Here is a 57,671-nt window from a genome sequence, read left to right as displayed (position 1 = left end):
GATTTTACGGAGATCGCTTTTACAGAACTGCCGGAAGGCCGCACCCTGGTAAAGTGGACCATTGAGATTGAAGTCCCTTCTCCCATTTTCAGATCTGCCCTGACAAATGCAGGCGGCAGGATGGCTGAAATACTGTATTCCACGATTATGCGGGCCGGCAGGAAAAAGCTGGAACACACAGGACACACGGTATGAAGCTTAGTAAAAGCATTGAACAGGCAATCTTCGTGCTCCTCATGCTTGCCCTCCAGGAAGGCCATAAACCTGTTAAAAGCCGTGTGCTGAGCCGCCTGCTGAACGTTTCGGATTCGTATCTGAAAAAGGTCCTGATGAAGCTGTCCAAAGCCGGGCTTATTGACGCCAATGCCAGCAAGCGCGGAGGCTATACACTTCATAAACCGATACACGAAACCAGCCTTAAGGATGTTGTCCTTGCTGTAGAAGGCAGCCGATTTGAGGCGGGATTCCCGTCCCGGGGGCACGTACTTTTCAATGATGGCCCCCACGTGGATGAGGGGGAGACAAAAATAGCCGCTGCCTTCAAAAAGGGCATGGAGAGCTATTATCGTGAGCTGGACCGGCTCAAACTGTCCGAATTGCTCCATGAACACGCATACCGGGACGGGGCAGTCAACTGGGAAGATCCGGCCAGGCTCGATAAAGCCGGGAAACACTGATACCGATTGATATAAAAGTTAATATGAGGAATCCCTGACGGGCATCGGACCCGGCAGGGATTTTTCATATACTTTCAGTGCAGCTCCTTAACAGGCGGAATAACCTTGATTACCCGCCGGGAGCCGTTTAGTCCTCGTCAAAGGGGTCAAAATCACGGCGGATACGGCGGCGTGGACGGGCTGTACGCTCCTCACGCTCCTGGCGGTACTCACTGTAATCATTATCCTCATAGCGGCTGTTACGGCGTTCTGCCCGCTCTGCGCGGCCGTCATAACGACCCTCATAGCCATCATTGTCATGACGGGTATGGTGCGGACGGTAATCACGGTCATCATCGCTGTACCGCGGGCTGCGGCGGCGGCCGTCATCATCATACCGGGAATTGCGGCGATAGGAACGTTCACTCCTGCTGTCGCGGTCCCCCAGGTCGTCATCATCATCGCGGCGGGAACGGCGCGGACGGTAATCACGGTCATCATCACGGTCCGGCCTCTCATCGCGGCTGCGGTGTTCCGGACGGCGCCCGCCGCGGAACCCGCGGTCCGGACGGCCGGCATTAGGACGGGAATTACTCTCCTGCTCCTCAAAACCCGGAATAGCGAGCGAGATCTTCCCTTTATCATCAACACCCTGGACGACTACCTCAACGGTATCACCTTCACGGAGCACGTCCTCAACAGCATCAATACGGTCACCGTTGGCAAGGTTGCGGATCTGGGAAATATGGAGCAGGCCGTCAGTACCTGGGGTCAGGTTGACGAAAGCACCAAAGCTTGTAGTCTTTACTACCTTGCCCTGGTATGCCTCCCCTGCTTCAGGGATATGCGGATTGGCGATCTGGTCAATGAGTTCGCGCGCCCTTTCAGCGGAATCCCCGCCTTCAGAAGCAATATAGACCGTACCGTCATCCTCAATACTGATATCAGCACCGGTCTTTTCCTGGATCTCGTTGATCATCTTGCCCTTAGGCCCAATCACTTCACCGATCTTATCGACCGGGACAGTGGTAGTAATGATACGCGGCGCATACGGGCTCATCTCATTGACCCCGTCAATGCATTCATCAATGACTTCAAGGATCGTCATACGGGCCTCAAATGCCTGCTGCAAAGCGGCTGCCAGGATATCGGCAGGGATACCGTCAAGCTTGGTATCAAGCTGCAGAGCAGTAATGAACTCAGATGTCCCGGCAACCTTGAAGTCCATATCACCGAAGGCATCCTCAGCACCAAGGATATCCGTAAGGGTCTTATACACCATCTGGCCGTCAACATCACCCGAAACAAGCCCCATTGCGATACCAGCAACAGGAGCCTTCAGCGGCACGCCGGCGTCAAGGAGAGACATAGTTGAAGCGCACACAGACCCCATTGATGTTGAACCGTTAGAACCGATAGCTTCCGATACCTGACGGATCGCATAGGGGAAATCTTCGCGGGAAGGGAGCACCGGAATGAGGGCACGCTCGGCAAGGGCGCCGTGCCCGATCTCGCGGCGCTTCGGGGACCCTACACGCCCGGTTTCGCCGGTGGAATACGGAGGCATTTCATAATTGTGCATATACCTGCGGGTATTCGGGCCGGACAGCGCATCCGTCGTCTGCTCCATTTTCAGCATATTCAGTGTTGTTACACCCAGGATCTGGGTCTCACCGCGCTGGAAAAGCGCAGAACCGTGCACACGGGGAACAACATCGACTTCAGCGGAAAGGGTGCGGATATCGCGCAGCCCGCGGCCGTCAATACGGTAATCCTGGGTAAGGATACGGCGGCGGACTATCTGGCGCTGCAGCTCTTTGAATGCATTGCCGATCTCTTTTTCTTTCTCGGCATCATCCATATCAGCAAATTCATTGGCCAGGGTATCAACTACTGACTGCTTAATCCCGGCGATGCGGTCCTGCCTTGGAAGCTTTTCAGCTATAGAAAGAGCATCATTGAGATCATTATGTGCAAGCTGGTCAATACGGGCATACAGTTCATCCGTATATTCAGGAAACAGAGGGAATTCCTTTGTTTCCTTCGCGGCAATACGCTTCAGTTCATCCTGCGCCTCGCAGATAGCCTTGATGAACGGCTTGGCAGCTTCAAGGCCGCCCGCAACAACGACCTCATCAGGCCTGGTCATCCCTTCGTCATAAATAAGCTTCCATGCATTCCTGCCGGCCCCTGCCTCGATCATAGCGATAGCAACATCGCCATTGTCAAGTACGCGTCCCGCAACAACAAGTTCAAACACTGCACGTTCACGCTCAGACCAGCGCGGGAAAGCCACCCACTGGTCATCAATCAGAGCCAGGCGCACGCCTGAAACCGGCCCTTCAAACGGAAGGCCTGAGATCATAGTAGATGCTGACGCGGCATTCATAGCGATCATGTCATAAGAGTCATCAGGATCAATGGACAGGACCGTCTCAACAACCTGTACTTCATTACGGAGCGTATGCGGGAACAGCGGGCGAAGCGGGCGGTCAATAATACGGCACGCCAGCACTGCCTCATTGGAAGGGCGCCCCTCGCGGCGGAAGAATGAGCCGGGGATCTTCCCTGCTGCGTACATCTTTTCTTCCACATCGACCGTAAGCGGGAAGAAATCAAAATTTTCTTTGGGGCTGCTGCCTGCTGTAGTAGTAGACAGGATCATGGAATCATCATCAAGGTAAGCGGCAACAGCACCATCTGCCTGCTGTGCCAGCCTGCCTGTTTCAAAACGCAATGTGCGTGTACCAAAACTGCCGTTATCAATTACGGCTTCTACTGCTTTTATTTCGGGACCCTCCATGGGTTCCTCCTTTTACTGCCTCATTCGGAGACCCTCTCCGAATCATCATTTCTATATAGTTACTGTTTAATCTTTACCAAATCATGTACTGAATCAGCTCATTAATTATTGGTGTTATCAAATCCAGCCATCAAACATAAAAGAACCCAGGCACGATACCTGGGCACAAAGTTTAATGACGCAGTCCGAGACGCTCAATAAGCGAACGATAACGATTGATATCCTTATCCCTCAGATATTCAAGCATACGGCGGCGTTCACCGACCATGAGGAGCAGCCCGCGGTCTGAATGGTAATCATGCTTGTGCTGCTTCATATGGACAGTGAGATTATTAATACGCGCGGTAAGCAGGGCAACCTGTACCTCAGGGGAGCCTGTGTCACCCTCATGAGTTGCATACTCAGAAATAATCGTCTGCTTTTCTGCATTAGTAAGTGCCACAATGGCCTCCTTAGTCCGTTGCGCGGTGCCCCAGCCCTATGCTGAAGCGCTCTGTATCCGCGGGCGATATATACGCCGCGTCATATTATAGCACGCAAGTGCGAAAAACCCGAGGTACAGATACAGGCAAGGCTAGGTAAGCCTAGGCTGCCTGCCCTGCCCCTGAAGTGCCCTGGCCCTGAGCGGACAGCAGGGACTTGATCTCGGCAAGGAGCTGGGTCTGTTTTTCTTCGTCAGAAAGCTCTTCCTTGCCCTCTTCCTTTTTGCGGCTGGACATTTCAGCAAGCTTGTTCATGGGGACAACGATGCAGAAATACACGACGAGGGCGATGATCAGGAAGTTGATGATCGCGCCGACAAAGGCCCCGAACCTGACTACGGAACCATTCACAGTCACGTTCCACACCTTGTCCATATCCGGCATACTGAAAATAGCTGCGATCAGAGGGTTGATAACGCTATCTACCAGAGATGTCACAATAGCTGTTACAGCGGAACCCATAACAAAGGCAACAGCCATCTCTACCATATTGCCGCGGGCAATAAAATCCCTAAAGCCTTTCAACATTATTTTTCTCCATTTTCCTATGGTTTGATTACTCCAGATTAAATTGTTGCCCCTGCCTATAGGAACGTTCCTGCCTATAGAGGACAGTGCCATTATAGGAGGACGTGTACCTAAGGATAGCTGGGAATGCCTAGGAGATAAAAATGCCGGCTATACCGCTCAGATAAGCCAGGAAGAGCACTATTACCTCAATAATGCTGAAACTGATCAGCGACACCCAGCTGCGCGACAGGACGTTGAAAGATGACGTCTTTTTTACTGTAAACAGGATAAACAGATATACCACCACAAATACGGCAAGGCCTGCAGCCGACGTAAAGACCCCCACATTAAGCGAATTGGCGTAATTGGCGTAAGCACCGTACACTACGCGGGTCCCGTACCAGAAACCCGTTTTCACAAGCGCTATACCGCAGATGAACTGCTGTGCCGAAAACAGGAAGAGGGCCACAAACCCCCATAAAACCCTGCGGTTATCCATAAAGACCATGCCGAAAGCCATAAATGTAAGCGTCGTGACAGCCCATGCCAGGAATACCATGCTCCGTGCGTCATAAGGCGCAAGGGCCCAGGACACTTCGGCAGTATGCTCCAGCGCCAGGAAACGTCCCGCGCCGTACGGGGCAGTTATTGCGCCAAGGGCCAGGACAGTGAACACAGCAATAAGCACCGGATGCGCCCGTCTGCGCTGCACATCTGCAACAGATATGCCGTTTTTCTCGGCGGATTCCACCACCTCATCCCGCACCGGGCGGCTCGCTGCTATAGTGATCCGTTTTCGCGCCATACATTCAGATTAGCAATGCGGGAGGAACGTAGGCGGCGCGGCATATTCCACGAGTTATGTATAATAGTGATTTGGCTGGCTGGACAGCCGATGCGAACGTAGCTCAATGGTAGAGCCTCAGTCTTCCAAACTGATTACGCGGGTTCGATTCCCGTCGTTCGCTCCACTGACAGGCAATCGGCAACAGGCGAATGGGGTATCTGATGGCAGGTCCTGAGGCAGCAGACAGCGCTGCAGTGTCTGTTCCCGACACCGCCTCCAGCCCCTTCCATCAGCCGCAGCATCCCAGGCTGGCGCGTTTCTGGCTTATCCTGCGCTGGACAGCAGTTTCCCTTGTATGCGCATGGATGGCATTATGCACCGCGGTCGGGCCGCTGTATCGCGCAAATTCCTCTATCACTTCTTTCCGCGCACATAACTGGATACTGCTTATCACTTTTTTTGCCGGTTATATGGGGATCGTCGGGATCGCTGTGAATATAAGCCAGGCGCATTCGCGGATCAGGGGAATATGGCGCTGTGCACAGTCATATATCCTCAATACTGTTGGTCCCGCGGCCGTCCGGCTCTGCAGGGATTCCGGGATGATGCTCCGCAGCACAGTGCGCAAAGTTGCGGTCCGTTTAAGGGCAGGCCGCAGCGCTCCGGACAGGAATGCAGCTAAAACATCAGCAAAAGATGCAGAACGGAAGCCCTCCGGCAGGAAGGGGAAAGCCAGAAGGATCGCCGGCATTGCTGCACAGGCCATACAGCATGCTGCACACCTGGTCCGCAGCAACTGGCGCCCCTGGATCGTCAGCCATACGAGGTATTCCTGGCAGATTGCCTGCGTCCTTGCTGTTGTGTGGGGTATTTTTTTCATCTTCATACCCACTGTGTTCAGCGCTGATGCAATATCACAGTGGAGTGAAGTAAACCGGTGGGCTTACTTCATGCAGGGCGGGAAACCCGCTTATTCTGAATCTTTCAATGTGGCGGATATCTATCCTATAGCCCACTATCTGTGGCCGGCTACGTCCACTTACCTCACCAATCAGCACAATATTGTGCTTACCCTGTTTACCGGCGGTATACTTGAGCTTTCCAACCAGTGGACGGGATCAAAGGACTGGGGCCTTATTATTGCTTCAGGGCTGCAGGCGGTTTTTGCACTTTTCTGTGTTTCTGTTACTATGGCCCGCTTTTTCCGTTTTGCACGGCCGGCATATACATACGGCCGTGCAAACGCTATTGAGCAGAGGGCTCCTGCCGGGCCGTGGACGCGCCTTATCATACTGGCATTTTTTGCTTTTAACCCGCTTCCGCTGTTCAGCATCTCTGCCCTGACGAAATCCCCCGTTTTCGCTTTTGCTTTCTTATGGTGGTTCGGCCAGTGGTACGAAATATTTGCTGCAGCACCATCCGTAAAAATATCCAGGAGTCTTACTGCAGGACTGTTTATAAGCAGCGGAGCTATGCTCATATCCGCAAAATATGCTGTCTATATTATTGCTGTGCAGTGCATCCTCGTCCTTATTGCCAGCCGTGCACGATGGCGCACCTGGCTCATAGGGCTTGCCATCCCTTTGGTTATCTTCCAGGTGGGGCTTAATATAGCTGTAGGTACGGGGGCTATAATCAGCGGGGATCCCATTGAAAGCCGGGGGGTGCAGATCCAGCAGATCGCACGGACGATGAAGCTTGCCCCGCTTAATATTCCCACGGAAACTAAAAACGACCTGTCACCTATTTTCAACCTTTATGCTATGGGGATCACTTATTTCCCCAATGATGCCGATAAAGTCAAATCATCAGGGACTGATTCCAAAATCGAAACATATAAGTGGCGGACAGTAACAGCCAAAGATATGGAAAAATTCAATAAAGCATGGCTTGAACTGGGCAAGCGCAATCCTGTGATCTACTATGACGCTTTTATGGCTAAAGTTTACGGATATTTTGATATCAATGATGAGCCCTACACCGGGGCCGCATACTATATCAAGACGCCGCAGCTTGATACCCAGTCGCAGTGGCTGCGCTATTATTTCCCGCAGGTACGTGTATTCGTGCAGTCATCAACAGATACAGTCTCGTCAGAACCCATACTGGGATGGCTTATCCACGGCAATTTCTACGTGATCATATGCCTTCTCCTTATGTGTGCAGAATTCATCCTCAAACGGTGGAAATACCTTCTCAGGCAGTTTCCGCTGCTGATGCTTATGGGGGTCATGGTTATGTCGCCGGCTAATAATTTCGACCGCCATATGCTGCCTGTCGCCTTTGTCTGCCTGTTTATCCTCATTAATTTCGCATACGAATCACGCCGCCATATTGCGCGCGTCCGGCGGGCGCTGCTCATGTAGGCCCGAATCAGAATACTCAACAGAGGCGCCGAAGAAAAGAAGGATGTGCCGGACGCTGTAAAACCCGGTACCCGGCAAAAAGGTTTCCGGGCAGTGCTTACCGGATGCCGGCAAAATCCGGCGGCAAAATGGTAGGAGGATGCCCCCCTACCCCAGGTTCCATGAGACCCTGTGATAAGGCGTTGCCCCATATAACCGGATCGCCCGGCGATGCTCCGCAGACCCGTACCCCTTGTTTTTCTGCCATGCGTAGGCTTCCCACTCAGGATGACGGCTGGCCAGGCCAACCATGTACCGGTCCCTGGTGACTTTGGCAATAACAGATGCCCCGGCAACACTGATACATTTCTGATCGCCTTTGACGACCGGGAATACCTCTATTCCGCAGCCGGATATGACAGGATATGCCGCACTGCCGGCTTCAATGGTGGGGGTTATAACGGGGGTTATGTAATCATGAGGGCCGTCAAGGATCACCGCAGCCTTCCTGCAGGGGCAGTCTGCAGTTTCCAGTATATGCCTGATCGCGCGGGCAGCGGCAGCCCCCAAAGCCGCCATGATCCCCTGCCTGTCGATCTCCCGGTTAGTTGAACTGCCTACCGCATACGTATCGCACCACTCCTGTACCGGATCCACGAGCTGTTCCCTTTTCTTCTCCGACAGCATTTTGGAATCTTTAAGCCCCGCAGGGAACAGCGAACCGGCAGCTTTGCTGAGTACTGACGGGACGCTAAAAGCACAGGCCCCCACCATAACGGGGCCGGCGAGGCATCCGCGGCCCACCTCGTCACACCCGATCACTATATCAAAATTGCTCCGGCCATAGCCGCTCCGGCCGGTATCCGGCTGCGGAGCAGAATGGACCGTCTGTAATTCAACATCCCATGTCGGGGAAACTGCTGCCGGAAGGACTGCACGCTGCCTGCCCTGCGGGAAGTCCGGATGGGCGGAGTCCGGACCGGGTGCGGGATTACCCATGAGACGGATACCACTAACTGTTGTAAGGGATAGGGACATTGTCAAAAACTTTCGTCCCGCCGGTAAGCCCGCGCCACTGGGAAACAGGCCAGATCACAGCCACTGCGACCCCGGTAACAGCGCTCATAGGAACGAGGCCGTTATTGCCGTCATCGGTATGATAGCGTGAATCGGCGGAATTAGAACGGTTATCGCCCATAACAAATATATTCCCTGCTGTTACACGTACTGTAAAAGCCACATCACTGGGATCTGTCCCAGGCTTCAGATAAGAGCTTTCATTGATCGGCTGCCCGTTCACAGTGATAGGGTGGCCTGCCCCTTCACATGCGACCGTATCCCCGGGAAGCCCGATGATCCGCTTTATCAGATACCTGTCACCATTTTTGTTCCCGGTTATCTTATTGAAAAGGCCGGCAAAACCGCCTTGTGTACTGCTTGATTCCGATGAAGACAGCCACCCATGGGTATCTTTGAAAACGATAATATGCCCGCGTTTAAGGGAAGGCTCCCCTCTCATCAGCTTGTTAGCCAGCACCTGGGAACCGACAGGAAGGGTATCCTCCATTGAGGATGACGGGATAATATACTGCGTGATAACAAAAGTGCGCAGAAGCGTAATAATGATCCCGACAAGGATAATAGTTATAAGGGTATCCCGTATATATGCAGCAGCCTCTTTCCGCCGTGCAGCCCGCTTGCCGTATTGGGGGATAATGTACCTTTTGCCTGCAGGATCAAAATTTCTGGAATGCACACGCCGGGCCGACTGTCCGGCTGACTTCCTCTGGGCATATATCTGGGTCCTGTCCATCAGCCCGGAACCGTCAAAAAGGTTATTGGATTTATCCTGGTCCGCCATGCTGCAACTAATCTGTTCTGTAACCTGCTGATTTGGGAAGGAGCCCCAAGAGGTCAACTTTCCCTGGGGCTCCTTAAATACTCAAGAAATACTCAAGAAAACCGGATAGCTGTAATCAGCTACTCTGATTTCTGTGCATTAGCTTTCTGCGTATTATCACGGCGCTCAACGATTCGTGCAGCCTTACCGCGCAGCTTACGCAGATAGTAAAGCTTTGCACGGCGTACACGGCCCCTGCGCACGAGCTCAATAGAATCGATCACCGGGGAATGTACGGGGAATCGCCGTTCCACGCCTACGCCGAAGCTGACTTTACGGACTATGAAAGTCTCGCGCAGCCCGGCACCGCTGCGGGCAATCACAACACCCTGGAAAGCCTGGATACGTGCGTTATTGCCTTCCTGGATCTTCACGTTTACCTTGACGGTATCCCCGGAACGGAAATCCGGGATGCTTGCAGCATCTTTAAGCTGTTTTGCTTCAAACTGTTCTACAGCGTTCATTATTATCCTCCATCACCGCCGCATACCAGTGCATGATAAAAATTGAGGTGTATCCAGGTTTGCCTGTATACAGCTGTGACAATCCGCAGGCCGTGTAACGCACGGCCAGCTTGACCTGAAAGATCCGGCCCTATGCGGCAAACCAGATCCGACACATGCAAAATCCCATTATACACACAGGGTAAACCAGCCCCAAGCCTTGGGGCTGGTTTACCCTGTCAAAACGTCAACCGGATCCCAGGATCCCAGCATCTGCTGGGGATCAGATCACGGCAGACCCCCAGCAGGTATCCTGGCTAAAATCTATTTGGACTCGTGATATGACTTTTCAGTATTCACTGACCAGACATTCTTCTTCGATGTCTTTCCTGACTTGATATTGCCGACGGCCTCAATAGCCGTAGCCATCGAATGATCCTGGTTATTGTAATGGTGCTGCCCGTTACGGCCCACGCAGTACAGATTGCCGAATGAATCAAGATATTCAATAAGCTGGTCGATATCCTTATACGTATCGAAATACGCCGGATATGCCTTCTGGACAAGCTCACGGTGCGAATCCAGGACATCCTGCTTGCCGCTGATAACACGCATGCGGGTAAGTTCTTTTATCGCAAGGTTTGTGGCTTCCTCATCACTCAGGTTCCAGAAGTCGTCACCTTCATTGCAGAAATATTCCATTCCGATCCACACAGTGTCGTCAACATCTTTGACCAGGTATGGGCTCCAGTTGTTGAAAATCTGGAAACGCCCGACTTTGTAGCCGGGATCCTGGACATAGATCCAGTTATCGGGGACGATAGGCGGATGCCCAAGCGTGGGGATATCCGTATTATTACGGATGCGGAGTTTCCTGACCAGCAGGCCAACTGTGACGAAATCGCGGTACGGAAGGCCTGAAGCAATCTCTTTCATATCCTGCGGGGCCTTGGTATCAGACTTATCAATAGCATTGACAAGATCTTTCAAAGGCATGGAAGAAATGAACTCATCAGCCCGGAGCGTGTTCTCTTTGCCGCTTTCATCAACGTAAGAAACAGAAGCTATCCTGCCGTTAGCCTGGTTTATTTTTGTGACTGTTGAACCGGTCAGTACCTTGACGCCCTTGGCACGGGAATTCTCTTCAACAGTTTCCCACAGCTGGCCCGGGCCAAGCTTGGGATACCAGAATTCCTCAATAAGGGAAGTCTCTACTTTGGAATTATCGGTCTTATGCTTAGGCATCAGCTTCAGGAACGCATTCTTCAGCACGTTCATGATGCTCAGGCCCTTGACCCTCTGGGCACCCCAGTCGGCTGATATCTCAGAAGGATGGCGGCCCCACAGCTTCTCGGTATATCCCTCGAAAAACATGGAGTACAGCTTGCGGCCAAAACGGTTGATATAGAAGTTCTCGAGGCTTGTTTCAGGGAGTTTGTGGAAAACAGATGCCAGATAGCTGAACCCGGCCTCGATAGTGATCTTCGGTCCCATAGCCTTCAGTGTGCCGGGGCTCAGCGTGATCGGATAATCAAGGAAATGCTGGTTCCAGAAAATACGGGAAACACGATGGCGCTTCAGCATGACCTTATCGGTTTTTTCAGGGTCAGGCCCGTCCGGCTCCAGATCATGATGACGGCCCAGCTTCTTGTCATCGTAGGAAGGGGCTCCCTGAAGAGGCAGTACTTCTTTCCACCAGTTCATAATGCTTTCATCTTTGGAAAAGAAACGATGCCCGCCGATATCCATGCGGTTCCCGTTGTATTTCACTGTACGGGAGATGCCGCCGAATTCTTTTGTGGCTTCAAGGACGGTCACATCATAAGCATCTGAGCTGTCTTTAACAAGCTCCCATGCAGCTGTAAGGCCTGCAGGGCCTCCGCCGATAATAACGACTTTCTTCTTTTCTGGCACATTTCCTCCTTATAGGAACCAATAAAAAGCCATACTTAGCTTAATTATTTTACCGATATGGGCGAATAAAACTATCGCCCGGCTTTATATACCCTGGGGGACGTCAATATCAGTTTTCTGTATCTCTTCTACATTGACATCTTTGAAAGTGACAATGCGGACGCTTTTGACAAAACGGCTCGGACGGTACACATCCCATACCCATGCATCGGTCAGCTGGACATCGAAATATACATCCTGTCCTGCAGAGCGCGTGTTGAAATCGACCCTGTTGGCCAGGTAAAAACGCCTTTCGGTTTCAACAACATAAGTAAAAAGTTTGATAACGTCCCTATACTCACGATACAGGGAGAGTTCCGCATCAGTTTCGTATCTGTCAAGATCTTCTGCACTCATAATTGAGTCCTTTCCTGTTGTTTTCCCTGAAAAATAAAGCGGCGGACTGCACGGCGGGGCGAGACGGCTGCCAGGTGCGCTGTACATACAGCTGCGTACAGCTACTGGCAGCTACTGGCAGCTACTGGTCACGCCTCCGGTTTCTGCCGAGCCGGCGCCACCATGGGACCTTCTGCGATGTGCCGGATGGACCGGACCCATGTAACGTATCAGACGTATCCGGCGCCTCTGCACTATCCTGCCCGGCGGCTTCGCCCGGCCCCTCAGATATGCCTGATACCTCCCGCCTATCGGTTTTCGGGCCTGTGCCATCAGAACTGTTGGAAATGCTGGAACCGGCAGGATCCCCGGGCTTCCTGGTGGACCCGGGATCCCCTGTAGTGCCCTGCTGCGCAGAAGTCCCAGCCCCGGTGGAGTCCCCGCCCTGTGCAGTTACTTCGGCCGCATCGGCTATATCCTGCTGCCCAATCTGCGAAGGGATACCGTCGGGACCATCAGTTCCTTCTTCCGGGCCGTACCCGTCATATCCGTCATATCCGTCAATATGGTTGCCGCGCCAGTTCTCGCGGTTCGATACTGCGGCAGAAGCCTCATCGTCAAAAGATATATCAGCAACGTTACGGACAAAAGACCTGTGCTGTTCAATCTCTATGGAATGCTCGTGCATCGACATCGCCTCGCGGATCCCGGGATTCGTCATAATAGGGCGCATCCCGAATGCTTCAAGGGAGCCTATCGGATCGAACTCATCTGCAAGCATGCCCTGGACCTCAAGGTCCTGGTACCGCTCATTCCCGTTATCCCACAAAGCATCACGTGAATTGCCTTCTGTTGTGAAACCAAGGGATTTGTAGACCGTTGAGGCACGGGTATTACGCTGCGGTACCCCTACCCAGATGCGGTGCATGCCCAGGCCTGCAGGCTCAGGGGCAAAACCATACGTCATAACACGCGGCATGGCGTCACGGGAAAAACCGCGGGAGCGGTAATCGCGGCCAAGAAGGACCTGGATACGCGCCGACTTGGCCCAGCCGTCAATATCAATAAGGAAAACCATGCCGATAAGGACAAACCCGTTGCCGTCGCTTTCGTTCTTATCGTCAGAGCCTGTAAGGTCAGACTGGGCAAACATAGACCAGGCTATGACCCCTCGGGCTTCAGGGTCAGAGAAACTCTCCTGGGCACGCAGCTCCCCGCGGGACCATGACAGGTACCGGGACACCCACGCACGCACAGTAGAGCGCTCCGCTTCCTTGCTCTTACCTGTGATCCGCGCAGAATCATGGAATGCATCAAGCTCATCAAGCTTTTCACAGTCTTCCCATACTGCCGGCCGGAGGACCAGCATCTCCCCCTCAATCTCAGGGATAGAAATGCTGGATGGAAGCGCGCGGACGTCCTTCTGTACATCCTGCATACCTTTATGCGTATCACGGCCCTGTGTGCCTTGAGGGCTGTCCGGCGGCTGATTTTGCGGAGAATCCAGCTTCTCCCCGTCAGCTGTGTGCGGAACTGTTGATTCTGGTGTCATATCGGATCGTGTCATCTCGATTGATTTCCTTAATATGTCGGCGACCTTCAGCCTTCGGCCTCAGCTTTTGACCTTCCGCATAACAATAGCAGATACAGCTTTAGCATCGGCCTGTCCGCGTGTAGCTTTCATAACCGCACCGATGATCGCGCCCATCGGCTTCATATTGCCGGCCTTCAGCTTTGCGGCAATATCCGGATCGGCAGCAAGGGCTTTATCTACTTCCGCTTCAAGGGCACCGTCATCAGAAACGACCTCATACCCGTGTTTTCTGACGACCTCATCAGGTGTGCCTTCACCGGCGAGAACGCCGGCAACCGTCTGCTTGGCGAGCTTGTCATTAAGCCTGCCTTCAGCTACGAGCTTTTCCACCCGCGCTACATCAGCCGGGGTAATGGGCATATCCTCCAGCAGCGTTTCACGCTCATTGGCTGCACGGCTGATCTCGCCAAGCCACCACTTGCGGGCCCCGCCCGCAGTGGCTCCAGCGGCGATGGTGGCTTCTATGAGGTCCAGGGCATCAGCGTTGACTACATCGCGCATCTCAAGATCGGAGAAGCCCCACTCGCCCTGGAGACGGTTGCGGCGTTCCCGAGGCATCTCAGGCATCTGCGAAGCCAGCTCATCAATATGCCCCTTCGTCACATGGACCATAACAAGGTCAGGGTCAGGGAAATACCTGTAATCGTCCGCATCAGTCTTTACGCGGCCGCCCGCAGTAGCCTGCGACGCTTCGTCCCAGTGGCGGGTTTCCTGCAGTATCTCGCCGCCGTCATCCAGGATCGCAGCCTGGCGTCTGATCTCATAAATGATCGTTTTTTCGATCCCGCGGAAGGAATTGACATTCTTTGTTTCTGAGCGTGTCCCCAGTGGGGCCTCAGGGGACGGGCGCAGCGACACATTAACATCAGCACGCATATTCCCCTGTTCCATACGGGCGTGGGAAATATTCAGAGCGCGCACAATATCGCGGATCGTGCGCACATACGCGCCTGCTACTTCTGCGGCACGTTCACCCGCCCCCGTTATGGGTTTGGTGACAATCTCCACCAGCGGCACCCCGGCACGGTTATAATCCACAAGAGAATGGTCGGCCCCTTCAATACGGCCGTCGGCACCGCCCACATGGGTATTCTTGCCGGCATCATCTTCAACATGCGCGCGTTCCACAGGCACACGGAAAATATCACCGTCTTCAAGCTCAACGTCCAGGTACCCTTCACCATTCAGCGGCTTATCATACTGGGAGATCTGATAATCACGCGGCATATCAGGATAGAAATAATTCTTGCGCGCGAACTGCGACCATTCAGCGATATTGCAGTGCAAAGCCAGCCCGAGCTTAACAGCGTAGTCGATAGCCGTCCTGTTCACGACCGGAAGGCTGCCCGGAAGCCCAAGGGACACAGGGGTCAGCTGGGAGTTAGGCTCGCCGCCGAAATGGACTTCTGCAGGGCAGAAAAGCTTTGTTTGTGTACTTAATTCCACATGTACTTCAAGCCCGATCACAGGATCGTATTTTTTAACAGCATCAGCAAACTTCATCAATTTTTCAGCCATATTTACTGTATCCTTTCCTGTGCCCTACTCAGCCTGCTCTGGGCGGGTATCGCTGCCTGTATTGAGCCACGCCGCATCCATTGCCTTCCCGACCGGGCCGCCCCACTTTTCTTCAAGGGCGGATTCCAGCGCCGCAGCAGGTTTATACATCTTATCGTCCTGCATCTGGGGCGCAATAAACTGGAAACCCGCCGGAAGCCCGTCATCGCTTAACCCGCAGGGAACGGACATTGCAGGCACCCCAGCCAGGTTTGCCGGGATGGTGGCAATGTCATTGATGTACATCTCCATAGGGTTATCCATTTTTTCACCGAATTTGAATGCGGTAGACGGTGATGTGGGCGATACGAGCACATCAGCCTGTTCAAAAGCTTTCCTGAAATCTTCGATGATCAGGGTCCGCACCTTCTGAGCGGAACCGTACCACGCATCATAGTAACCGGCTGACAGCGCGTACGTCCCCAGGATAATACGGCGCTTCACCTCATCGCCGAAACCTGCTTCGCGTGTATAAGCCATCATATTAGCGGCGGTCTGCGGTTCGCCTTCAGGCGGCATAACACGCAGGCCGTAGCGCATGCCGTCATACCGAGCCAGGTTGCTGGAGACTTCCGAAGGCATGATCACGTAATATGCAGCCAGAGCATACTCTGCATGCGGCAGTGAGACCTCAACCACTTCAGCACCCATTGCCCTGAGCTGTTCCACTCCCTCGTTGAACCGCGCTTCCACACCGGCCTGGAAGCCTTTGCCTCCAAGTTCCCTTACCAGCCCGATCCGGACGCCTTTAAGGTCCCTGCGTTCCCCCAGACGGGCCTGCTCAGCAAGAGCTGGCACAGGCTTCGGGATAGAAGTTGAATCCTTAGGGTCGTAACCGCCGATGATCTCCTGGAGCAGGGCTGCGTCAAGCACGGTCCGTGATACAGGGCCTATCTGGTCAAGCGAAGAAGCCATAGCGATGGCTCCGAAACGCGACACACCGCCGTAAGTAGGCTTTACCCCGACGGTACCGGTCAGTGCGCCCGGCTGTCGGATGGATCCGCCGGTATCAGTCCCCAACGCCAGAGGAGCCTCAAAAGCCGCGACGGCAGCTGCCGAGCCGCCGCCTGAACCGCCGGGGACACGCGAAGTATCCCAAGGGTTGCGCGTTATCCCGAAAGCAGAGTGCTCCGTTGATGACCCCTGTGCGAATTCATCCAGATTAGTCTTGCCCAGAACAGGCATGCCGGCTTTCTTAAGCCGTTCCACCACTGTTGCATCATACGGAGGCACCCAGCCCTGCAGAATCTTGGAAGCTGCTGTGGTTTCAATACCTTTGGTGACGATCATATCCTTTACGGCAACCGGCACGCCTGCCAGCTCGCCTGTATCCTCTCCTGCAGCGCGGCGCCTGTCCGCTTCATCTGCCTGGCGGCGCGCCTCATCCTCGCTGACCCTCAGGAAAGCATGGATATCGCCTTCTGCCGCATGGATCACATCAAGATGGGCATCAACGAGTTCACGGCTTGATATCTCACCGTCAGCCAGCTTTTTTGCCATCTGTGCTGCAGAAAGCCGGACAAGGCTGTTGCGTTCGCTTGTACTAAAAGCCATAATCCTTCATGTCCTCCCCGTTAGTCAGCCAGTATCTGAGGTGCAACAAACATACCGTTTTCCCTGGCGGGCGCACCTGACAGGGCTTCTTCCTGGGTCAGCGGTACCGCCGGCTCATCAGGGCGCATATACGCTTCCAATGGGACGGGATTAGCCGTTGGTTTTACATCATCTTTCGCCACTTCCTGCACCTTAGCAATAGAATCAGCGATAACATTCAATTCCCCCTGGAGGCGTTCAATTTCCTCATCTGTCAGTGCGATGCGGGAGAGATCCCCTAAATGCTCAATATCTTGTCGTGTAAATCTGGACATAACCTCAACTATAAGAGTCCAGCATGACACTTTCAGGGCGCTTCGCCGGCGCTGCAACACAGCACAGCAGCACCGCAATATCCTGCAGTAAAACACTCATGCCGGATCATCCGTGCTGCATCATCCATGCATGCATTGCTACTGCGGCAGCTGCGCCGGCATTGAGCGAACGCACTGAACCGTACTGTGTAATATACACAACATCATCGGCCGCTTCAAGCGCCTTACCGGTCAGGCCGGGACCTTCAGAGCCGAAAAGCAGGATGCAGTTTTCAGGGAACTTATAACTCTCAATCGGGACTGCGCCCGGGACAATATCCAGGGCAATAATGCGGGTATCCTGCCCTAGCTGCGCGTCCCGGATACGGATGTCGCGCATAAATTCATCAACAGATGCATGATATCCAATATCCTGATACAGCTCAGTCATCAGCGAACCCTTGCGGTTCCACTTATGCGGGCCGATAATATGCACCTGGCGGGCAGTGAATGCATTGGCAGTGCGCACAATAGAGCCGATATTGAAATCATGCGTCCAGTTCTCAACAGCCACTTCACACATATGCCGTCCGCGCCGGTCAAGGTCATGCTTGATCGCCTCAACGCTCCAGTACCGGTAGCGGTCCATTACATTACGGGTATCGCCTTCATCAAGCAGCTGCGGATCATACCGAAGGTCCTCCGGGTACGGCCGCGGCTCCCCCGGATGCTCGGATTCCCATGGGCCTACGCCGATCTGTCTCAGCCCGGGATCGCCCGCTGCCATTACACGTTTCGTATATTCGCTTGGTTCATACATGATTATTGTTCTGCCTGAAGCTCTGCCTCAATACCGATCCTGTACCGTGCCGTTCCAGTCCTTCCCGGCACCGGATATCAGCCTTCAAAAAGGGGGATGAACGGGACAGACTGTCTGCTGCCTGTTACAGGGTCTACAATATCTATCGTCTTAACATCTATCGTCTTAGCAGTGCCGTCACCTGTTACGCCGCTGCCCATCAGGCTGTTATCTGCTGTACCGGCATCAGCCCTGCCCGCGTCCTCGCTTCCATCCCCTATGCCGACGCTCCCCACAAGCGATGCAATCGCCAGGAGCCGGGCACCGCAGCTTTTCAGAACTGCAAAATCAAGATTGAGTTCATTGCCGTGACGAAGCGTGACCAGGGACGAAGTCTGGACGAATGATTTCTCAGATAGCCATGCATCCAGCAGGATCACGCGCTGGCCTTCAACAGATGGACCTTTCACAGACGGGTATACAAAATCCATTACAAAGCCGTTGGCCGCCTGCCCGCGCGAAGCTGCAGCATGCATAACCGCGCTGACCAGAGGGATCGCAGCCACTGTCAGGGCACCAACCGCATCAAAATCATCAATGGAGAACCCATGCTCCTCCAAAGTATCCAGCATCACATGCCCGGCAAGCTCCGCTCCTTCATGGTCATAGGTAACGGCTGTCAGTTCGCTGAACGGCTTCCCCGTAATATCGGCACGTACCATGCGTTCAAGCCGTTCCCGGGGATCCAGCATATCCGCCGGCAAATGAGCGATTTCTTCACGCAGCCCCTCGGGGCCGGTAGCCCTGAAAGTGCCTTCCCCAGAAGTTCTGCCGGATGCGGTACTATCCGCCCTGCCGGATACGGCACTGGTTGTGCCGCTGCCCGAACTGCCTTCTGCAATGCCAATACCGCTTTTTTCAGCATCTCCCGAACTGCTTCTCAAACTGCTGTCATTGCCTTTAGCCTGTGCCCTGCCGCTGCTCGCCCTGTTACCGTGCATTCCGCTATCGTGTGTCATACCGATAACTCTAATTCATGCTCAGGAAAGTTCATACACACTTATTGATATATCCATTTTGATATACCCATTGATATGCCAGTTCGCGAATCCTGCAGAAAATCTCTTCCCAGTCTGAAATATCCTTCAGGATAACAGCCCTGCAGACAGGCGATTGAGTGCTTCACTAGAATATCTGCGGTTAACCGCCGTTCTTCCATCGCATAACTGACTGACTGACAAAGGCTTGGGCCGTATATTGATACCTGTCGCTCCAGCATTATACAGAGCACGGGCTATCTCCGAAATAAACCTGGCGCGCCAAAGATGGTTGTCTACCATTCTGCTTTCTGCAACGAAAATATGCCATCCCCGGGACTGGAATGCATTGAAACGGTCAAGATCCTCCGCCCACTGGCCATGATGGTGCTTCCCGTTATACTCCACTCCAACACGGTATTCCGGATAAGCAAGGTCAAGATAGAACCGCTGCATGGATCCATCCTGGACTTCATAATTGACCGTCGGTTCAGGAAGCCCATATCTCAGCAGCCACAGCCGCAGGTAGGTTTCCCGCGGGGAATCAGTATCTTCACGGATAAGCCTGAGGGCTTTGCAGCATTTCCGTGAGCCCCGGAAACGCTCACAATCGGCAAGGAACCGCGCCAGAAGATATTTCGTTGTCCGCCTCAGCAGCCTGTCCCTGCACATAAGCGCATCCCCCAGCGCTATAAGGTCTTCAAGTTCAAGGTACTGAGACATCTGGGCAAACACTGCCTCAGGGGAAGAGCATGAATATCCTGCAACATCAATTGTTGCGCCTAACGCATCCGCATTTTTGGAATAATGGCAGACCACATTATTGATATGGCGATGGTTACGCCATTCCTTGACAACAATATGCGTGCGGGGATCAAGGCTTCGGGGCGGGGCGACGCCCAGCAAACTGATTGCCGTGGCGTGGCTCGCTGTTATATCGGCAAGGTTTCCAGCCCTTATCCTGTGCCCGAGGGATCCCATCTGGAGAAACGCATCATTCTGACGCTTCCATGCTCCGTACCGCATTATCTGGCTGCGGACGGGCTGCTGTACTAGCTCAAACATAAGCGCAAGGTTAGCGGATTCTGGCCCTGTCCTGAAGTTATTTTGCCCAATGTGGTCGAATAAGGAACCGCTGGTGGTAAAACACGCAGATACAAAAACAAAAAATGTGGAAAACTGCCGGAACTATTTTTGTATCTGCGTGTTTTACCACCAGCGGTTTTCAGACAACCTCAATTTATAGGTTTCAGATAATCTAAATCCCACGGGGAAGAAGGCCCGCTAAGTTGTTAGGCTGTGAGAGGGCCGGGCCTTATGCGGCCCCGTAGCCCCGCGAAAGGGAACGTCCGGACCGGAGAAACCGGGACCGGAATGGCACAAATTTTCACGCAAAATGAACGGCTTTGACTGCGAAACAGCTGCACTGTTTTTAGCCTTAAGCCCAAAGGCGAACTGCGGAATGGAATACGCTATGCACGCAGTTTACAGGTGTGGATTGTTACACAGGTGCGAACCGCTACAGATGTAGACCGCCGGTAACATACAGCAGCACAAGGAGTACATTATGGGAACTGCCATTACGGTTATCACGATAGCAGCCGCCGCGGCGCTCAGCGCTTTTATCCTCTGGTTCTTCTTCTCCCCCGGCAAAGCTGGGCACGCGGCTGTTGAGGGGAAACGCCAGGTGGCACAGATAACAGTTAAAGGCGGATATTCTCCGGCACTTGTTGAGGTAAAAGCCGGCATGCCTGTACAGCTGGTCTTTGACCGGCAGGAAACTGGCGAATGCACTTCGCACGTTGTATTTTCCGATCTTGGGATTGATGCACATCTTCCCGGAAATAAGGAAACTTCAGTTGACCTGCCTGCGCTTGAGCCGGGGGATTACCCTTTCGCCTGCGGGATGAATATGGTGCATGGGACGCTCCGTGTCTCAGGGAAAAGTACAAATAGGGGAAACACGGATGCCGCCACTGAGGAAAACACAATTGCCGCTAAGGAAGGTACAGGCACTAACGCCAGGAAAAGTGCGGATTCCGCCGCCGGGGAGGCCAGCACAAATAACATAAGCAACATAAATAATGCAGGCGGCACAAACGCCGTACACACGCCGGAAACGCACAGTACCCGCTCCCCGATTGACCAGCAGAATACCGAGGAGGAAGAACGTATCCAGGAAATACGCGAGCTTAAGCGCCTTATCCTTATTGGCGCTATCCTCACAGCCCCCATCTTTATTGTGGCAATGGCAGGCATGGTCATGCCCGGCATGCCTGCGTGGCTTATGAACCCATGGTGGCAGGCTGCCCTCATCACACCCGTCATGTTCTACTGCGGCTGGCCGATCCACCGTATAGGCTGGCTTGCGATCGCCCACCGCTCCCCTGATATGAATTCCCTTGTTACAGCAGGCTCATTCGCAGCATATATATACAGCCTTGTTGTATGCATTGCACCGCAGGCACTCCCGCCCCAGTCCCGTACTGCGTATTTTGAATCTGTAGGGGTCGTCATAACCCTGGTCCTTGTAGGGCGCCTTCTTGAAGCACGTGCCCGTTCCGGCACAGGCAACGCAGTCAAAACCCTGATCAATCTGCGCCCGCAGACAGCAATAAAAATCTCACAGTCAGATGTTGACAGCGGCATATGGCGCAGGCCGGATATCGGCACAATAGTTCAGGGTACCGAATGCACAGCACAGAAACAGAAAATGCCTGATTCCGGCATCGGCGACCCCTCCACAGACAGCTCCGCAATTGCCGGCACCGGCAGCAGTAAAGCATATCCTGGATCGGAAACCGGCGAAGGCGCCGAAACCGGCGCAGGCAACGGGACGGTCCGGATCATTGATGCCAATTCAGTCAAAGCCGGAGACCTGCTCGTCGTCAAAGGCGGGGATACCATCCCCAATGATGGGATCATCGTGGCCGGTGAAAGCAATATTGACGAATCCATGATAACCGGCGAATCCCAGCCCGTGCACCGCGGCCCGGGAGACCAGGCAACCGGGGCAACACTGGCCCTTGACTCCCCTATCGTCATCCGGGTAAACAGGACCGGACGCGACACCGTCCTCTCCCAGATCATCGATCTTGTTTCCCGCGCACAGGCCACTAAAGCACCGGTGCAGAAGCTTGCCGACCGGATTTCCCGCGTATTTGTCCCCATCGTCTTTCTGATCGCCATATGGACATTTGCCGCATGGTCCATCATCGGCCCCCAGCCTCGGCTGGCCCATGCTGTAGTTACTGCGGTCAGCGTAGTCATCATCGCCTGCCCGTGTGCGCTTGGGCTTGCTACCCCGCTGTCAGTCACGATCGGGATGGGGCTTGGTGCACGCAACGGCATCCTGATCACAACAGCGCATGCCCTGCAGGATGCACGCCGGATCGGCACGGTTGTTTTCGATAAAACAGGTACAATAACGCGCGGCATAGCCCAGGTGAAGGGCAACGGGAATGAAGGCGTCAAGGGCAGAGAAAGCGGCAATATCAGGGATAATAAAAGCAGCAGAAACCATACTGAGATCTCATACAGCAACGATGAGATCAAGCCCTCTGCTCCGGCGGCTGTCCGGCAGCTCCATGCATCAGGGATCAGGACCATCCTGCTGAGCGGGGATAAAAAGGAAACTGCACAGGACATCGCGCAAAAAGTTGGGATTGACACGGTCATTGCCGAGGTGCGGCCCGACGGCAAGGCTTACTGGATAGAGCGCATACAAAATGAGAGCTATGATAATAGCCGTGCCGGAGGCAGCAGAAACCGCGGCAGAACACTGGTTGCCATGGTTGGCGACGGCATCAATGATGCCCCGGCACTGGCCCAAGCGGATATAGGTTTCGCTATTGGGACAGGTACCGATATCGCCATGAGATCGGCAGATATCACGCTTATGAGCGGCGATCTGCAGGGGGTAGCGCGGACTGTTGCCCTGTCCCGCGCAACCATGCGCAATATCAGGCAGAACCTGTTTTTTGCTTTCGCCTACAACATTATTGGCATCCCTCTCGCAGCAGGCGTCCTCTACCCGCTGGCCGGATGGCTTCTCAGCCCTATGATTGCAGGTGCAGCCATGGCATTGTCATCGGTATGCCTCGTGCTCAACGCGAACCGTTTGCACCACGCCGCCATATAGCTCCGCTATAAGATATTTTGTATACAGCTCCGGCAGACAGCTGGCTGTGCTGTGAGTAAGGTAAAAACGCAGCTGCTGTCTGCTGCGCTGCAGGCTCTGCCGTGAACCCCGATCAGCTTTTCGGGCTGAGGCAGCCAGTTGCACTGCAGTTATATAATAACGCATAGTTTCTGATATCGGCATAACTTTTTTCCCTGTATGAAAGGACATACCTATGGCTGGGAAAAACAGCGCAGGAAACCGGGCGCATGAAGAGATGGAATCTAAGCGTGTCTCCCTTATAGAGCTGTTTTACGACCTTGTATTCGTATATATGATTTCACGGGCAACTGAGCTGCTGCACCACCTCCACAATGGCATGATCAGCCCAACCGCCCTGATTATTTTCATATTCGTTGTTATCGTTTTTATCAACTCGTGGATGGTACAGACAGTTTTCACCAACCGTTACGGCGAATCTTCGTGGACGAACATCCTTTTTTCCTTCGTTGATATGGCGATCATCCTGTATATGTCCAACACTTTTTCCGCCACAATAGACTATAACCTGCAGCCGTTCTTTATAGCTGCAAGCCTGCTGTCGGCGACCCTGGCCCTCCAGTATGCCCTGGTCTATATAAAAACCGATAATCAGAATGATAAGAATATCGCCCGGATATTTTCCATTATCCTCGGTATCAGGGCTCTGTCATTGCTCGCCGGGGGATTCCTCCCCCTGCCGGCCGGGGTGGTTCTTGCTGCAGCAGGCATACTGCTTAGCTGGATAGCACCGGGATTCACCGGGAAATATACCAGCAAGCACCCTGTTATTTTCTCCCATCTCCTGGAACGTCTGACACTTCTGATCATTATTATTTTTGGGGAAACGATCGTAGGGATCGCGGGTTATTTCACGCGCAATACGCTGTCATGGGGATCAGCCTTTATTTTTATTACAGTTGTCAGCCTGTTCCTCACCTACATTATCCAGTTCGATCACGTTATTGAAGACAGGCGGAAAGGTGAAACCGGGAACCGCCTTATTTACCTCCACTACCCTATACTTTTTGGCATCAGCATGGTTACAGCAGCTATTGAACTTATCAGTGAAGATAAAGCCAATATCTATTTCGTGATCACTCTCCTGTATGCAGGGATACTCCTTTTTTATTCAGGGCTTGCTGTTGCGAATACTTACAACAGGGAAGGGTTCCGCCTTAACAGGGCTATTATCGCATCCTTCCTCAGCGTTACGATCCTGGCCTATCTGCTGTGCATAGCCCTGCATACCTTCTTCGCAGCCACTCTGATAACTGCTGTCTCTACAGCAGCCTGCACAGGCATCCTTATCAGGGCCCTTACCCTGGATTCGCGGAAGCATCCTGCTTCCCTGCCTCGGTAGGCAGATTTCCGGCATCGGATATGGGCATAGTACAGTGGGATATCCGCCTCTGCGCTCTGCTGCTGTATCCTTATCCCTACCAGCTAATACGTCTGTCAGAGCTTATTCCAGCCCGGCCTGCTTAAGCCACGCATCAACACTGGCCGGAGAAGACAGGACTGCACCAGGTTTGACATCAGGGCCAAGCAGCCTGTCTATTATCCGCTGCGCACCGCTGTATCCGGAGCCTCCCGAGGTAGCGAAGGTTGCCACTGTTTTCCCTGTGAAGTCCATGTGTCCGATCACCGTTTCGATAATGCGGGGAGGTATCCCCCACCATGTGGGATGCCCTATGATCACAGTATCATACCGGCTGATGTCGGGAAGCTCACCCTGATAAGCAGGCCTGCTGCCCCCGTCATTCTGTTCGCGGTTCGCGCGGCTGCCGGGATCGTTCCAATCCAGATCAGCCGGCGTATAAGGGTTTTCAGCCTTGATCTCGTACGTATCGGCATTGAGCTTTTGCGCGATAATATCAGCTGCCCTGCGGGTATGCCCCGTACTGGAAAAATACATGACTAAAGTTTTACTGGCCATATCTGCCTTCCTTTACACAATATAACTGTTTACACTATCCCTGCCATCTATGCATTGTCTATGCTGTTGAAACGCTCGACCCGCATACGAAGACGGTATTTTTTACGGAGGTCAGCAATTTTCCTCATCATCTCAGATTTATGATGGGCATCCAGGCTGGACTGGTCCTTCCACTGGTCTATCAGAAGGACTGTTTCCGGATCATCCATGGGGAAGAAATAGGCGTAACGGAGATTGCCTTCCTCGGCGCGGATATCGGAAACTACACCGCTGGAAACCATCTCCTCAGCGTACCGCCGTGCGGAACCATCCTCCCCCGTATAATAAATATTAACTGTCAGGCTCATAAAACCTCCAATCAGCCAGATGATATAACTTAGTTATATCCATGCAATCAGTATCCTGTACCTATTCGTACGCCCCTAAAGCTTCCAGCTGCCCGCGGGTAATATATTCAACATATTCCTGTGCCTTCCGGGCGGCCTCCCCGTCAGTCATGCCTGAAGCATCGGCAGTAATAAATGGTTTGATATATTTCGTACCGATAAGGTTACTCGTTGCCTGGAGCGGTCGCAGAAGATCAGTAACGGTATAATTTTTACCGCTGCCGTGCACATAGTCGTCCCCGGAACCGCCGGGCGAAACAGCGACGATCAGCTCTTTGCCGCGGAGTGCAGTCCCTGTACTGCCATACGCCCAGCCGTATTCAAGCACATCATCTTCCCACTGTTTAAGCAAGGCAGGGGTGCTGTACCAGTACATAGGGAACTGGAGGACTATCCTGTCAGTATGTGTTAATACTTCCTGCTCCCTTTTGATATCGATCCTGAAATCAGGATATATCATATACATATCCCTGACATCAAGCCCTATCTGCCGCGCAGCATCAGAGAGCTTTTTATTGACCCGGGAGCTGCCTTCCAGAGAAGGGTGGAAAACAAAAACCGTTGTATTCATAATAACCTACCTTCTTGCATAATACCGGGTATCCGCCGAAACCGGCCGGATACTGGCCGAAATAACGGGTGCCGATTCTCCGGCCAGATCAGCCGGATCAGGGGGTCCGTTTGCAGTACACATGTACCGCAGACGTCCCTATGATCCCGGCCTGTATGGGGGCCTGGCCCGGTCCTGCATCCGTTAAAGTGCCTGTACCTGTAGCCTCTGCGCGGAGCCCGGACCCGCCCGCTCTTACTCCATAACCACCAGAGACTTTATCGCCTCGCGGTTATCCATTGCCTTATAGGCATCATAGATCTCATCAAGGCTGAAACGCTTCGTAAATACCTTTCCGGGGTCAATATCGCCTTTAAGCACAGCATCAAGAAGTACCTGCTTGTCATATGTAGTTACTGAAGCGGGGCCGCCGGCAAGGGCGATATTGCGCATAAATGAAGAGCTGACATCCATCTTGGGGACATGTGGCAGCCCAACTCGGCCAATAATGGCACCAGGCCTGCCGACTTTCATCGCAGTGTCAGTAGACAGTTCCGTACCCACGCACTCCAGTACTGCATCAGCACCGGAGCCATTGGTCAGCTCCATAACCTTACTGACTGCCTCATCGCCGCGTTCTGCAACGATATCCGTTGCGCCGAATTCGACGGCGAGTTTCTGACGGTCTTCGTGCCGGCTCATCATAATGATGCGCTTCGCACCGCGCAGCCGGGCCGAGATAACTGCACACAGCCCTACTGCACCGTCACCGACAACAACTACGGTGTCGCCGGTTTTTACATCAGCCACACGCGCAGCGTGGTATCCGGTAGCCATAACGTCAGAAAGCGCCAGGAATGAATTAAGCATGCCGTCGCTGTAATCCTCCGGTTTTCCGGGAACCTTCACAAGGGCCCAGTCAGCATGCTGGAAACGCACATACTCGGACTGATACCCGGAGCTGAAATTATCCGAATGGCTCTGGCAGTCAGCATCGAAACCTGCACGGCATGCAGCACAGTGCCCGCAGCCGTGGGTGAACGGTGCAATCACGAAATCCCCCGGTTTTACCGACGTAACAGCAGGACCGGCTTCTTCAACAATACCGATCGCTTCATGGCCTGTATTCTCGGAGTTATTGCTTTTACCGTCCTGCCCGCGGTAAGACCACAAATCTGACCCGCAAACGCAGGCGCGGACCACGCGGAGGATAACATCGTCATCAGCCTTGATCACCGGTTTGGGAGCTTCCTGAGCTTCAACTTTCCCTGCCTCTACAAAAATAGTTGTTTTCATACTGAATATCCCTTTCTCCCGACAGATGCCGGAATGTGAAGCTACTATTTTACTACTTTTCCGAAACAGGCTCACCGACCAGGTCTTCTGTCGGCCATGCAGTGAGTTCCAGATGCTCGCCGCCGGTATGGTCAACAAGCACGGTATCACCGTCGTGGACCTGTCCTGCCAGCAGCATCCGTGCAAGCTTATCGCCAACTTCGCTCTGTACCAGGCGCCTGAGCGGGCGGGCGCCATACGCAGGGTCATACCCTGTGTCCGCAAGCCACTGGCGTGCGGAATCAGTAACGTCAAGCGTAATGCGGCGGTCAGTCAGGCGCGATGCGACCTGCTCGACCTGGATATTGACGATCTTCCCCAATTCCTCGCGGGTAAGGGGGTTAAAGATGATCAGGTCATCCAGACGGTTGATGAATTCAGGCTTAAAATGCATATGGACTGCATCCATCACAGCCTTGCGGCGCGCATCGGCATCCATACCCGTATCCACGAGGAACTGCGACCCCAGGTTGGATGTCATGATGAGAATCGTATTCGTGAAGTCCACGGTACGGCCCTGCCCGTCAGTCAGGCGCCCGTCATCCAGGACCTGCAGGAGGATATCGAAAACCTCAGGATGGGCTTTCTCGACTTCATCGAAAAGGACCACTGAATAAGGCCTGCGGCGGACCGCTTCGGTCAGCTGGCCGCCCTCCTCGTATCCGATATATCCCGGTGCTGCGCCGATCAGACGCGACACGGAAGCCTTTTCCATGTATTCGCTCATATCTATGCGCACTACTGCGCGCTCATCATCAAAGAGGAAATCTGCAAGCGCTTTTGCCAGCTCTGTTTTACCCACGCCGGTAGGCCCGAGGAACATGAAGCTTGCAGTCGGGCGGTCAGGGTCGGAAATACCCGCACGGGAACGCCGCACAGCGTCCGAAACAGCCTGTACTGCCTGCTGCTGGCCAATAACGCGCTTACCCAGTTCGTCTTCCATATGGAGGAGCTTCTCGTTTTCACCCTGCATCAGGCGCCCTACGGGGATGCCTGTCCAGCTGGATACGATAGCTGCCACGGAGTCGGCATCCACATGGTCAGGGACCATCGGTTCCGTATCCGGGCTGCCGCCCTCAGCATCGGCACTGCCGGCCTCCGCAGCACCGCCATGCTGATCGGCTTTAGATTCAGCTTCGGTAAGCTGTTTCTGGATTTCAGGGATCTGCCCGTACAGGATCTTGGAGGCATGCTCCAGATCACCTTCACGGGTCGCCTTATCTGCTTCCACACGCAGTGCATCAAGCTGTGCACGCAGATCGCCGATCTTGTTATGGCCGGCTTTCTCCGCACTCCAGCGGGAATTCAGGCCTGCAAGCTGTTCGCGGGTATCGGCCAGTTCTGACTGGATCTTTTCGAGGCGCTCGCGCGAGGCTGTATCCTCAGCTTTTTTAAGCTGCATTTCCTCCATTTCCAGCCTTGTGACGCGGCGCTGGAGCTCATCAATCTCTTCCGGCTCAGAATCCAGTTCCATACGCAGATGGGCAGCAGCCTCATCGACCAGGTCGATCGCCTTATCCGGAAGCTGCCGGCCTGAAATATACCGGTTTGACAGTGTGGCAGCAGCCACCAGCGCATCATCGCCGATAGTAACTTTATGATGTGCCTCATACCGCTGCTTCAGCCCCCGAAGGATAGCGATGGTATCTTCCACACTGGGTTCACCGACGAAGACCTGCTGGAACCTGCGTTCGAGGGCAGGGTCTTTTTCAATATTCTCGCGGTATTCATCAAGCGTTGTAGCACCAATAAGCCTCAGCTCACCGCGGGCCAGCATAGGCTTGAGCATGTTGCCGGCATCCATGGACCCTTCAGTTGCGCCGGCGCCAACGATAGTGTGGATCTCATCAATGAAAGTGATAATATTGCCGTCAGACTTTTTGATTTCATTGAGCACTGCTTTCATGCGCTCTTCAAATTCACCGCGGTATTTGCTGCCTGCAACCATAGAGCTCATATCAAGGGAGATGATCCGCCTGTTCTGCAGCCCCGCAGGGACGTCACCTGCAACTACGCGCTGGGCAAGTCCTTCTACTACAGCCGTTTTCCCTACTCCCGGCTCGCCGATAAGGACAGGATTGTTTTTGGTCCTGCGGCTCAGTATCTGGATGACACGGCGTATCTCTGCGTCACGACCGATTACGGGGTCGAGCTTCCCTTCGCGGGCACGCTCTGTCAGGTCGATTGAATATTTTTCCAAAGCTTTATATGCCCCTTCCGCATCCGGGCTCGTAACTTTAGCGCCGCCGCGCACCTCAGGGATAGCTTTGCGGAGGGCTTTTGCATCGGCACCTGCGCTGCGCAGGATATCCCCTGCTTCCCCGTCGCTCTGGGCAATAGCAATAAGCAGATGCTCTGTTGAGATATACTCATCTCCCAGGCTGTTCATTTCCCTGCGGGCGTCTGACAGCACTTTTGCCAGCTGGCGGCTGGCATCGGGCTGGGCCGTAGAGGATCCGCTTGCGCTTGGCAGGCTGGCCAGTGCGCGGCGTACCTGCGCCCCTATCTTCTGCGCATCAGCGCCCGAAGCCTGGATCAGCCCTTTGACGACCCCGCCATCCTGGCGGAGGAGGGAATCAAGCAGATGCAGCGGCCCCACCTGGGGATTCCCTGCAGCGGAAGCGCTCTGCACCGCATCACCTATGGCCTCCTGGGCCATCGTTGTAAACTTTTCGTCCATTGAGTCTCCTGTTCATACTGCTGCCGGGGTTTACCGGCGTTACTTATATATCCTGCAGTATTTAACAGGGCTTCCAGCACTATTATTCCAAACTTGAGTGTTTGCGGCTCAAGTTTTTAGATAGTCCTGATACATACTGAAATGTCTCGCTGCCTTTACCTTTGCGGATACTCCGAACATACCTTCAGCAGGCGCTTATGCCACGCAGATACAAAACGCGCAGAATCAACGCCAAGGGCTGCCCGAGTATGGGAGACAGATGCCTTGCTGCCCGGCTCATCCGCAGACGTATGGAGCATAGCTGGATCACCGACAGTACGGCCGCGCACCCCGTAGCCGTCCCCTGTCCTCGTTTCTGCACGAAGGCTGATCGGGAACAGCTGCACCAGAGAAGGGTCAAGGGCAACAGCCGCAGCAAGTGGGTCATGGAGCGGGCTTCCCTGTGCAAAAACCGGATCTGCGGCTTCGTTAGCGGAAATATAATAATCCGCCATCTGGCAGACAAACTCCGCCAGCGGTGTATCCGCCTGCCTGACAGCACGCATATGGCCGCGGGTCATCAGGCACTGATGGGTCACGTCAAGCCCGACCATTGTAATATCAGCGCCTGAATGGAAAACCCTGTCAGCAGCTTCCGGATCATTGATAATATTCGTCTCGCACACCAGATCATAACAGTTGCCGGGCTGGGTAAGAGTCCCGCCCATCATCACCAGCTTCATCTTCGGGGCAATATCCGGTGCCCGGCGAAGGGCTTCATCAATATCAGTCAGCGGCCCTGTAGCAAGTATGGTCACACTAGTGCCGTAACGCCTCACCGCTTCAGCTATTGCCGCCGCACCATCTGCATATATACTGCCGCGGGAGTACGAAGAAGGGAGGCCGGGAAGCTGTGCCCCTCCAAATCCGTTTTTCCCATGGAACCGCTCACATCCCGGGTCTATTGTATACGGCCTCCCTGCGGTCCCGGAGCCGGCCTGCCAATATGACGGTTCGCCGGCACCTTCATACACAGGGATATCCGGCCGTCCAAGGCAGTCCAGCAAGCCGCGGCTGTTGTGTACAGCCACACTCCCCTGCACATTGCCGAAAACCCCCGTTACCCCAATCAGCTCAGCATCCGGTGACCCCAAAAGGTACAGGATGGCCAGGGCATCATCAATGCCGGTATCGCAGTCCATCATGATCCGCATGGCAGTCATTCCTTCCTGAACCCTGAGCTATCTTTCAATACCTTTAAGCACAGCCTCCTGGCTGGCCAGATACTTTCCGGTCGCCTGTGCCGTAGCGGCCGGAGCAGATTTTACCGGCCGGCCCTGCGCGTCCTTATACGCACCGGATTCGAAGAGGAAATCGAAATATTTCTGCCCTGAAGCATAATCTATAGCCCCAAAAGTGGATGTGCCGTTTTTCAGGCGGGAAATATCTCCCCAGTACTGACCGGAAGTAATGGCTGCCATACTGCGTTTTACAAAATCAGGCCTGAGCCCGGCGACTTTGCCTTCAGAAGAACCGGCAAGTATCTGTGCCGCATCGTCAGGGTGGGTATACGAGTACATGTAGCCTTCCTGGGTCGCTTTCACGAATTTCTCTGCAATATCAGGGTGCTGTTTTAAGTAAGAGCTGCTGGAGACTATGCCCAGCTCATCAGCATTGCCGGGTACACCGTAGTCGGGTTCAGTGAAACATTTCAGCTTAGGGCCGTACATTTCAGCCTGTATGCCTTCCCATGTGGCATAAAATCCGCCAAAATCAGCCCTCCCTGAAGACAGGGCGCTGAACGTTGATGTGCCTGCTGTGACCTTGTCGAATTCGCCTTTGCCTCCCGCTTTCCTGATCATCCTTTTGACAACAGCATCAGATTCGCTGCCGCCAAAAGTTGCAAAAGTCTTGCCGTCAAAATCTTTGGGGGAAGCAATAGCTTTGTTTGAAGCCAGAGAGCACCAGATAGCAGAAGTTTTCTGCTGTACCTGCATAATAAGGGAAAGCTGCCCGTCTTTGATGTTCGCATCTGCAACGTTAGCCATACTGGACAGCGTAAAATCAGCCCCGCCCCCGGAAACAGACTGCTCGGCACCGGTCTGGCTTGCTGCCAGGATATCAACATCAAGGCCGAGCTTCGCATAATACCCTTTTTCACGCGCCACGAACACGCCGATATGATTAGTATCGGGCGCCCACGACATCATAAAAACCACTTTAGCCAGGCCTTTGCCGCCTGTTTTCCCCCATGGGGCCGAGCATCCGGCTACGCTGCTGCCCGCGATGAAAACCGCAAGCACGGCTGCAATGATTTTTATAGTACGGCGCCCGGAAATACCTTTAACAAACACCTTCGCATGCATAACAGTAAAACTGCTCCCCCGTCTCCGGCACTAAGCCCTATGCCCATGCGACGGCAGGGATCGGCAGAGACGGGAGGTTCAACCCCAGCCGCCCCGATGCCATGCGGGATCATACGTCTGAAGCCGTCACGTGCCACGCACCGGTAAGCTTGATAATTATGGGGCATCCGCAGGACATCGCCGGCACCGTACGGCACCCTGCCATGTTACAGCAGTGTCTGCAGCAGCATACTCCGCAGCAATGCTACATTTTATCGGGAGCTGTGACTGCCAGCAGCCCGAGGCCGTTCTCGAATACCTGGCATGCAGCATCGTTCAGCTTAAGGCGGGCGGCAGCGCAGGCAGGACCAGGGTTTTTGGCCGCGCGCAGGGCCTCGGCATCTGCCGCCTTTTCTTCCGGACCCGTCAGCGGCATGGGGACCACCCGTTCCGCAGCATACCACTGGTGGTATTTGCCTGCGAGATCCTCCAGATAATGGGCGATCCTGTGCGGTTCGTTAAGGTCCGCAGCTGTCAGCACTACTGACGGATACAGGGCCAGCTGAGCCAGCAGCTCGGAATCCGCCGCCGTATCCAGAAGGCCCAGGTCGGCATCCTCTCCGGTAATGCCTGCAGCCTGTGCGTTACGGTCAACATTTCTGGAACGTGCATGCGCATACTGCACATAGTATACGGGATTTTCATTGGAATGCTTTGACATCAGATCCAGGTCAATATCGATATTCTGATTATACGTAGTCCGTTCCAGGGAATAGCGCGCAGCATCGACCCCAATGGCATCAACAAGGTCATCAATCGTCACCACATTGCCGGCGCGCTTGCTCATGCGGACCGGCTGCCCATCCTTGATAACGTTCACCAGCTGCCCAATGAGGATCTGCATATTGTAATTCTGTTTATCGCCGAAAGCCGCGCATACTGCCTGCAGGCGCTGTACGTATCCGTGATGGTCGGCCCCAAGCATATAAACAGCAATATCTGCAGGGTCCTGTGCACGGTGACGCTTATTGAGGTAGTAAGCAATATCGGCCATGATATAGGCCGCCTCGCCATTGGACTTAATAATGACCCTGTCTTTATCATCACCGTACTTTGTAGACCGGAACCATGTAGCACCGTCCTTCTCGTAAATATCGCCAAGGCTTTTAAGACGTTCTACAGCTTTATCGACCTCACCGTCCTCATAAACGGAGTTCTCATGGAAGTAGACGTCAAAGTCCACGCGGAAATCAGCCATGGACTTCTTGATCTCATCAAACATCATGGCAACTCCGCGGTTGCGGAATTCTTCACGCTGCGGGCTGTCCCCTTCTGCCCCGTCTTCAGCTTTTACGCGGGGCAGGCTGAGGATATCGATACCTTCAGCCTGAGCCTGGGCGATAACAGCATCAGCAATTTCATTGATATATGTGCCTTTATAACCGTCTTCGGGGGTAAGCTCGCCATGGGCGGCAGCCACAAGCGACCGGGAAAACCTGTTGATCTGCTCGCCGTGGTCGTTGAAATAATACTCACGGATAACCTTCGCACCGTTCGCTTCCAGCACCCGTGCAAGGGCATCGCCGATAGCAGCCCAGCGTGTCCCCCCAATATGGATAGGCCCTGTAGGGTTTGCCGAAACGAATTCAAGGTTCACAGTTTTTCCTGCAAGATGGCTGTTCGTGCCGAACCTGGGACCCTGCTCCAGTATCTCATTGACGATCTGGGAGGCAGAAGCTGAATCCAGGGTAATGTTGATGAAACCCGGCCCTGCTACTTCCACGGAAGAAATGCCGTCAGCCGCAGAAAGCACATCAGCAAACCTCTGCGCCAGGTCACGGGGCGCCATGCCTGCCTTTTTGCCCAGCTGCATGGCAATATTTGTTGACCAGTCACCGTGCGCCCGGTCTTTGGGACGCATAACGACGATTTCGCCGTCTTCAGGAAGCATGGTATCGGTAAGATCCCCGGCCTTCCCTTCAGCAACAAGGGTATGTGCGGCCTGCGCAATAATCTGTGCGAGTTTTTCAGGGTTCATGGGATCTCCATCTGTCTCCTGCATCCAGGAATTCCACTGTTTCCGTGGGCTTGAAGGGATTCGAACCCTCGACCTTCTGTTCCGGAGACAGACGCTCTATCCACTGAGCTACAAACCCGAGCGCTTCTACTTTAGCGTATCTGGCGGTCAAAATCGCCGGTCCGGGCGCGCAGGGTTTCATATACAGGCGCCCAGGCCCTTATTTAGGCCATACTGAGAGCCATATGAGGGCTCTGCCGCTGCTCATATATGCATGGACTATTTTATTTATCTTTTATCTATCCTGATGCCTGCCTGTTTTACTGCGTACCTACTGCATATCTGTTATTTTCCCGTCAGAAATAGTAATAATACTGTCGCACTGTTCAGCGAGCCGCATATCATGTGTCGCCACTATCAGCGCCCGAGGGGTATCTGGATCATGCGTAAGGCTGAGGAGCCGCCCTGTTATATCCGCTGCATTTTTATGGTCCAGCGCTGCTGTAGGCTCATCGGCAATAATAATCGACGGATCATTGACCAGGCACCGCGCAATAGCTGCCCTCTGCTGTTCCCCGCCTGACAGCGCATCAGACTTACGGTGTATCGCCCATTCCATCCCGACCTTCTGCAGCGAAGAAAAAACCCTGCTGCGCCGGTCAGCACGTTTCATTTTAGGCACGGCATATTCAAGCGGTATGGAAACATTATGCCCTACAGTCTCCGTCCCAATAAGCGCATAATCCTGACGGATATATCCGAAAGTACTGTTCCGCAGCTGCGACAGTGTTTTGTCTGTACGCTTCGGCTCATGCCCTTTGATAAGCAGCGTACCCGAGTCCGGAGCCAGCAGGCAGCCGATAATATTGAGAAGGGTCGTTTTCCCGCAGCCTGAAGGCCCCACGACCGCGACTGCCTGTGAAGGAAGGATTTTAAGCGATACCCTTTCCAGCGCCTGGACCTTTTCCCTTCCCTGCCGGTATGCTTTGCTGATATCCCTGCACTCCACAAAAGCAAAGGCCTCAGAACCCTGTACCTGTCCCTGCACCATTTCAGATCACATCCTTCGAAGTAAGGTACCGTGTTGCCCTTACAGCTGCAAAAGCATAAATCAGCGCAATTATCCCAGCAATCACAGCAGCAGACTGATGATAAGGGGAAAGCATCGAATAGAACAGCAGCGGAGCCAGCGCCGGCAAAACTATAACGAATGCGAGGAAAGAATACACCCTTGTAAGGAGCAGGCTTCTGGGGGCGCCGAACAGCCTGCGGACAGCCAGGTCAGGCAAGCTTTCCCTCAATGTTTCAAGGCCTGCTGATGAAAACAGGATAAGCGCGATAAGCATAAGGGCAAGGGCTCCAACGATGTAAACTGCGGAAACAACAAGAAGGCCCCGGAACGATTCTGGCTGTTCACGGTCCAGGTCATGCTCAACAAGATACAGAAAATCATTTCTTGCCAGTTTAACAAGAGTGCCAAGATCAGCATCAAAGAAAACTGCAGAGCACAATGCGGTTGATTTCTCGGTCTGCCCTACTCTCCTGATTGCTTCCCCGGGAAGAAAAATCAGTATTTTATTATTTAAGCTTCCGCCGTTCCCTTCAGGATCGAAATAAGACTGCCCCCGGGGGATATAGCCATCTGCTTTCAGGTGATAACCGGCATAATCCACAGCTGAACGCCTATCCATATCCTGCACATCCGGCCCCAAAAGCATACAGAAAGGCTTGCTGCGGCATTGCGCTACGGCAGGCACAGCTTTCTGCGACTGCCATAACATCGCTGCTGCCGGCAGACATCACCTGTTTTGCCCATCAGATGGAATGGGAGGGTGAATAGACAACAGCCTGAGGGAATGAATCCCCTGTTGGGACAGCAACTATATCAATATTTTCCCGATCTAAAAAATCTTTCAGCTTTGAAACAGCACCGCTTTTCTCAATCCGTTCACGATCGGCTCCGCTGAGAGTGCTGTCGTCCTGCACGACTAAAGAAGAATAGCTTCCCTGTATACCGAAAGGATCTGTATGCACATTTTCAGCAACCCACGACACAGCGAAAGCAAAGAATATGATTATTACACCCATCAGGGAAGAAATAACAATATTCTTTATCCGCATTCCCAGTTCCTTGCATCATGATACTGCCTGTAACCGTATGTCCTGCTACTAAGTTTAATACAGCCTGTCCCATACAGGACCTGTGCAGACACAGATGCACAATAGGGACAAAAACCATACGGATGCCTGCCCATACCTTAGCCATATCTTAGCGGATGTAAAGATATAAAGTACGCAGAAACATCTAAAATATGGATGAAGAGCAAATCTACGGAATGGAGTTCCAGCGATGAGCGACCCTTTTTCTGATTTTGAATACGACCGCCGGTTCTTCTGCTACAGCCTTCCATGCGACCTCACCATCAGCGAAGAGCCTTCCCTGATAATCCAGAGCTATTACATACATGAAGATAACTACGCTCTGCGGGTCCGGATCAGGGCTGCGAATACAGACGCACAGGTAGATGAACATACAGACCCCCTGGAGGCCGTTGATAAATACCGCAACCGTTTCCGCTCAGCATCGGTAACGGTCAAAGGCCCTTCCATGAGCGGGACGCGCTACGAAGCAGACAGGGAGATCGACCCTGATATCGCTGTGGAACTCATCAGGCGGGGAGGCAAATCCTTAGTCAAAACACGGTATACCGCGTGGATAGGCGAAGACGGATGGAACCTCGATGTATTCGGCGGGGACAACTATCCGCTTGTAGCCGCGGAAACAAGCCGGAGCAAGCCTGTAACCAATCTGCTGATCCCCGAATTCTGCATTACTGAAATAACCGATGACTGGCGTTTCTCCAATGACGGCCTGGCCGAGCATCCCTACAGCAGCTGGAAAGACCGCTATATTGCCGAGCTGGAAGCTTCCGGCCCCCAATTCCACGAAGGTTTCGGGACGAACCGCATATCAGCCTGAAAGATGCGGCAGGGATAATGGGCAGGCCGGCATATTGATTGCCGGTACTGCCGGTACTGCCGGTACTGTGTCAGTACATTAAAATTGTCAGTACATTAAAGCGGAAAGCCGCGCACGCGCCCTGCGTACCCGGTCATCACCAGCCTCAGGGATAGCAAAATATTCAAGGAGCCTCTGCCTGACAGCATCAGTATTCTGCTTATGGCCTGCTGCAAGGAAATCAAGAAGCCTGCTGAAAGCATCCTCGATATGCCCGCCGATCATATCGATATCGGCTGCATCCATCTGGGCTTCCATGCTGTCCGGATCATCCCCCGCAGCCTGGCGCACAACACGCACATCTGAAGCGCCGTTGCGATCGAGAAGCGCAGCCTTGGCATACTCACGCGCCGCAACACTGTCATGGGGATCGGATTCGGCGATCTTCTTATACGCGGCCGCAGCCTTCGCATATTCACCGTTACGGGCAAAACCGTAAGCTTCTTCATGGCCAGCTGGGATCTGCGGTCCGGAGGAGCCGGCAGCCCCTGCATCGGAAGCATCCTGTCCGCCGCTGCCCTGCGTGCTGTCAGAAGAATCAGGGCTGCCGTCACCGATATACGGTGCGTTCCCGGTTACGCCTGACTGCCGGGCTGCGGCTATAAGCTGCGGGAGTATCTGATCCCTGACCTGTGCAAGCTCATCATCAGAAGGCATCCCCTGAAGGATCGGCATAGGCCTGCCGCCAATAAGCGCATACAGAGCGGGAGCGCCCTGCATCCGCAGCGCCTGGACTATCTGAGGGTTCGACCCAATATCCATGCGGGCAAGCTGTATCTGACCCTTAAGCCCGTTAACGATATCGGCAAGCTTCCCAGCCAGGTCAAAATACCTGTTATCATCCGACTGCCACATCAAAAGTAGGATCGGATATGTAGCTGACATACGGACCATCGATTCGAAGCCTGAAGAATCCACATCCGTCACATACCCGCCGGCTGCGGGGGCGCCGCCCGATTCGCCTGCAGTAGCATCTACTTTATGTTTAAGCGCCTCCAGGTCCACAGCACCGGCAAGGTTCATACCCGAGAAAGGCTGGGGCTGTGCGCCGCTTTGAGAATTAGTCATAATATCCCTCTTTTATCCAGTTATCCAGTTATCCAATTACCCGCTATGCTGCTCCCATGCAGCGGTGCCGCTTTGTATGGGAGCAGCACCGCCTGCCATACGCAGCACCCTGCTGCAGGTCACCGCGCTTCTACGGACACGGGGACCCGTTCGGCCCCCACACACTCCACTTTGGCATTAGAGCCGCTGTTCGCATAGGGGACGTATAAGGCAACCACATTAGTGTAATTGGCTACTATTGTCTGCTTGCCTTCCTGGTCACCGAACAGTGCTTTTTCTGCATCAGAGATCGGAAGCGATGTACGGTCCTCACCCGCTGTCCTTGTCCACGAAGAATCGATCTGGGCAATAACGAGTGCCCCCAGCTTCGCCCCTTTCAGGCGGGAGGCCTGGGCAGTCATAAGCACGCGGATCGCCCCATCCTTATATGTGAATGTCTGCTGCTGTGTACCGCCGTTGCGCTTCACACCGTCATCTATAGTCGCAGTAAGTTTCGCAAGTTCAGTGCGCAGGGAATCGTTCTCAAAACTCTTCGCATACTTGCTTGAAGATCCGTTCTGCAGGATATCTGCATACTGCCGTACCGCATCGGCAGGAGTCATAACAAGCCCGCCCTGATCTGCCGTACCGGTATGGTTCGGATCATTGATCTCAGCAGAGCTTTTTGTTGCCGGGGTCTGCTGACGGAACGTAGGCAGCTGGACACCTGAGAACAGGCGGACCAGCCCCCACAGCTTATAATTCTGACGGGCAGAATCCTGTGAAAACACCAGCAGGCGGCCTGACTGCTGGTTTTCTGTGGTTGTTGTGATGGAAAAGATTGAACGCGGCCAGTTTGCCTCAGTCGGGATCATGATCTGCTGCACGCCGTCAGGGATATCTGCAGTCTGGTCTATGGAATCCGTTGCTTTAGCTACTGCCAGCTGGCTTGTCCGTACTGTCAGCTCAGGGCCGGAGGCAAACTGTTTGAGCGCCTCAGTGTCTTTTGAATCATCAAGCTCTAAAATGCGCTGGATGATACGCTTGCGGATCCTTTCTTCCTGGCTTACCGTTACCACTGTTGTATTCGACATGTCCGTTTTCTTAGGCCCGGGAGTCCCGCACGAAGCAAGGGCAGCCACAGCAGCTATGCTGAACAGGGCAGCCCCTGCCCGCCTGGCAGTCCGTATCCACATATCTTTAGTCATTGGCACCTCCGCTGCTTTCGGTATTCTCATCAGTATTCCTGTCCGTGCCGCCGCTGTCGCCGCCAGTGGGACCAGAAGCCTCAGTATCATCTGCGGCCGGCCCCTGAATATCATGGCTGCCGTCCAGCGCCGACTCTATGTCTGTTATCTGTGTATTGTCAGAGTTTTCAAATAGCCTGCGGCGGGCAGCATCTTCTTTTTCATCTGCAAGGATATCGACTGTATTATCTTCCGGAGGCTTGGACCCTTCGCGCCTGACACGCTCAAGCCATGCTGCCATTTCGCTGAACGATGCGGTAGTAGATGCCTCTTCAGCTGCCTCGCTGCCGCTGCCCTCTGTATCGGAAGGCCCTTCTGCGGTCCGGGCTGCCAGTGCGGACAGCCTTTGATTTGAGGGGCTGTCAGCATCGCTGCGGGAACCTCTGTGCGAACGGGCACGGTTGAGTATATCGGCTGCAGTCACGGCAGAATCGGGGGATCCTCCGGCAGTAGCATCACTTCCCTCTGAAGCATTATTCCGGGCTACCCGCTCAACCATATTCGCCCTTCTGGGATCAACGATCGCAGGTGTCCCCGAAGCAGCATCCAGCTGGGAATCAGCGGTAAGCGCCTCTTCAGCGCTTATCACTCCACGGTTCCTGCGCCGGAACAAGCCGCGTCCGCGCTGCCGGCCGGGATCACGGTGGGTAGGGACTACATCAGGCCGCTGATACCGGAACTGCTCTGTAACATCCATAAGCACCTGTGTCTGTTCTGTATCCTGATGCTCAGCGCCATCTGCCGCCAGATTCCTTTTCGCCTTTGGCCGGCGCTTGAATGCAGCGAGTATGGTAGCGCTCAAAATAGCAAGTACGGCGCACACTCCGGCAGCGATGTACCATGGCCGGCTAAAGTTTACAGGCGTGAGACGCACCCAGTCCATCGTTACCGAACTGATTGGCCGGGACGAGCCTGCAATAACGGCCTTCCCGTCAGAATCTGGGACATTCACGGTCACAGACCCCTGGTTACAGGTAACGGACTGCCACAGGTCAGAACTGCGGAAGGTGTCCATGCTGCTTTGCGCAGCGGTGCCGCCTCCAACCCGTGAGGAAAGGGAAGACCATGATGCCAGCCCGGTGAGGACAGTATGCTTTTCGCTGGCTGCCCATTCAGAAATATCACGTGCATTGGCAACCGCCACACATACTTCAGTACCAGTTCTGCCTGTAACTTTTACCGTCAGGCGGGAACCGCTGATATTCGCCACACCATCGGCCGTATATACAATATTGGTGTTCAGGTTTTCAGCACGCGCGCTTAAAGTGTGCCGCGGCCCCCATACCGTTGAAAACAATATCCCGGCAACAAGCGCAACAACGGCAGCTACCGCAAAAAATGGCGCCAGTATATACCGTGCAATAAATTTACGTGTGGATTTCCGTGTTTTTCGCGGCTCTTCGCGATGCGACGCCCGGCCGCCGGATCCCGACTCAGCTTCGCCTTCCTGGCCGTTATCAGAAACATCAGCTGTATGCCTCGCATCGCCGCCCTGCAGCCCGTCTTCCGGCACAGCAGCGCCCGGCCCCTCGCAGCGCCCGCTGTCCCCACTGCGGAAAGCCAGCCTGCTGTCCGGCTCACCGGCCTGAGGCCTGCTATCCTCTTCAAGCTTCTCATCAGTTTCTGTTTCGTTGTTTGTCACTATGAAGCTCCTGATTTTTCCTTTAACGTACCTATTTTAACGGAACATGGGCATAACTCCCTCATACTTCGCCCGAAGCTGTAGAAATTCAGGAGGCTCTCAGTGTTTTCCCATTCCGGGGAACAGCCTCCACCACCACCTTTTACACTCGCCCCACTACCATAGGTATTATGGTAAATAAGACTGTTCGAAAAATCGCGTACGCCCTTACAGCAATAATCTGCACAGGGGCCATATGCATAACTGCGACCGCCTGCGGTTCATCTTCACAAAAAGAAGGGACGAAAGATGCTTTCGCTGAACTGAGCGACAAACCGTTCACCGTCAAAGGCGAAATGGGTAAAAAGCCCACGATCACTTTCAAGACCCCCTACGATGTAAAAAACTATACCTATCAGATTGCCCGCGAAGGCAACGGGAAAAAGGCTGAAGACGGTGATCAGCTATGCCTCCATCAGATAGTGCTGAATCCCTCTACAGGAAAAGAGATCAGCTCCACATGGGCAAGCAGCCCTGTATGCAATACTTTCCTGACCAAATCGGGGATGCAGGAGGGGTTCTACAAGCTTTTCAAAAATATGCGGGTAAACTCAACTGTTGTTATTGGAGTAAAAAGCAGCAGCACTTCCACACAGAGCAGCTCAGCGCAGCCCGCCAGCTACCTTCTCGCCCTCACTCTGACAGATGCAAAGAAAGTGCCTGCCCGCGCATCGGGCACACCAGTTGCCCCCGCTGACCCTTCACTGCCTAAAGTGGCCCTGGGGAAGAATGGGGAGCCGTCAATTTCAGGGCTTGATACGTATAAATCCAATGGAACCCTGGTAGCGCAGACGCTTATCAAAGGATCGGGCGCAGCAGTCAAACCCTCTGATACCGTGACCGTGCAGTATAAAGGCTGGCTTCTGGGCGGAGACGCCAGCAAGCCATTCGACAGTTCATGGTCACGCGGAGGGCCCACGACTTTCAGCCTCTCCCAGGTGGTCAAGGGCTGGACGAACGGGCTTGCCGGCCAGACTGTCGGCTCACAGGTCCTGCTGGTAGTCCCGCCGTCCGAGGGTTACGGCGATACCGCGCAGAACGGCATCCCGGCAAATTCTACCCTCGTGTTCGTTGTTGATATCCTAAGTGCCCAATAGAGCAGGCATACCCCGATTTCCTTACACAGCACCTTATCCAGCTTATTCAGCAATCAGCAATTTCATCGCACTGCTGCACGCCGCCACATATCCGTCCCCCCCCCGCCTGCCCCGGCGCCGTCACGCCCCACGGTGCGTCATACAAGGACAGGATGATAAATAACGAGTTCACTCAGTATCGGGACTACTGCAACGAACAGCAGGGTCGATGTTGTAACAATATTCGTTGCGTATTCAACGTCGCCATGCGATTCGTTGGCCAGTATAGGAAGGACCGCCAGGGCAGGCACAGCTGACTGGATTATCAGGACCTGTTTAAGCAGCAGCGGCAGCGAAGCGCCGAAAGCCATAAACAGGATAATGATTATTGCAGGTGAGATAATGAACCGCCCCAGCAGGGCAAGGGAAGTATCCCTGTCGATCCGGATACTTTTCAGCCCTGCCTTGCTGAGGACGATCCCAATATAAATCAGGGAAAGCGGAGTCACCAGATTTCCGACGTAAGTCAGCGAAGAGCTGATGAATGAAGGCAGCTGTATTCCCAGCAGGAGGAATATAAGCGCCGCTAGGAACCCCAGCAGCGGCGGCGTGACAAGCTTTTTCTAGTCGAATTTCGCTTTTTTATCTGCCTGCGTGGGGTCATCCTGCGAAATCAGGATAACGCCGATAGCCCATGTAGAAATAGTGTTTGTAAGGTAGTAAACCAGGAAATACGAAGTGGCTTTATCCCCGAACAGGGCTATATTCAGGGGAAGGCCGATAAAAATAGTATTGGCATTAGCCACTGTATTCATGAATATGCCCCGCCGTCCGGGACGGATCTTGAATATTTTCACCAGCAGGTATGCGATCACATAGGAGATGAGGACAGCTCCAAGGGGATACATGAGCGCCCCCATAAAAGATATGAGGCTGCCTCGCGTCAGGTATTTCAGGACCGAAACAAAAATGGCGGCAGGCAGCGCGATCCTGATAATGAGTTTCGAGATATCCCCGGCAAAACTGTCGTGGAAAAATTTGGATCTCTCCAGCGCAAAACCAAGCACTATGATCAGCATAATACTGATCACGCTTCCGATCGATTGCATAAACACTATGCCTGCCCCCCCTATACCTGCCTGCTGTCTGATTACTCCGCATCTACTTCATGCGCAGCTGCTGCTTGTATTCCGGTGTCCATTTTTCAGATACGATAGCCGCATCAATATCAGTGATATCCTTACGGTTCAGCTTCTGCTCAAGTACGCTTTCAACAACGGCATGGGCGATGGTGTCGGAGAACTCCGTCAGGTCAGAAACAGGAGGAAGCACAGCAGCGCCCGGCTTAGAGGCATCAACGATACCTCCCAGGGCATGGCTTGCACGGGATATCGTTTCGCCATTAAGTATTTTTGCATCAGATACCAGGACGCCCAAGCCCAGCCCGGGATACATCAGGGCATTATTTGCCTGCCCAATCTGATACGTCACACCATTGTATTCAACATCCGCAGCAGGTATGCCTGTGCCCACAAGGGCACGGCCTTCCGTCCAGCGGATCAGGTCCTCAGCCTTGGCCTCAGCGAGCTCTGTGGGGTTCGACAGCGGGAAGATAATAGGCCGTTCGGTATGGGAAGCCATCTCCCTGACGACCTGCTCCGTAAAAGCGCCGGCCTGGGTAGATGTGCCGATCATCACTGTGGGATGTACCGCCCTGACGATTGCCAGAAGGCCTGTCAGGCTATCTGCATCCTCAAATTCAGAACGCTGGCGGGCAAATGGCTTCTGCTCTTCAGTCAGGCCTTCAGTATCCTCAAACAGCAGCCCCTGCTTGTCAACAAGGTAGAAATGCTTTCGGGCTTCCTCTTCGCTCAGGCCTGAACGGACCATCTCATCCATAATGAGGTTTGCAATACCAACGCCGGCAGTCCCTGCACCAAAAGTCAGCACACGCTGGTCAACAAGCTTCTCCCCTGAAATATTGAGGCCGCCAAGGATGCCTGCCATGGAGACGATACCCGTCCCCTGCACGTCATCGTTGAATGTCGTGATCCTATCCTGGTACTTTTTAAGGATCCTCGTAGCATTCGAGCGCCCGAAATCTTCCCAATGGAGGTAAAGCCCCGGGAACAGATCTTCAGCTGCCTCAACGAATTTTTCAATAAAATCATCGTACTGCTCCCCATATATCCGCGCATGCCGGTTCCCCAGATACAGAGGGTTTTCGCGCAGCCTTTCATTATTTGTGCCGACATCAAGGGATACAGGCAATACTTCTGCAGGGTCAATACCGGCAGCAGCCGTGTAGATCATCAGCTTCCCGACAGAGATCTCCGACCCGTTCGTCCCCCAGTCGCCAATGCCCAGGATACCTTCGGCATCAGTGGCCACGATAAGGCGGATATGGCGTCCGTCAGCAGCATTTTCAAGGCTTGCCCGGATATTCTCCGGATGGTTGATATCCAGATAGGCTGTTCCCTGCGGCTGGATGAACAGCTCATGGTAATGTTCAATATCCTGCGCAATAACAGGGTCATAGACTATCGGCATGAATTCCACCAGATGCTCTGACATCAGCCTGTAAAACAGGACCCTGTTCGTATTGAAAACCGTCATAAGGAAATTGCGTTTTTCAATATCCGAATCTTTGGAAAGGAACTGGGCATACGTCTGTGCAGCCTGTTCCTCCAGCGTCTGGACGTGGATAGGGAGCATCCCTGTTAAACCGTACTCTTTACGCTCCTCCACTGTAAAAGCCGTACCCCTGTTCCGAAAAGGGTCGTTCAAAATTGCCTGGCCATCCATAAAATGAACCTCCTTAAACTGCCAGTATAAATGAAAATTATGGTACGTATTATGTATCTCTGCAGAGCCTATAGTCAAACCTGATAGCAGTGATAGAAGACTCCTATATGATGCGTTATGTAGCATCAAAACCATAGGATAGTATAAATGCGGTTAAAAGACATCCAGTATTTCATCGCCCTTACCGAAGAAAAAAGCTTCACCAAGGCAGCTGAAAAATACCATGTCAGCCAGCCTACTATTTCATATGCTATAAAACACCTCGAGAATGACCTCAAAGCGCAGCTGATCATACGGGACCAGTCCCATAAAAGGATGGCTCTGACGCAAAACGGCAAAATATTTTATAAGCACGCAAAATCAGCCCTGTCAGAACTGGGAAAGGCGCAGGAAGAGATTTCCAGCATAAACGGCGCAGTCATACATGCGGGTATCCCTAATACTATCGCTTCCTATTATACGGCAGCAATAATCCCTGCACTCGAGAAGGCCGGCATCAGCGGCAATGTGGCCCTGACTGAGGGCAGTTCCCATGACTTGCTTAACGCTCTTGGCAACGGTGATATTGAGCTGGCAGCGATATTCTCTCTGGAACCAGTTACAGCCCCCTATCTAAGAAGCGAGACGATACTGCATATCCCTTTTGAAATCACTGTCAGCCCGCAGCACCCTCTGGCGGACAGGAGCAGCGTCAGGTTTGAAGAGCTGGCAAATGAAAAATTCATTTTATTGAGCCCAAAAAGCAGCCATTATAAGGCATTCAGGCTAATTTCACGCAAAACTGGCACCTACCCCTCTATCCTGTACCAGAACAAGAATATCAACATAGTCAACAGCATGGTAGAAAACAACGCAGGGATCGGTTTTCTGGCAGATATCGACCCGTTAAAGGACAGGGGGAGGCTCCATCATCTGAAACTGGAGAATACGTCAGTACCGCCGCTTATGCTGAGCATCGTCCAGCCCAGGCAAAAGCAGCTGTCCGCCATACATACGCTGTTTACGGATATTTTTAAGGAGATAATTAAAGGATCCCTGCCGGCAGCCTGCTGAACCCGTCAGGACAGCTTAGAACAGCATGATCTCGCTGGAATTGTCATCCTTCATTTCCTCATAATCAAGGATAAGGCATTCAAAACCGCGGTCTTCCGCCAGGGTGCGCGCCTGTGCCGTGATAGTCTGTGCGGCGAATATCCCGCGTACCGGCGCCAGCGACGTATCACGGTTGAGCAGCTCACAGTAGCGCGTCAGCTGTTCCACACCGTCAATACCTCCGTGACGCTTGATCTCAATTGCCACATGCATGCCGTCAGCATCGACTGCCATAATATCCACCGGTCCGATAGCAGTTGGATATTCACGGCGCACCAGTTTTGCGCCTTTCCCTATGCGTTCGATCTGCACGGCAAGATAGTGCTGCAGATGGTCTTCAACCCCATCCTTGGTCAGCCCCGGGTCTTCGCCAAGATTAAAATCACTGTCGCTGAAAATATCCCACAGCGCAATAATGAGGGTGTCGGAAGACTTGTCAGCCGATACGTGAAGGAACTTCATGGGAGGGGCAGGCATATCCTGGGGACCGGGAATGCCTTCAGGGTCCTCATCCCTATCGCCCCTGCCCTCACTGTCGATATCCATATCGGTGCACGCAGACGCATACCGGGGGCTGCCCTTGCTGATCTCACGCAGCGTACATGGCGCAGCCATCCAGTTGAGCGGTTTATACGACCCAAGCTCGGAAAAGATCAGGCAGCTCTGATCAGCTTTAACCAGTATCACCCTTTTTGCCCGGGGAAGCGAAGCATTGAGGCGCCCTGAATACCGGGCGGAACAGTCTGCAACTATTATGCGCATGCCCCAAGCCTATCATTCATCACTAACGGCATTGAGAACCGGTATTTTAAGGGCGCTTCGGGCCGGCCACAGGCTTGCTATAAGGCCTATCACTACAGACAGCCCCAGGAATACGAGGATCTGCTGCCATGGGATATCCAAAGTCCCCAGGCCATTATCAGTGTAGACCTTCTGGACAACTGCCCCTGCAGCGACCCCGGTAATGATCCCCAGCACAGTGCCAAGGACAGATATCATAACTGCCTCTATGGCTATCATGCCCCTGACCTGCCCGTTGCCGGTACCGATAGCCCGCAGCAGGCCGATCTCCCGGGTCCGTTCAGATATTGACAGCGCCATAGTGTTGACTACACCAAAGACTGCAATAATGATCGACAGTGCCAGCAGCGCATAAATGATCACCATGATGCCGTTGATCATCGTAGCGATCGTGGATTTGAACTCTTCCTTGTTGAGCACAGAGATCACGTAATATTTCTTGACTTTTTCCTTTATCCTTTTCTGGACTGCGTTCAGGTCCGTACCCGGTTTTGCAGTAACGTACATGACTGTTGTATGTTCAGCAGTGGTTTTCGACAGCTTTTCGGTCACGGCCTTCGGAAGGAAGACAACATAACTGAACTCCGTAGAATCGGTAACGGCGCCGACTTTGGCTTTGGTCTCGCCCTCTGCCGTAGAAAGGGTAAGGGTCTGGCCGACTTTCCATTTATTATTGTCAGCCAGCGTTTTGCCTACAACGAGTTCACCCCTGTTCACAGCGGAATCGGCAGTACCGCTGACCATGTGCACATCCATAACATCCCTGAAATAGTTCCCTGAAACATTGACGCTCCTGCTTCCCATACCGGAAAGCTCTTTGCCGTCATACTTCACATTGGGTACAAGGTTCATGCTGGTCACGGATCTGACACCGCCGACCTTTTCCAGATCTGACTTCAGATCTGAGGGCAGAGGCGATGTTAAAACTTGCGAGCGCACAACGAAGTCCGACTTCATCCCGTTATCAACTATCCCCGCTGTTGATGCCGTAATACTGGAGGTCAAAGTGCCTACACAGCTGACGATGGCAAGGCCGACAAAAAGCGCAGCAGCCGTGTTCGCAGTACGGCGTTTGGACCTGTCAAGATTGCGCGAAGCCAGTTTCCCGGAAACCGGGAAAAGGAGCTGCGGTATAGACCCCAGCACTTTTTGCGCAGGTACCACCAATGAAGGCGTGATAATGATGACAGACAGCACTACGAAACCTGCACCGATACCTAAAGCAGCGTCAGCAGGCAGCGAATTGAGCCACCGGACCGGGGTCGGCCCTTCGCCCGCCTTGCCGCTGTACATTGCACGGGCAGCGGCAAACCACCAGAACAGTGCCCCGATGACCATCATGGCAAGCCCCAGCCACCCGCGCAGCCGGGTAGGCTTCTGTGGGTTGACAGTTTCATTCATCGCCTGGATTGGAGGGGCCAGGGCAGCCCTGCGCGCAGGAAGCGCTGCACCGATAAGGGAAATGATGATCCCCACGGCAAAGGCAGTACCGACGGCATCAAACCCGGGGATTGAAGGCCCTGACATCGCAAAGCCGAAGCGGGCAAGGCCTGCTGATATAAGTGCGATCATGCCCCATCCCAGAAGGACGCCAATCACTGAACCGACAACACCCATCATGAGTGCCTGGATGATCACGGTGCTGAACACCTGGCTCGGGCTCGCCCCTACTGAACGCAGGAGGGCATATCCGCGCATAGATTCGCGTACTATCATGGAGAAGGTATTGGCAATAATGAATGTACCTACAAAAAGCGCAATGAAGGCAAATATCAGGATCATCGGCTGGACAAACCCCATAGTGTCGTTGATACTGTCCTTCTGCTCGGAACGCAGGGTATCGCCTGTGACTGCACTGGCCTTATGCTTCCCTGAATTTGCAGGGGCGTTTTTGATCTGTGAACCGATCTTCTGCGCAAGTGCTTCCTGCTGGGACTGCGTCAGAGGTTTTCCGTTATTGGTATCTCCATAGACCGTTATTGATGTGACGTACTCATTTGCGGAATCAATGGCTTCCTGGCGTTTACGTTCAGCCTGTTCCCGAGCTTCACGGAGCCTGCGTTCCTGGATCTCCTTCTGCTGCGCTGCACTGCGCCTCGCCTGCGCGGAGGAAAGTCCGGAACCTGCGGAGGAGTTCTTCTTAACCCCGGCAGAGGGGGATGAGGAAGGGCTGGGGGCCGATGCGGGGGAACCTGAAGCGGATACGGAAGAACCGCCTGTACCTGAAGCAGAGGAAGCCGCAGCTGTCTGCGCTGCAGCATCAGACGCCTGTTTGGAAGTTGCACCGCCTGTGAGCATATACGCGGTTTCCTCCCTTGCTGTAGAAGGGTCAATGCCCACAAAAAGGGTCCCCTGGGCGACTTCATCCAGCGTAAAGATACCGCTGACTTTCACTTTCTTCGGGCCGCTGGAATATACAAAAGTTGTGCTGTCCCCTGTTTTCAGACCGGCAGCATCTGCTGTCGCCTTAAGCAAGGCTATCTGCTCCGGGCCCTTCGGATATGTACCGGAAGTAAACCGGGCAGAACGCCACGTGGCATCTTTAGCCATCGATACAGTCGTTACACCCGCTGTCCCCGATGTTACCACTTCTTCATTCCTGCCCACCAGGGCTGTACCGCTTACCGTAGTAAGGGCAAAAGCTGTCGCGACTCCGGGGGTTTTCTTTATTTCCGAAACCAGCTTTTCGGAGACCGTATTATAATTTGCCGACGAAGACGCCAAAGAACCGAAAGAGGCTGAGGACCCTTCTGCCTTATCGGCACCGCGCACATAAACATCGCCTTCGCTTGAGGAAGCATATGCAGCGGCCATCTGGTCTTCCAGCATATTCCGGAAGCTGAACGACCCCACAATAAAAGCGGTACCCAGCGCAATAGCGATAATAGACATGATAAAGCGCGTAAAATGGGAGCGCGCATCCCTGAAACCGATTGTAAACATGCCCCTGCCTGCTTTCCTTTATTCGTTGCCGGAAGCGAAAACATCAAGGATGTCGTCGTATGTGGGTTCATCCATATCATGGGTAATGCGGCCGTCAGCAAGGACAAGGACGCGGTTGGCATAAGACGCCGCTTTCGGGTCGTGGGTCACCATAATAATGGTCTGCCCGTCTTCCTGTACAGAATTGCGCAGGAAGGACAGCACTTCCCGGGAAGACCGGGAATCAAGGTTCCCTGTAGGCTCATCCGCAAAGATCACTGCGGGCCGCGACATAAGCGCACGGGCGCAGGCGACCCTCTGCTGCTGCCCTCCTGAAAGCTGGCTCGGCCTGTGGTCCAGGCGGTTTTTCAGCCCTACCACATCTACGATCCGGTCGAACCATCTGCGGTCGATCTTCTTATGCCCTATCTGCAGCGGAAGAAGGATATTCTCTTCTGCGGTAAGGGTAGGTACCAGGTTGAAGCTCTGGAAGATGAAGCCTATCTGCTCCCGGCGAAGTTTCGTCAGCTGTTTCTGCTTCATTGACGATACTTCAAGGCCTTCAACTATCACCTGGCCTGAGGAAGGGGTATCAAGACCCGCCATACAATGCATCAATGTAGACTTTCCTGATCCTGAAGGGCCCATGATCGCCGTCATTTTTGCCTTCTCAAAATCAACATTAAGATGGTCCAGCGCAACTACCTGCGTGTCCGCAGATCTGCCGTATACCTTATAAAGCCCTATCGCACGGGCAATAACTTTATCCTTCGGGATATCACGGATACCAGCATGCCTGGCATGATGCGGGGAGGCGCTGCTTACAGTGCCGTCGCTGTGGAGCCCGCTGCCGGCACCGGTACTGGTGACGGGGGCTGCGAGGTCTGATGTTCCTTCTGATGCATCCATAAGGTCCTGCCTTTGCGTCCTGTTCCGGCCAGGCTATGCCTGCTGCCGGAATGCTAACTTGCCGACGATTTTAGCACGCAGCAGATAAATCATCCGCCGGTCCCTGCCCCCGCTGTTCGCGCTCCAGACCTTATACCTCTTATACCTCTTATATCTCTTATACGCCGCAATGCCTGCGCTATTTTCCCTGTTCCTGCCCGCTCCCCGATGCCTGCTTCTTCATGTCTGCTGCCCTCAGCTCTGCACTCCTTGCCCTGCACTCTCCGTTCTACACTCCCGGTGAACTTTTTACATTCCGCTGGAAAGTTGTTCCAGGTTCCTTTACTATGAGTGATAGCTATCCGTGATGAAAGAAAATAGAAAATATGTTCAACAAAAAAATGATGCAGCTGCCGGGCGTATCCGTAAAACGTTCTGTCCTCATTGGGCTGCTGCGGTCCCTGTCTTTTCTCACCGATATTGCCATTATCATCTATCTGGCGGATATCCTGGCGCTGCTGTGCGGCGCACACACCTCCGGCGGGTCACCGGCGGCACACGTATATGGCTGCTTCCATTCAGTCCTCCCTGCTGCTGCCGGGGCGGCAGCAGCGTCAGTAACTGTGCCTGCGCTGATACTGGTAGTGGTACGCATACTCCTGTCGCGGACCGCAGACTCGGCTGCAGTAAAAAGCGACGAAACGGTTGCCCGCGCCCTGACGTCTGATATGACGCATGCATTCCTTGTACCGCAGGATATTTCAGTCAAAAGCCTGAAAAGCAGCGGGAGGCCGAACCAGACCCTTGCTATGCTTGATACTGAGGGGATCAAAACTGTCTGTTCGTATTTCAGCAATTTTATTCCGGCAATGGTGCAGACAGCTTTTATGATATGCACTGCGGCCCTTATTTTCCTGCCTTTCAATGTATGGGCCGGTATAGCCATTGCTGCCGGGATGCTTGTGATGCCGGTATTTGCCAACATGATCCGCGATTCCAACCTTAAATATCTGTCTGCGCATCTGTCCAAATATGATAAAGTAGGGATCCACTTTGAACAGGCGGTGCGGGGCCTTTCTACCCTGACAATTTTCAGGGCCGATAAGAGGGAATCCGAGAAGATCAGAGAGGAATCCGAAGGCTTCAGGCGTATAACTATGCAGATCCTTAAAGGGCAGCTGCGGAGCCTTATTGCAGCAGATTTCGTTATAGCGGCAGCTGTGATAGCTTCTGCCCTTATTGCTGTTTTTACTTCTGCGCCTGCATTCCCGGCCGGTGCTGCAGGTACTGCCCTGCCGGCATCGGCATTCAACGGGATCCTTGTAGCGGTACTGGGGGTGCGGCTTTTCATCCCCGAGCGGTCCCTGATCTATCTGGTGCACGATGCAGCAAAGGCAATGAAGCTCGGCAGGCAGATCGTTGAGGTCCGGGATGATTTCACAGCTGGACAGCAGGCCTCTGCCACAGTCCCGCTGCCTGCACCGGATGCTGCCTCAGTGCCTGCACCTTCCCCGATCCCTGCCCAGGCCGGGGACAGCAGCGGCGGGCGTCGTGTCCGCGCTGGCACCGCCGGCACCGGCGCAGATACTGCTGTTACCAGTACTGCCGGCGATGAGCTTATTTCCCTGTCCGGCCTGTCAGTAGCATACAGCGACGGCTTTGAAGCCCTCCGCAGCATCACTGCTTCATTTAAAGCCCATGGGTTTGTCGGGATCGCCGGGCGGAGCGGCAGCGGCAAGTCAACACTTGTCAATGTGCTCACAGGGCTTCTGCCGCAATACGCGGGTTCCGCCGTTATTGATGGGCGGGAAGCCTCCTCGTACAGTTATGCAGAACTCTCCCATCTCGCAGTGGCGGTCCGCGGTACAGATACATTATTTGCCGGGACTATTGCGGACAACATGGATATCGGAAAGCGCGGCATCAGCAGAGAGCACATAACCAGTGCACTTAAGCGGGTGGATATGTGGCCGGAGATTGAAAGCCGGGGCGGGCTTGACGCACCCGTCAGTGCCGGCGGGTCAAACTTCTCAGGCGGGCAGCGCCAGCGGCTGTGCATCGCTCGAGGCCTGCTGCATGACGCACAGATATACATTTTCGACGAAGCGACAAGTGCAGTGGACGCCGCCCATGACCGGGCCCTGGAGCGGCTCCTCCTGGACCTTTCCCATGAAGCATGTGTCATCGCTGTTACACACAGGCTTTACAATATCCGCCATGCAGATACGATCATGATGCTTGACGGCGGGAACATCGCAGAAATGGGGACTTACGACGAACTTATGGGCATGGACGGGCTTTTTGCAGACCAGTGGCGGCATCAGCATGCCGTTGAGAATGCAGGGATCGCGCCGGGGCAGTACCGCGGGCATGGGCCGGAACCGGGAGCTGAAGCGGCAGTACCGACGGAAACCGTTCCTGCGCCAGCTTCGGATGCCGGCAGCAGCAGCCCGGCAGCAGCCGTCAGAGGCGTGCCGGAACCTGTACCCGAAAGCAACCCCTCATCCCCAGCCGACAGCGCGGCACTTTTCCGCACCGTGAAGCGTATGGCACGATTCCTGGGCAGCCACAGGAGGACCGTAGCCGGTGCAGCTGCCGCAGGGCTGACTGGGCACCTGCTTTCAACCATCGCAGTCATGGCAGCAGTCATGGCGATTTTTGCAGGATTCCAGGGGCACACGGCTGTATGCGCCCTGCTGGCGGTTATCGCCTCAGCAGCCGGGCTGGTGCGGGGGATGTTCTCTTTCCTCGAACAGTACCTCAACCATCAGGCAGCATTCAGTATTTTACGGGATGTCCGGGTGCTGGCTTTTGACCATGTACGCTCGCTCTCCCCCGCAGGGGTCGCCGGGAAAGCCCGGGGCAATCTTGTCACAGTCCTCACTGAAGATATTGAGCTGCTTGAAGTATTTTACGCCCATACCCTTTCGCCGCTTATGATAGGCACAGGCAACAGCATCATTATGTGGGCAGTACTCAGTGCCATCCATCCCCTTCTCGGAGGCATAGCCCTGGGAAGCTACCTGATCGTTGGCATACTGATCCCCCTCTTCTTCGCAGGCCCTACGAGTGCATATGCGTATAAGGAACGTCAGAGCCAGGGGCAGGTGCACACACAGGTCCTTGATTACCTTGACGGGAAAAATACCCTTCTCCAGTTTGACGCCAGCAATGAAGCGTACTCGCAGGTCATGGATGCCAGCGGCACCATGCTGGGAAGCCGGTCACGCGCAACTTCATACCGTTACTCGAATATGCGCACTGCAGATGCCGCAAGCCTTATCATGCTTATCCTGTTCACGCTTGCCGCCGCTTCCCTGGCGGCCCACGGGAACCTGCCTGTTGCACCAGCCTTCGCCGCCGTCACCGGTTTTGCCACGTCCTTCCCCTCCCTGATCTCAGTATCACGGCTCGGTGCGGGGCTGCAGCCCACCCTTGCATCCTCCAGGCGTGTATTTGCACTTCTTGACGAAAAACCCGCAGCAGCACCAATCATTGACGGAGCCCGCATCGAAACTATGCCTTTTACCGGCGAAACTGCATCGCAGATGGGCTTCAGCTATTCAAACGGCAGGGCCGTACTCCGGAATATCGACCTGACAATAGCCCCCGGCAGCAGCATCGCTGTCCAGGGGCCGAACGGGGCAGGGAAATCTACCCTCATCGACCTGCTTATGCGTTTCAGGGTACGCAGCACCGGGGATATCAGCATCGACAGTACGGATATCAATACTGTTGCCACCGACAGCCTGCGTACCGTACAGACGCTGTCAAGCCAGGATATTTTCATATTCGACTCAACACTCCGTGACAATATCGCCGTCGCAGACCCGGATGCCTCTGAAAACCGCATCATGCAGGCCGCGCATCATGCCTGCCTGGATGATCTCATTGACCAGCTGCCGGACGGCCTGGATACACAGCTCAGCCGCAACGGCTCGCAGCTGTCCGACGGGCAGCGCCAGCGTGTAGCCATTGCACGTTCTTTCCTGAGCAGCGCCAGCCTCATGTTCTTCGACGAGCCAACGAGCAATATGGATGCCCTGCTCGAAGCAGAACTGATGCAGTCCCTTATGAAGCATCAGGGCAGCAAATCCTATGTGATCGTTTCCCATCGGGGAAGCACCCTCAGGTACGCACAGGAACTCTTCACGCTTGAGGGCGGGGCACTGGCCCGGATCCGCTGACCCTGCCTCGGCATCAGAACAGATCAGAAAGGCAGATAATAAGGAAGCACCTCAGGCTCGGTTTCATACAGCCTGGCTATATCCTCACTGAGATACTTTTTATTGACAACGACCTCAAACGTGTATTCATCGAACCACGGATCAGTCATCACAAAATACCCCTTCTGGCCGTTCTCATCGCCCCAGCTGTTCTCGACCTTCCACCGCACAGGCTTGCCGTCGATCACATCAACGCCTGCAAGGGTCATGGCATGGGTAGCTGCACTTTCACGGGTCATTATGCGTTGACGCTTATCCATGGTAAAATCAACGCCTACGAGGGTGGCCATATCATACAGGTCAGTGTCCATAACACCGCTTTTACGGTCTGAAGACTGGCCGACATCGCATCCAAACCATACCGGCTCACCGTCCTGCAGCTGCTTCACCGCAGCAACCTTCATATCATCAGCCGTAACATTGAGCCAATGAGGGTCAGGGCTGCCTACCATATTGCCCATCAGCTCCCGGGAATAATGCCTGTTGAACTGGAGCCTGTCTGCCGGATAACTGCCGAGTGCTACATAATCATCCATATCAGCGCCAATGAATGTGTCAAAGAACCCTTTAGGCGTCATAACACCTTCATCATGGTATTTCTTATCTTTATCCTGGTACTGGAAACGGAAACTCTCAGGAGGCGTCCCCAGTGCTACAGACACGATGCTGTACACACCCTCAAGCATATGGGCACGCGCAGCCTCAATATCATCGCCGGAAGCGCCTGCCCTGACCATGTCGCGGAGCCTCAGGGCGTCCTGGCGGAGCTTGCGGTTAAGGAGCTCATTCATTGCATCAGAGTTCTCGGTATTGGCGGTTTCAGGCATGGAATTTTTGGGGATCACGCCATACTTCTTTACCAGGTTGACCACATACTGCCACCAGCCGCCGTCGCTCTCGGGCTCTTCAAAGAGCATGGCTGTCTTGCGGTCATCAAGGCTGTCATCAGCTGTAGCAATAACGTTCTCATAAAAATAGTTGGATTTCTCCAGCTTGTCATAAAAATAAAGGAAATTCTGGGAAAGCTCGAAATTTTCAACATTGAGCTTCTTCTCCAGATGGAACCGCAGCACATTGAGCCCGGCAAACATCCAGCACCGCCCGGAGTGCCTCTGGTTAGTTACCTCGTCAGAAACCAGATCGGTCGAATACGGGTTCCTGTTGCGGGCAATAACAAACGGATCCTCTGCCGCCTTCAGCAGGCCATTCGTCGCCGACGCACGCTGCGCAAGGATATTCTTTTTATCCTGGCTGAACGCCTCTTTCATCTTCAGTGTATCCTCACTGGAAATAACTGCCATCGCTGTCCTTTCTTAAGCCCGGATGCCGTACCTGTATCCGGATGGCCAATGGTCCTGATCGTGATTCTTATCATAGAGTGAGGGCAGTATCAGATATTCCCGGACCCGAAACTATGCTCCCCGCTCCTACCCGGGGGGAAGATCCGCCTCTTCTGCCCGGGGCACTCACCCAACCCGCATATATGGATTTGCCAGATCAGACACAAACGGCAGACTGCAGCCAGTACTGAAAGGATACTGCGTTGCAGCACCGCGCACATCTGCGCTTTGGGTGAGCCGACACACTTGTACGTTGGGTGAGCCGCGTTGGCAGACACGCGACCGGGACTCTGAAGGGTACGTTAAATCCAGCAGGAATACAGAAGGGCGGGCATCATGCGGGAAGGTCAGACGATCCCCGCATCATGGCACATGCGCCAGTCCCAGAATTCTTTCCATGTACCGCGCATCGAATCCCGCCGGGCCGGATCCCTTTCTATCTGATAGCTCCAGAAAAACTGGCGGGGAAAAGCTTCCCGGTGAAGCTGCGCTACAAAAGAAGTGAAACGGGGAGCCTCTGCAATCCCCTTCGCACTGGCCTGCAGCTTGCCGACAGAACTCTCTGCACACCATTCCCCTGCTATCACAGGGACGATCTTATCCACACTGCGGATGAACAGTTTATCGAGCCCTATGCCCCATGTATACAACAGCTGACGGTGGCGCTCACGCGGAGTACGCCCGGCATGCATGCCGGGGGTATGCTTTAGAAACCGCTCGATCTTCTGTTCCGTGAAAGTAAGGTACACATGCGTATCCACATATACGTTATCCATTGACCTGAAGCGTCTGTCTGCCAGGAATGCGGCTGCCATACCAGGAAGGTTGAAACCGTCATGGAAAACTACTGCTTTCTCCGGCGGGAGTATCCGCCGCAGCCTTATATACGCTGTTGCATAGAACCTTTTCAGGAACCGCATCGGGAGCTTGGGCTCGTTCAGCACTTCAATGCCGAACAGTGCGTCATCCCTGCCGTATCTGCGGGCCATACGGTCAAGCACAAACAGGGCAAACGCAATATCCTTGTGCGATGTATGCCAGGAGACCACACCAATCTGTCCGCCGTTGTCAAAACCGTTCTGGCTTCC

Annotated in this window: 45 protein-coding genes, 2 tRNA genes and 1 pseudogene (2 of these 48 only partly in view); 10 read left to right on the top strand and 38 right to left on the bottom strand. The window is 53.8% G+C overall.

Annotation, left to right across the window (positions count from 1 at the left end):
* Together ABKA16_RS01610 and ABKA16_RS01605 are read left to right on the top strand one after the other, a co-directional pair.
* Positions 1-195, top strand: partial view of an SRPBCC family protein gene (locus ABKA16_RS01610; protein WP_007147545.1) — the 3' end only. It extends 258 nt beyond the left edge of the window; the window shows 195 of its 453 coding nt (coding positions 259-453); its start codon lies beyond the left edge, outside the window; it ends in the stop codon at positions 193-195.
* Positions 192-677: an RrF2 family transcriptional regulator gene (locus ABKA16_RS01605; RefSeq protein ID WP_007147546.1), complete on the top strand. Its 486-nt coding sequence runs from the start codon at positions 192-194 to the stop codon at positions 675-677. Before ABKA16_RS01610 ends, ABKA16_RS01605 begins: the two co-directional genes overlap by 4 nt.
* A 127-nt stretch (positions 678-804) precedes the next feature.
* Here ABKA16_RS01605 and ABKA16_RS01600 read toward each other — a convergent pair whose 3' ends face one another.
* From ABKA16_RS01600 to ABKA16_RS01585, 4 genes are all read right to left on the bottom strand, one after another.
* Positions 805-3,459 (bottom strand): polyribonucleotide nucleotidyltransferase, encoded by a 2,655-nt coding sequence (locus ABKA16_RS01600; protein ID WP_380999476.1) that lies wholly within the window; start codon positions 3,457-3,459, stop codon positions 805-807.
* Positions 3,460-3,631: 172 nt separating this feature from the next.
* Positions 3,632-3,901 carry a 30S ribosomal protein S15 gene (gene rpsO / locus ABKA16_RS01595; RefSeq protein ID WP_007147548.1) on the bottom strand — a complete coding sequence of 90 codons (270 nt, stop codon included), beginning with the start codon at positions 3,899-3,901 and terminating at the stop codon, positions 3,632-3,634.
* A gap of 142 nt (positions 3,902-4,043) precedes the next feature.
* Positions 4,044-4,469, bottom strand: coding sequence for a large conductance mechanosensitive channel protein MscL (mscL, locus tag ABKA16_RS01590; RefSeq protein ID WP_380999478.1), 426 nt, complete (start codon positions 4,467-4,469; stop codon positions 4,044-4,046).
* Between the two features lie 130 nt (positions 4,470-4,599).
* Positions 4,600-5,256, bottom strand: coding sequence for a hypothetical protein (locus ABKA16_RS01585; RefSeq protein ID WP_380999479.1), 657 nt, complete (start codon positions 5,254-5,256; stop codon positions 4,600-4,602).
* 92 nt (positions 5,257-5,348) lie between these two features.
* Between ABKA16_RS01585 and ABKA16_RS01580 the strand changes: the two genes are divergently transcribed.
* Positions 5,349-5,422, top strand: a tRNA-Gly gene (locus ABKA16_RS01580).
* Positions 5,423-5,459: 37 nt separating this feature from the next.
* Positions 5,460-7,604: a DUF6020 family protein gene (locus ABKA16_RS01575; protein WP_380999481.1), complete on the top strand. Its 2,145-nt coding sequence runs from the start codon at positions 5,460-5,462 to the stop codon at positions 7,602-7,604.
* A gap of 147 nt (positions 7,605-7,751) precedes the next feature.
* On the opposite strand, the gene ABKA16_RS01570 is transcribed toward ABKA16_RS01575, so the two are convergent.
* The 12 genes from ABKA16_RS01570 to ABKA16_RS01515 form a co-directional block, all read right to left on the bottom strand.
* Positions 7,752-8,582 carry a ribonuclease HII gene (locus ABKA16_RS01570; protein ID WP_380999483.1) on the bottom strand — a complete coding sequence of 277 codons (831 nt, stop codon included), beginning with the start codon at positions 8,580-8,582 and terminating at the stop codon, positions 7,752-7,754.
* Between the two features lie 13 nt (positions 8,583-8,595).
* Positions 8,596-9,444, bottom strand: a complete 849-nt coding sequence (gene lepB / locus ABKA16_RS01565; protein ID WP_380999485.1) for a signal peptidase I — start codon at positions 9,442-9,444, stop codon at positions 8,596-8,598.
* Positions 9,445-9,563: 119 nt separating this feature from the next.
* Positions 9,564-9,947 (bottom strand): 50S ribosomal protein L19, encoded by a 384-nt coding sequence (rplS, locus tag ABKA16_RS01560; protein ID WP_380999487.1) that lies wholly within the window; start codon positions 9,945-9,947, stop codon positions 9,564-9,566.
* 303 nt (positions 9,948-10,250) lie between these two features.
* Positions 10,251-11,840 (bottom strand): NAD(P)/FAD-dependent oxidoreductase, encoded by a 1,590-nt coding sequence (locus ABKA16_RS01555; RefSeq protein ID WP_380999489.1) that lies wholly within the window; start codon positions 11,838-11,840, stop codon positions 10,251-10,253.
* 84 nt (positions 11,841-11,924) lie between these two features.
* Positions 11,925-12,236, bottom strand: coding sequence for a DUF2469 domain-containing protein (locus ABKA16_RS01550; RefSeq protein WP_007147556.1), 312 nt, complete (start codon positions 12,234-12,236; stop codon positions 11,925-11,927).
* Positions 12,237-12,357: 121 nt separating this feature from the next.
* The gene (locus ABKA16_RS01545) at positions 12,358-13,782 is read right to left on the bottom strand and encodes a GNAT family N-acetyltransferase (protein ID WP_380999491.1); all 1,425 of its coding nucleotides are present in this window, start codon (positions 13,780-13,782) and stop codon (positions 12,358-12,360) included.
* A gap of 45 nt (positions 13,783-13,827) precedes the next feature.
* Complete coding sequence (gatB, locus tag ABKA16_RS01540) at positions 13,828-15,327, bottom strand: Asp-tRNA(Asn)/Glu-tRNA(Gln) amidotransferase subunit GatB (protein ID WP_380999493.1); 1,500 nt, start codon at positions 15,325-15,327, stop codon at positions 13,828-13,830.
* Positions 15,328-15,351: 24 nt separating this feature from the next.
* A complete protein-coding gene (gene gatA / locus ABKA16_RS01535) occupies positions 15,352-16,920 on the bottom strand; it encodes an Asp-tRNA(Asn)/Glu-tRNA(Gln) amidotransferase subunit GatA (RefSeq protein ID WP_380999495.1) in 1,569 nt (522 codons plus the stop codon).
* 20 nt (positions 16,921-16,940) lie between these two features.
* Positions 16,941-17,234, bottom strand: coding sequence for an Asp-tRNA(Asn)/Glu-tRNA(Gln) amidotransferase subunit GatC (gatC, locus tag ABKA16_RS01530; protein WP_007147560.1), 294 nt, complete (start codon positions 17,232-17,234; stop codon positions 16,941-16,943).
* A 106-nt stretch (positions 17,235-17,340) separates the two neighbouring features.
* Positions 17,341-18,033: a TrmH family RNA methyltransferase gene (locus tag ABKA16_RS01525; RefSeq protein ID WP_380999497.1), complete on the bottom strand. Its 693-nt coding sequence runs from the start codon at positions 18,031-18,033 to the stop codon at positions 17,341-17,343.
* Positions 18,034-18,110: 77 nt separating this feature from the next.
* On the bottom strand, positions 18,111-19,013 hold the full coding sequence (locus ABKA16_RS01520; RefSeq protein ID WP_381000140.1) for a hypothetical protein: 903 nt from the start codon (positions 19,011-19,013) through the stop codon (positions 18,111-18,113).
* Between the two features lie 144 nt (positions 19,014-19,157).
* Positions 19,158-20,114 carry a hypothetical protein gene (locus ABKA16_RS01515; RefSeq protein ID WP_380999498.1) on the bottom strand — a complete coding sequence of 319 codons (957 nt, stop codon included), beginning with the start codon at positions 20,112-20,114 and terminating at the stop codon, positions 19,158-19,160.
* A gap of 502 nt (positions 20,115-20,616) precedes the next feature.
* On the opposite strand from ABKA16_RS01515, the gene ABKA16_RS01510 reads away from it, so the two are divergent.
* Complete coding sequence (locus ABKA16_RS01510; RefSeq protein ID WP_380999499.1) at positions 20,617-23,190, top strand: HAD-IC family P-type ATPase; 2,574 nt, start codon at positions 20,617-20,619, stop codon at positions 23,188-23,190.
* A 214-nt stretch (positions 23,191-23,404) separates the two neighbouring features.
* Positions 23,405-24,571 (top strand): low temperature requirement protein A, encoded by a 1,167-nt coding sequence (locus ABKA16_RS01505; protein WP_380999501.1) that lies wholly within the window; start codon positions 23,405-23,407, stop codon positions 24,569-24,571.
* Between the two features lie 102 nt (positions 24,572-24,673).
* On the opposite strand, the gene ABKA16_RS01500 is transcribed toward ABKA16_RS01505, so the two are convergent.
* The 12 genes from ABKA16_RS01500 to ABKA16_RS01445 all read right to left on the bottom strand — a co-directional run bounded on the left by ABKA16_RS01500 (position 24,674) and on the right by ABKA16_RS01445 (position 36,560).
* On the bottom strand, positions 24,674-25,147 hold the full coding sequence (locus tag ABKA16_RS01500; RefSeq protein WP_380999502.1) for a flavodoxin: 474 nt from the start codon (positions 25,145-25,147) through the stop codon (positions 24,674-24,676).
* A gap of 47 nt (positions 25,148-25,194) precedes the next feature.
* Positions 25,195-25,494, bottom strand: coding sequence for a putative quinol monooxygenase (locus ABKA16_RS01495; RefSeq protein WP_380999504.1), 300 nt, complete (start codon positions 25,492-25,494; stop codon positions 25,195-25,197).
* A gap of 61 nt (positions 25,495-25,555) precedes the next feature.
* The gene (locus tag ABKA16_RS01490; protein ID WP_380999506.1) at positions 25,556-26,104 is read right to left on the bottom strand and encodes an NAD(P)H-dependent oxidoreductase; all 549 of its coding nucleotides are present in this window, start codon (positions 26,102-26,104) and stop codon (positions 25,556-25,558) included.
* A gap of 234 nt (positions 26,105-26,338) precedes the next feature.
* On the bottom strand, positions 26,339-27,379 hold the full coding sequence (locus ABKA16_RS01485) for a zinc-binding dehydrogenase (RefSeq protein ID WP_380999508.1): 1,041 nt from the start codon (positions 27,377-27,379) through the stop codon (positions 26,339-26,341).
* A 52-nt stretch (positions 27,380-27,431) separates the two neighbouring features.
* Positions 27,432-30,098: an ATP-dependent chaperone ClpB gene (gene clpB / locus ABKA16_RS01480; protein ID WP_380999510.1), complete on the bottom strand. Its 2,667-nt coding sequence runs from the start codon at positions 30,096-30,098 to the stop codon at positions 27,432-27,434.
* Between the two features lie 155 nt (positions 30,099-30,253).
* The gene (locus ABKA16_RS01475) at positions 30,254-31,291 is read right to left on the bottom strand and encodes a nucleoside hydrolase (RefSeq protein WP_381000142.1); all 1,038 of its coding nucleotides are present in this window, start codon (positions 31,289-31,291) and stop codon (positions 30,254-30,256) included.
* Between the two features lie 27 nt (positions 31,292-31,318).
* Positions 31,319-32,443: an ABC transporter substrate-binding protein gene (locus tag ABKA16_RS01470; RefSeq protein ID WP_380999512.1), complete on the bottom strand. Its 1,125-nt coding sequence runs from the start codon at positions 32,441-32,443 to the stop codon at positions 31,319-31,321.
* A gap of 244 nt (positions 32,444-32,687) precedes the next feature.
* Positions 32,688-34,460: an arginine--tRNA ligase gene (gene argS, locus ABKA16_RS01465; protein ID WP_381000144.1), complete on the bottom strand. Its 1,773-nt coding sequence runs from the start codon at positions 34,458-34,460 to the stop codon at positions 32,688-32,690.
* 45 nt (positions 34,461-34,505) lie between these two features.
* Positions 34,506-34,578, bottom strand: a tRNA-Arg gene (locus ABKA16_RS01460).
* Positions 34,579-34,770: 192 nt separating this feature from the next.
* Complete coding sequence (locus ABKA16_RS01455) at positions 34,771-35,490, bottom strand: ABC transporter ATP-binding protein (RefSeq protein WP_380999514.1); 720 nt, start codon at positions 35,488-35,490, stop codon at positions 34,771-34,773.
* A gap of 1 nt (position 35,491) precedes the next feature.
* Positions 35,492-36,130 (bottom strand): hypothetical protein, encoded by a 639-nt coding sequence (locus ABKA16_RS01450; protein ID WP_380999516.1) that lies wholly within the window; start codon positions 36,128-36,130, stop codon positions 35,492-35,494.
* 124 nt (positions 36,131-36,254) lie between these two features.
* The gene (locus ABKA16_RS01445; RefSeq protein ID WP_380999518.1) at positions 36,255-36,560 is read right to left on the bottom strand and encodes a hypothetical protein; all 306 of its coding nucleotides are present in this window, start codon (positions 36,558-36,560) and stop codon (positions 36,255-36,257) included.
* Between the two features lie 229 nt (positions 36,561-36,789).
* Here ABKA16_RS01445 and ABKA16_RS01440 point away from each other — a divergent pair, with 229 nt between their 5' ends.
* On the top strand, positions 36,790-37,419 hold the full coding sequence (locus tag ABKA16_RS01440) for a hypothetical protein (protein WP_380999520.1): 630 nt from the start codon (positions 36,790-36,792) through the stop codon (positions 37,417-37,419).
* A gap of 87 nt (positions 37,420-37,506) precedes the next feature.
* Here the strand turns inward: ABKA16_RS01440 and ABKA16_RS01435 are convergent, their stop codons facing one another.
* The 3 genes from ABKA16_RS01435 to ABKA16_RS01425 form a co-directional block, all read right to left on the bottom strand.
* Positions 37,507-38,526, bottom strand: a complete 1,020-nt coding sequence (locus ABKA16_RS01435; RefSeq protein WP_380999521.1) for a co-chaperone YbbN — start codon at positions 38,524-38,526, stop codon at positions 37,507-37,509.
* 119 nt (positions 38,527-38,645) lie between these two features.
* Positions 38,646-39,713 carry a hypothetical protein gene (locus ABKA16_RS01430; RefSeq protein WP_380999522.1) on the bottom strand — a complete coding sequence of 356 codons (1,068 nt, stop codon included), beginning with the start codon at positions 39,711-39,713 and terminating at the stop codon, positions 38,646-38,648.
* Positions 39,706-41,394: a hypothetical protein gene (locus tag ABKA16_RS01425; protein ID WP_380999524.1), complete on the bottom strand. Its 1,689-nt coding sequence runs from the start codon at positions 41,392-41,394 to the stop codon at positions 39,706-39,708. The genes ABKA16_RS01430 and ABKA16_RS01425 overlap by 8 nt, the downstream gene beginning before the upstream one ends.
* A gap of 170 nt (positions 41,395-41,564) precedes the next feature.
* Here ABKA16_RS01425 and ABKA16_RS01420 point away from each other — a divergent pair, with 170 nt between their 5' ends.
* Entirely contained in the window at positions 41,565-42,530 is a 966-nt protein-coding gene (locus tag ABKA16_RS01420; protein ID WP_380999526.1) for an FKBP-type peptidyl-prolyl cis-trans isomerase, read from the top strand.
* A 137-nt stretch (positions 42,531-42,667) separates the two neighbouring features.
* Here the strand turns inward: ABKA16_RS01420 and ABKA16_RS01415 are convergent.
* Together ABKA16_RS01415 and ABKA16_RS01410 are read right to left on the bottom strand one after the other, a co-directional pair.
* A pseudogene (locus tag ABKA16_RS01415) lies at positions 42,668-43,588 on the bottom strand (AEC family transporter).
* Between the two features lie 82 nt (positions 43,589-43,670).
* Positions 43,671-45,314 carry a malolactic enzyme gene (locus ABKA16_RS01410; RefSeq protein ID WP_380999528.1) on the bottom strand — a complete coding sequence of 548 codons (1,644 nt, stop codon included), beginning with the start codon at positions 45,312-45,314 and terminating at the stop codon, positions 43,671-43,673.
* A 147-nt stretch (positions 45,315-45,461) separates the two neighbouring features.
* On the opposite strand from ABKA16_RS01410, the gene ABKA16_RS01405 reads away from it, so the two are divergent.
* Positions 45,462-46,367, top strand: coding sequence for a LysR family transcriptional regulator (locus ABKA16_RS01405; protein ID WP_380999530.1), 906 nt, complete (start codon positions 45,462-45,464; stop codon positions 46,365-46,367).
* A 15-nt stretch (positions 46,368-46,382) separates the two neighbouring features.
* Here the strand turns inward: ABKA16_RS01405 and nucS are convergent, their stop codons facing one another.
* Genes nucS through ABKA16_RS01390 form a run of 3 tightly spaced genes read right to left on the bottom strand, consistent with a single transcriptional unit; the run spans position 46,383 to position 51,038 of the window.
* Positions 46,383-47,168: an endonuclease NucS gene (gene nucS, locus ABKA16_RS01400; RefSeq protein ID WP_380999532.1), complete on the bottom strand. Its 786-nt coding sequence runs from the start codon at positions 47,166-47,168 to the stop codon at positions 46,383-46,385.
* Between the two features lie 12 nt (positions 47,169-47,180).
* Positions 47,181-50,150 (bottom strand): ABC transporter permease, encoded by a 2,970-nt coding sequence (locus ABKA16_RS01395; protein ID WP_380999533.1) that lies wholly within the window; start codon positions 50,148-50,150, stop codon positions 47,181-47,183.
* 18 nt (positions 50,151-50,168) lie between these two features.
* Positions 50,169-51,038, bottom strand: coding sequence for an ABC transporter ATP-binding protein (locus ABKA16_RS01390; RefSeq protein ID WP_380999535.1), 870 nt, complete (start codon positions 51,036-51,038; stop codon positions 50,169-50,171).
* 365 nt (positions 51,039-51,403) lie between these two features.
* On the opposite strand from ABKA16_RS01390, the gene ABKA16_RS01385 reads away from it, so the two are divergent.
* Complete coding sequence (locus tag ABKA16_RS01385) at positions 51,404-55,204, top strand: ABC transporter ATP-binding protein/permease (protein ID WP_380999536.1); 3,801 nt, start codon at positions 51,404-51,406, stop codon at positions 55,202-55,204.
* Positions 55,205-55,227: 23 nt separating this feature from the next.
* On the opposite strand, the gene ABKA16_RS01380 is transcribed toward ABKA16_RS01385, so the two are convergent.
* On the bottom strand, positions 55,228-56,544 hold the full coding sequence (locus ABKA16_RS01380) for an aminopeptidase C (RefSeq protein ID WP_380999538.1): 1,317 nt from the start codon (positions 56,542-56,544) through the stop codon (positions 55,228-55,230).
* Positions 56,545-56,930: 386 nt separating this feature from the next.
* On the bottom strand, positions 56,931-57,671 hold the 3' portion of the coding sequence (locus ABKA16_RS01375) for a glycoside hydrolase family 5 protein (protein WP_380999540.1). 375 nt of this gene lie beyond the right edge of the window; only the last 741 of its 1,116 coding nucleotides appear in the window; the start codon falls outside the window, past its right edge — the gene reads right to left on this strand; the stop codon is at positions 56,931-56,933.

Source organism: Scardovia wiggsiae (assembly GCF_051045985.1).
GTDB classification, from domain to species: domain Bacteria; phylum Actinomycetota; class Actinomycetes; order Actinomycetales; family Bifidobacteriaceae; genus Scardovia; species Scardovia wiggsiae.
Note: the sequence above shows the minus strand (reverse complement) of the source record. Positions and strands in the feature narration are given on the sequence as shown.

Bases quoted from the DNA above. Each gene is read 5' to 3' on its own strand.
- ABKA16_RS01605 (WP_007147546.1), top strand. From the start codon at position 192: ATGAAGCTTAGTAAAAGCATTGAACAGGCAATCTTCGTGCTCCTCATG.
- ABKA16_RS01600 (WP_380999476.1), bottom strand. From the start codon at position 3,459: ATGGAGGGTCCCGAAATAAAAGCAGTAGAAGCCGTAATTGATAACGGC.
- mscL (WP_380999478.1), bottom strand. From the start codon at position 4,469: ATGTTGAAAGGCTTTAGGGATTTTATTGCCCGCGGCAATATGGTAGAG.
- ABKA16_RS01585 (WP_380999479.1), bottom strand. From the start codon at position 5,256: ATGGCGCGAAAACGGATCACTATAGCAGCGAGCCGCCCGGTGCGGGAT.
- ABKA16_RS01575 (WP_380999481.1), top strand. From the start codon at position 5,460: ATGGCAGGTCCTGAGGCAGCAGACAGCGCTGCAGTGTCTGTTCCCGAC.
- ABKA16_RS01570 (WP_380999483.1), bottom strand. From the start codon at position 8,582: ATGGGTAATCCCGCACCCGGTCCGGACTCCGCCCATCCGGACTTCCCG.
- lepB (WP_380999485.1), bottom strand. From the start codon at position 9,444: ATGGCGGACCAGGATAAATCCAATAACCTTTTTGACGGTTCCGGGCTG.
- rplS (WP_380999487.1), bottom strand. From the start codon at position 9,947: ATGAACGCTGTAGAACAGTTTGAAGCAAAACAGCTTAAAGATGCTGCA.
- ABKA16_RS01550 (WP_007147556.1), bottom strand. From the start codon at position 12,236: ATGAGTGCAGAAGATCTTGACAGATACGAAACTGATGCGGAACTCTCC.
- ABKA16_RS01545 (WP_380999491.1), bottom strand. From the start codon at position 13,782: ATGACACGATCCGATATGACACCAGAATCAACAGTTCCGCACACAGCT.
- gatB (WP_380999493.1), bottom strand. From the start codon at position 15,327: ATGGCTGAAAAATTGATGAAGTTTGCTGATGCTGTTAAAAAATACGAT.
- gatA (WP_380999495.1), bottom strand. From the start codon at position 16,920: ATGGCTTTTAGTACAAGCGAACGCAACAGCCTTGTCCGGCTTTCTGCA.
- gatC (WP_007147560.1), bottom strand. From the start codon at position 17,234: ATGTCCAGATTTACACGACAAGATATTGAGCATTTAGGGGATCTCTCC.
- ABKA16_RS01525 (WP_380999497.1), bottom strand. From the start codon at position 18,033: ATGTATGAACCAAGCGAATATACGAAACGTGTAATGGCAGCGGGCGAT.
- ABKA16_RS01520 (WP_381000140.1), bottom strand. From the start codon at position 19,013: ATGCACGGTAACAGGGCGAGCAGCGGCAGGGCACAGGCTAAAGGCAAT.
- ABKA16_RS01515 (WP_380999498.1), bottom strand. From the start codon at position 20,114: ATGTTTGAGCTAGTACAGCAGCCCGTCCGCAGCCAGATAATGCGGTAC.
- ABKA16_RS01510 (WP_380999499.1), top strand. From the start codon at position 20,617: ATGGGAACTGCCATTACGGTTATCACGATAGCAGCCGCCGCGGCGCTC.
- ABKA16_RS01505 (WP_380999501.1), top strand. From the start codon at position 23,405: ATGGCTGGGAAAAACAGCGCAGGAAACCGGGCGCATGAAGAGATGGAA.
- ABKA16_RS01500 (WP_380999502.1), bottom strand. From the start codon at position 25,147: ATGGCCAGTAAAACTTTAGTCATGTATTTTTCCAGTACGGGGCATACC.
- ABKA16_RS01495 (WP_380999504.1), bottom strand. From the start codon at position 25,494: ATGAGCCTGACAGTTAATATTTATTATACGGGGGAGGATGGTTCCGCA.
- ABKA16_RS01490 (WP_380999506.1), bottom strand. From the start codon at position 26,104: ATGAATACAACGGTTTTTGTTTTCCACCCTTCTCTGGAAGGCAGCTCC.
- ABKA16_RS01485 (WP_380999508.1), bottom strand. From the start codon at position 27,379: ATGAAAACAACTATTTTTGTAGAGGCAGGGAAAGTTGAAGCTCAGGAA.
- clpB (WP_380999510.1), bottom strand. From the start codon at position 30,098: ATGGACGAAAAGTTTACAACGATGGCCCAGGAGGCCATAGGTGATGCG.
- ABKA16_RS01475 (WP_381000142.1), bottom strand. From the start codon at position 31,291: ATGCGGATCATGATGGACTGCGATACCGGCATTGATGATGCCCTGGCC.
- ABKA16_RS01470 (WP_380999512.1), bottom strand. From the start codon at position 32,443: ATGCATGCGAAGGTGTTTGTTAAAGGTATTTCCGGGCGCCGTACTATA.
- argS (WP_381000144.1), bottom strand. From the start codon at position 34,460: ATGAACCCTGAAAAACTCGCACAGATTATTGCGCAGGCCGCACATACC.
- ABKA16_RS01455 (WP_380999514.1), bottom strand. From the start codon at position 35,490: ATGGTGCAGGGACAGGTACAGGGTTCTGAGGCCTTTGCTTTTGTGGAG.
- ABKA16_RS01450 (WP_380999516.1), bottom strand. From the start codon at position 36,130: ATGGATAGGCGTTCAGCTGTGGATTATGCCGGTTATCACCTGAAAGCA.
- ABKA16_RS01445 (WP_380999518.1), bottom strand. From the start codon at position 36,560: ATGCGGATAAAGAATATTGTTATTTCTTCCCTGATGGGTGTAATAATC.
- ABKA16_RS01440 (WP_380999520.1), top strand. From the start codon at position 36,790: ATGAGCGACCCTTTTTCTGATTTTGAATACGACCGCCGGTTCTTCTGC.
- ABKA16_RS01435 (WP_380999521.1), bottom strand. From the start codon at position 38,526: ATGACTAATTCTCAAAGCGGCGCACAGCCCCAGCCTTTCTCGGGTATG.
- ABKA16_RS01430 (WP_380999522.1), bottom strand. From the start codon at position 39,713: ATGACTAAAGATATGTGGATACGGACTGCCAGGCGGGCAGGGGCTGCC.
- ABKA16_RS01420 (WP_380999526.1), top strand. From the start codon at position 41,565: ATGGTAAATAAGACTGTTCGAAAAATCGCGTACGCCCTTACAGCAATA.
- ABKA16_RS01410 (WP_380999528.1), bottom strand. From the start codon at position 45,314: ATGGATGGCCAGGCAATTTTGAACGACCCTTTTCGGAACAGGGGTACG.
- ABKA16_RS01405 (WP_380999530.1), top strand. From the start codon at position 45,462: ATGCGGTTAAAAGACATCCAGTATTTCATCGCCCTTACCGAAGAAAAA.
- nucS (WP_380999532.1), bottom strand. From the start codon at position 47,168: ATGCGCATAATAGTTGCAGACTGTTCCGCCCGGTATTCAGGGCGCCTC.
- ABKA16_RS01395 (WP_380999533.1), bottom strand. From the start codon at position 50,150: ATGTTTACAATCGGTTTCAGGGATGCGCGCTCCCATTTTACGCGCTTT.
- ABKA16_RS01390 (WP_380999535.1), bottom strand. From the start codon at position 51,038: ATGGATGCATCAGAAGGAACATCAGACCTCGCAGCCCCCGTCACCAGT.
- ABKA16_RS01385 (WP_380999536.1), top strand. From the start codon at position 51,404: ATGTTCAACAAAAAAATGATGCAGCTGCCGGGCGTATCCGTAAAACGT.
- ABKA16_RS01380 (WP_380999538.1), bottom strand. From the start codon at position 56,544: ATGGCAGTTATTTCCAGTGAGGATACACTGAAGATGAAAGAGGCGTTC.